The sequence below is a fragment of the Flavobacterium tagetis genome, assembly GCF_016735615.1.
In the GTDB taxonomy this organism is placed as follows: Bacteria; Bacteroidota; Bacteroidia; order Flavobacteriales; family Flavobacteriaceae; genus Flavobacterium; species Flavobacterium tagetis.
Map to the genome: position 1 here is coordinate 346029 of NZ_JAERSF010000001.1, position 57671 is coordinate 403699.

A 57671-nucleotide genomic window follows, 5' to 3' on the forward strand; every position below is an offset into this window, starting at 1 on the left:
GACAACAGAAGTTCTTCCTGTTAATCTAATAATAGAATCAATATTTAAATTTTGATCTGACAATATTTGAGTTACTGCAGACAATTGTGATGCCGCCAGTTTCTCACCCAAAATATTGATGATATAACGTTGTTTTGATTGTGATTTTACCCACGTTTCATAATCTTCGATAGAAATTGGAATAAATTTCACTTTAATTTCCAATTCGTATGCTTTAAACAAAAGATCTTTTAAAACAGGTGCTGAAGAAGATCCTGCGGCAATTTCGAACAAAATTCCTAATGAAAGCGTATCGTGAATATCAGCTTGCCCGATATCTAAAATATTGGCATCGTAAGTTGCCAATACAGCTGTCAATCCTGCTGTAACCCCAATTTTATCGTGTCCAGAAACTTTTAATAAAATTATTTCTTTGTCTTCTGCTGCCATTTTATCTTCTTGATATTAAAGCGACAAAAATCGGCAATCTCCCGATGATAAAAAAGTATAATCATTGTTTTTTTGAAACAAAAAAGCACATTTTCATGTGCTTTTTAGAGTAATTTAACAATTATGTTCTACTATCAAAATAACATAACTTTTATATTATTTCATTCCTTCGTTTTTGTCAAAACTCACCATCCAATTGATGCCGAATTTATCTTTAAACATTCCAAAATAAGATCCCCAGAAAGTATCGTTCATCGGCATTTCTACTTTTCCTCCTGCCGAAAGTCCGTTAAAGATTTTATCGGCATCTTCTCTGCTTTCTGCATTAATAGAAACAGAAAAGTTATCGCCAAAACCGACATCTCCGTATCTTGGATGCGTATCGCTTCCCATTAAAATACTATTTCCAATTGGAAGAGATACGTGCATAATTCTATTCAAAGCTTCTTCAGAAAGCACTTCACCTTCTTCTGCCGGAGCATCTTTAAATTTTCCGATATACGGAAAATCTCCACCAAAAACTGATTTATAAAACAGAAATGCTGCTTCGCATGTTCCGTTAAACATTAAATATGGATTAACTGCTGTTGCCATGATATTATTTTTTAAATTGTTAATTCTAAATTATCTTTCTTCTATTCTCTTTCTTCCAGCTTTACTTCTCAGATAACTCTTTAATTATATCCATTCCTTTTGGAAAAGCTTCTTTGAAATAATCAATATGTTTTTCTATTACATCGACTTCTACATGAAGATCAACCACATCGCCTTTTTGATCTAAACGATAAGTTTCCATTGCTCCAATCCATTTCTCTGTTTCTTCATTTGGCGGAACTTCTTTATGATCTTTTAATTCGCCCATATGTTTAAAAGCCATATATTCATTCGGAATTTTAGTTTCAATCAAACTATTCATTCCTTCTCCTCCTGGCCCTAAAAAATAAATTTTATCGCCTTCGTTCCAACTAGTTTCAACGTAACTTCCTTCACAAAAAGCGCTTGTCCACTTTCTGTAAGTTTCGTCGTCCCATAAGACTTTCCAAATTTTTTCTTTGGGAGCCTTTATATCGATATTAAAAACTAATTTTTCCATATTAATCTGGTAATTTACTAAAGTCCATAAATAAAACATTCCAACGATGACCATCCAAATCGGCAAAACCGCAGCCATACATCCATCCTTGGCTTTCTGCAGGAGGAGCAAAAATAGTTCCGCCAGCTTCTTTGACTTTTTCAGCCAGTTCATCAACTTCTTCTCTGCTTTCTGCATCTATCGAAATCAAGACTTCAGAGCTCGATTTTGTATCGGTAAGACTATTTTGAGAAAAACTAGAAAATAGCATTTCTTCAAAAAGCATTATTACAAAATGTCCTTCACCTACAATCATGCACGTCGAACTTGGCGTATCATGCTGTTCATTAAACGAAAAACCTATTTTCCAGAAAAAATCTTTCGCTTTTGCTACGTCCTTTACAGGAAGATTCAACCATATTTGTTTTGTCATTTTTTGTTTTTTTTGTTGGGTTAAATATTTATTTCTTTTTAAACCATATCAGTATTATTTAGCATTCTATTTTCAACCTTTGACCCTTTGTTACTCTGCGCCTTTGTACCTTAATTAGCTTCAATATAACTTTTAAAGTTATCCAAAATCGCCTGCCAGCCTGCACGCTGCATTTCTTCTGGATTTTGAGTTTCTGGATCAAAACTTTCTACAATTTCAACTCCATCTGCAGTTTCTGCAAAAGTAATTTCAACCTTTCTTCCGTCTCCCATAACATACGAAAGCGCTTGGTTTGGTTTTACTAAAGTAAACTCCCCTTCAAAGTCAAAACTCATACTTCCGTCTTTTGCAGCCATAGTCGATTTGAATCTTCCTCCCTCTCTTAAATCGGCTTCTGCATAAGGTGTGTGCCAATCAGGAGAAGCAAAACTCCATTTTGTAATATGTTCTGGAGTATTCCAAAAATTCCAAACTTTGTCAAGAGATGCATTAACGGTGTTTTTAATTGTGATCATTTTTGTAGCTTTTAAATAATTTATTTTTCGTTTGATTTGTTCTTACTTAATTACATATTTTCTGGAATCTGACTTTCATCCATAAAGAAAACTTCCCAATGATGTCCGTCTACATCTAAAAAAGTTCTTTGATACATCCAGCCATAATCTTGAGATTGCTGGTAATCTGTTCCTCCAGCCTTAATAGCCTTTTCCATCATTTCATCTACTTGTTCTCGCGTTTCTACAGAAAGCGCCATAAGAGCTTCGCTGGTCGTTGTAGAATCACAAATTTGTTTCTTTGTAAATGTTTGATAAAACTCTTTTATCAAAAGCATCACAAAGATGCTTTCGCTTATAACGATACATGCTCCCTTATCATTTGTAAATTTAGGATTGGTTGGAAAGCCTAGTTCGTTAAAAAAAGATATTGCGCGATTTAAATCTTTTACAGCAAGATTTAAGAAGATTTTTGTTTTCATCTTTATAAAATTACGAATTAATTAAAACAAATTTAATTTTTTAAGATTACTTAAAATGTCAATAAAAGCCATTTTTAGGGGCATTTGAGACAATTTGCTTATTTTTGCTTCTTACTAAAATTCCAAAAAACCAAAATATCATGAGCACGAAACTAGGATTAATCATTCCTCACGATTATAAATTACTAAGCATCGCGGCAATATTAGAGGTATTCGAAACTACGAATAAACTTACTCCTGGAATTGAAAAACCATTTGAAATTATGATTTTTCAGTCGCAAGAACAAACCGATCAGGGAAATTTATTTGGATATAAAAGCAACGCTATTGAAACTTCAGAAATTATTCTGGACTTAATTTTAATTCCCGCTTTTACGACTGATAATATGAGCGAGATGATTAAAAAGAATAAAAGCTTTATTCCGTGGCTTCAAAAACAGCACAAAGCAGGAGCCGAATTGGCGAGTTTTTGCACTGGAGCATTTTTGTTTGCCGCATCAGGTTTGCTGAATGAAAAATTAGCTACGACACATGTTGATGCCTGCAGCGCCTTTACAAAAGCTTTTCCGATGGTGAAACTTAAACCCGAAGAAACCTTAACAGCCGACGGAAGCTTATACACCAGCGGCGGATCAACCTCAACATTTCATTTACTAATTCTTTTGGTTCAAAAATTTTGCGGTAATGAGATGGCAGTTAAAATAGCCAAAATATTCTCTATCGATTTGAACAGATACAAACAAAGCTATTTCAGCACTTTTAGACCCAATCACTTACACAATGATTCTCTAGTTGCTCTATTACAGCAAAAAATTGAGAATCAATACCATTCCATCGAAAAACTGGAAGAAATTACAAAAGATATCCCAACAAGTACCCGAAACATGACACGCCGTTTCAAACAAGTGACAGGAATTCCTCCGATTGAATATTTACAGAATATAAGAGTCGAAAGTTCGAAGAAGTATTTAGAGCAAACCCAGCTTTCGATTTCAGAAATTATCGAAAAAACAGGTTATAACGATCCTAAAGCTTTTAGAAAAGTTTTTTATAAAATGGTTGGTATGAAGCCAATTGAATATCGAGAGAAATTTAGAGTGCAATAATTTTTAGAAGCAGATCAATTCGTTTTCATAAGAACGTTTTGTCCTGCTCTACACTGTATTCCCGACAAACAAAAACTACGGCTAAAAAGCCTTGTTTTTCTAAATCGGGAGATGCCGTTTCGATCAGGGCTATCATAGAACTTTTGTATTCCATAAAAAACTGAATAAAAAGACAATAAAAAAAACCTGTTCAAAAAATGAACAGGTTTTTAGAAAATATATTTTCAATAATTAAGAAGCAATCTCCATACGCTTCAATAAGTTTTTACTTAACGTATGTTCTGCATATTCTTTATCGATTGTCAAACTAATATCGTCAGATGTTGGCAGTTCATACATCGCATCTGTCAAGATAGCTTCACATAAAGAACGTAATCCACGAGCACCTAATTTATACTCTAACGCTTTATCTACAATAAAATCTAAAGCTTCGTCAGTAATCGTAAATTCAACATCATCCATCAAGAATAATTTCTGATATTGTTTGATCAATGCATTTTTAGGCTGTGTTAAAATTGCACGAAGCGTTGCTTTATCCAAAGGATCCATGTGTGTTAAAACCGGTAAACGCCCAATAATCTCAGGAATCAAACCAAAGTCTTTAATATCTTTTGGTATAATATATTGCAACAAATTGTCTTTGTCAATATTGTCAGTGTTTTTAGAAGTTGAGTAACCAACTGCCTGACGGTTTAGACGTTTTGAAATAATACGTTCTACTCCATCAAAAGCTCCACCAGCAATAAACAATATATTTTGTGTGTTTACCTCAACAAATTTCTGGTCTGGATGTTTACGTCCACCTTTTGGCGGTACATTTACAACTGTCCCTTCTAATAACTTCAATAATGCCTGTTGAACACCTTCTCCAGAAACGTCACGTGTGATTGACGGGTTATCGCTTTTGCGAGCGATTTTATCAATTTCGTCAATAAATACGATTCCTCTTTCTGCTTTTGCTACGTCGTAATCAGCAGCCTGAAGCAAACGAGTTAGAATACTTTCAACATCTTCTCCAACATAACCAGCTTCTGTCAATACAGTTGCATCAACAATTGCCAACGGAACATCTAACATTTTAGCAATAGTTTTTGCCACTAATGTTTTTCCTGTTCCTGTCTGACCAACCATGATGATGTTACTTTTTTCAATCTCAACTTCATCATCCAATTGCTGTTGCATTAAACGTTTGTAGTGATTGTAAACCGCAACCGACATTACTTTTTTAGTCTGATCTTGACCAATAACATATTGATCTAGGAAAGCTCTAATTTCTTTTGGTTTCTTTAAAATCAAGTCCCCAACTAATTTTGCGCTTCCGCTAGATTTTAATTCTTCTAAAACAATTCCGTGTGCTTGCTCAATACACTTATCACAAATATGTGCATTAATACCTGCAATTAATAAATTAGTTTCTGGCTTCTTTCTTCCACAAAACGAACATTCTAATACTACTTTTGCCATTCTATATTTAGTTACTAAGCTGCAAAGATACTAAGTTTCTAAGCTTTTTTAAATTAAAACTTTAAAACTTAACTCCTTACAGCTTAATATTTTATTTTTTATTTGAATTTCAAATCACAAAGAACACTTAGAATCTTAGCGTCTTAGCAACTTAAAATCTTTTATAAAATTATCCTCTTCTTAATACTTCGTCAATCATTCCGTACTCTTTTGCTTCATCTGCTTTCATCCAGTAATCACGCTCACTGTCTTTGTGCACTTTGTCAAAAGTTTGTCCAGAATGTTGAGAAATGATGTTGTAAAGTTCATCTTTTAATTTCAACATCTCACGTAAGTTGATTTCCATATCTGTTGCAACTCCTTGTGCTCCTCCAGATGGCTGGTGAATCATTACTCTTGAGTGAGGCAACGCAGAACGTTTTCCTGCTGCACCGGCACATAATAAAACCGCTCCCATAGAAGCCGCCATCCCTGTACAGATTGTTGCTACATCTGGCTTGATGTATTGCATAGTATCATAAATTCCTAAACCTGCATAAACACTTCCTCCTGGAGAGTTTAAGTAAATTTGAATATCTTTTGAAGCATCAGCGCTTTCTAAAAATAACAACTGAGCCTGAACGATATTAGCAATCTGATCGTCAATACCTGTTCCTAAAAAGATAATTCTGTCCATCATTAATCTTGAAAAAACGTCTAATTGAGAAATATTCAGCTGACGCTCTTCAATAATATATGGAGTCATGTTTGTTGGAGTCATTGCTGCTACGATTTTATCGTAATACATTGCGTTTACTCCTTGGTGCTTTGTAGCAAATTTTTTGAATTCTTTACCGTAGTTCATATTTTTAGTTTAAAGTTGAAAAGTCTAAAGTCAGCATGTGACTTAAACGAATTAAACAAAGTTCATACCTTTTTATAAGAGATGCCAATTTGTCTTCTTTTTATAATAGAAGTTTCGTTATTGAAATTTAAGAAATAATTATTTCAAATCAACGATCTTTTTAAAACAAAAAAAGAGCGTCAAAAATATCTTTTGACGCTCAAATATAACTTTTTTTATCTTTCAGTTTCTGTAATAAAATCTTAAAATTTGACTTTACAACTTTTGACTTTCAGATTAAAATTTATTCTCCGTAAGAAGCTGCAATAAATTCTTCGTAAGTAACCTCTTTAGTTGTTGGGTTAGCTTTTTCTTTGAAGATGTCTAACATTTTAGCTGCTACAACTTGCTCAGAAAGTCTTTTCACTTCGTCTTGGTTAGATAAAACTCTAGCCACGATTCCTTGAACTTCTTCGTCGGTTGGGTTTGTTTGACCAAATTGAGCCATTTGCTGTCTGATAGCGTTTGATGTAAACTCTTTCAAGTCATCAAATGTAATTTGGATATTGCTTTGAGCTAAAGCTTTTCCTTCGATTAATTGGAAACGTAAACCTTTTTCAGATCTTGCGTATTCAACTTCAGCTTCTTCTGCTGTTAATTTTTTCTCACCTACAGTTTGCAACCATTTTTTCAAGAATTCAGCTGGTAAATCAAATTTTGTGTTTTCGATTAAGAAATCTTGAACATCTAATAATAATTTTTGGTCAGCTTGCTGAGCGAATTGTGCCTCAGCATCTTCTTTAATTTTAGCTTTTAAATCTTCTAAAGAAGCAACTTTTCCTTCACCAAAAAGTTTATCAAATAATTCTTGGTTTAATTCAGCTGGCTCAGAACCGTTGATAGCTTCGATAGTAAAGTTTACTTCAACATCTAAACCGTGAACACCTTCGTGACCTACTTTTAAGTAATCCATTAATTGGTGATCGTCTTCAAATAAGCCTTTTGTACTTACTGTAACAACATCTCCAACTTTTTTACCTGTGAATTGTTTTTGAGCTTTTTTACTGAATGCATCAACAGCGATTGTAGTTGTATTATTGATTCCGTTTGCTTCGCTAGAGAAAGTTCCAGTTAAGTCAGATTTTGCATCAGAAACTTCTTGAGGAACTGCTTTTCCAAATTGTTTTTGGATACGCTCAACTTGTCCGTCGATTAATTTATCGTCAGCAGTAACGATATATTTTACGATATTGTTTTTAGCTTCAAGATCAATTTCGAAGTTTGGCACTAAACCAATTTCGTATTCGAAAGTTAATTCTTCAGCATCCCAGTTAAAATCTTCGTTTACTTTAGCAAGAGGAGTTCCTAAAAGATTTAATCTTTCAGATTGAATATAACGCTCTAAAGCCAAATCAACTACTTTTTTAATCTCTTCTTGTTTGATACCTTTTCCGTATTGTTTTTCAACAAGATCTTTAGGCACTGCACCTTTTCTAAATCCTTTTACTTGCGCTAAAGGCATTTTTTCGTTAATTCTTTTTGCTACTTGACCTTTATAATCCATATGAACAACGTTCATAACGATTGTCTCGTTTACAGCGTCTATTGCTACTCTTTTAATATCCATCTTCTTCTTTAATTTACATAATAAAATTGGGTTGCAAAATTATAAAATTTTTGCAACCCAACCAAGTTTTTAATCTATTGTATTTGAAGCAGTTTTAATCTGCTTCATTTGTTTTATTTATCGTCTCCAAGTATTTTATAAGTAATAGATTGAAGTATAGACAAAATAATACTGAATAGCAATGCTGTCCAAAATGAATTTACTGCAAAACCGCCTACAATATTAGTGCACAACAAAATAATTATCGCGTTGATTACCAGTAAAAACAAACCTAAAGTAACAAAAGTAACGGGCAAAGTTAAAATCACTAAAATTGGTTTTATAAAAACGTTCAGCAATCCTAAAACTACTGCAACAATTACAGCCGTACCAAAACTAGCAACATGAACCCCAGTCAAAATGTTAGATAATAATAAAACCAAGGCAGCAGTAACAAGGAGTCTAAGTAATAATTTCATAGTTATTCTGGTTTAAAATTTATTTAAAAGTACTATTTTTTATCAAAAATAACTACTCTTTTAAAAACGTAGCAGTCAATTCAAAAAACATCTTCGGATTTTCTGCATGAAGCCAATGTCCTGCATTTGGGATGGTTTCTAATTTTAAATTTGGAAAATGTTTACGAATTCCATCAAGATCAGCATCTTGAATATATCCAGAATTTCCGCCTCTAATAAATAATGTCGGATTATTAAAAACCAAATTATCAGCCAAAGGTTTTCCAATAGCATCGAGATTATTATTAAATGCTTCAAGATTAAATCTAAAAGCCAATTGTCCTGGCTCTTTCCAATATAAATTTTTCAAGAGGAATTGTCTTGTTCCGAAATCAGGAACATATTGTGACACTATTTCTTCTACATCATTTCTGCTTGGTTTTACCGAAAAATCGACAGCATTTAATCCTGCCAAAATCTCTTGATGATGCTGTTTGTAGAATCTCGGACCAATGTCCGCCACAATCAATTTGTCTACAATTTCTGGATGTGTCGTTGCAAAAAGCATTGCTACCTTCCCCCCCATTGAATGCCCAAGAATATCAATTCGTGCTAGATTATTTGCTTGGCAATATTCATAAACATCTTGAACCATCGCTTCGTAACTCCATTCGTCTGAATGGAAACTACGACCGTGGTTTCGTAAATCTAAAATATGAACCTGAAATCCGGCTTCTACATATTGTCCTGCTAAAGTTTTCCAGTTATCAGACATTCCGAGAAATCCGTGCATGATGACAAATGGTTTTCCTTCTCCTTCTATTTTTGAATAAAGCATATTTTTAATTTTTTCTTTTTAAAGAATTATTTCAATTTATTCAGATACATATTTACAGTATTATCTAAACCAAGATAAAGTGCCTCCGAAATTAAAGCATGGCCAATAGAAACTTCTAATAAACCTGGAATGTTTTCTTTAAAAAATTTGATATTATCTAAACTCAAATCGTGTCCTGCATTGATTCCTAACCCCAATTCATTTGCCAAAACTGCAGCTTTAGCATAAGGATCAATTGCTTTTTCGTTTCCTAAACTATATTGATGCGCGAAAGATTCTGTGTATAATTCAATTCTGTCAGTCCCTGTTTTTTTTGCACCTTCAATCATTTCTAAAATTGGATCAACAAAAATCGAAGTTCTGATTCCGTTTCTTTGAAATTCTTGAATAACTTCAGTTAAATAATCTTGATTTTTGATGGTATCCCAGCCTGCCGACGACGTAATTGCGCCAATTGCATCTGGAACCAATGTTACCTGATCAGGTTTGCATTCTAAAACTAAATCAATAAAATTATGCTGCGGATTTCCTTCAATGTTATATTCTGTTGTAACAACTGCTTTCAAATCGCGTGCATCTTGATAACGAATATGACGCTCGTCTGGACGCGGATGAATTGTAATTCCTTGTCCGCCAAATCGCTGAATATCGACAGCTACTTTTAATAAATCGGGAACATTTCCGCCTCGAGCATTTCGAAGCGTTGCTATTTTATTGATATTAACACTTAATTTTGTCATATAAATAGATATTAATTCTAGTAATCTTATATTTGTTACGACAAAAATACAAAGTAAAACAGAGCAGTTTTCGGTATTTTTTGATTATTTTGCATCAAATATCCTCAATTGATTTATGACAGAAATTACAAACTATATCACAAACGATTTCAGAGCGATTGACAGTCAAGAAACAATTGCTTCGATTCAGGACTTTTTTATCGATGTAAATTTTTCTCATTTTCCGATTTTAGAAGATGGTGTCTTTATTGGAAGCATCTCATCTGACGATGTTGAAACATTTGACATTGAAAAAAAAGCAATCGATTATAAATACACTTTAGAACGTTTTTTTGCCAGAAAATCGATGATTTGGCTAGATGTTCTAGAAGTTTTTGCAAAAAACCACACTAATCTTCTCCCAATTCTTGACGAGAATAATAACTACATAGGTTATTATGAAATGGAAGACATCATGAAGTTTTTTCAAGAAACTCCATTTTTAAAGGAACCCGGCGCGATTATTATTGTCCAAAAAGGTCTTTTGGATTATTCTATGAGCGAGGTTACCCAAATTGTAGAAAGCAATAACGGTAAAGTTCTAGGATGTTTTGTTTCTGAGGCTGATACAGAAAATGTTCAGATTACTGTAAAAATTGGTTTAGGAGCAATTAATGAAATCATTCAAACTTATAGAAGATATGGTTATGAAATCATTTCTGAACATCAGGAAGACACCTATATCAATAGTTTAAAAGAACGATCAGATTACTTAGACAAATACCTTAATATATAAGTTATGAATGTGCCAATGGGAAAATTAGTTAATTAAATGATTTTCGCATTTCCCAATTATCTAATTAACACATTGACAAATTCTCTAATTTAACAACGAATGAAAATAGCCATTTACGGACAATACTATCAGAATAGCACTGAACCTATTATAAAAGACATTTTCAATTTCTTTAATGCCAACAACGTAGAAATGGTAATTGAAGAAAATTTCCTGAACATGCTTTATGAAAAACAGCTTGTAAAAAAAGAATATAAAACTTTTTCGCCAAGTACTGCTTTAGACAATAGTTTCGAAATGCTTATTAGTATTGGTGGCGACGGTACAATTTTAAGAGCCGCAGCTTTTGTTCGTAATTCAGGCGTTCCTTTGTTAGGCATAAATGCAGGAAGACTAGGTTTTCTAGCCAAAGTTCAAAAAGAGAATATTGATATTTTGCTTCAATATGTTATTGATCAAAATTACACAACTTCAGAACGCACTTTACTAGGAATTACATGTGAACCTTATAATGAAGCTTTCAAAGAGCTTAATTTTGCCATGAACGAAGTAACAGTGAGCAGAAAAGATACTACTTCGATGATTACTGTAGAAACTTATTTGAATAACGAATACCTAAATTCATATTGGGCTGACGGATTAATCATTTCAACACCAACTGGCTCTACAGGTTATTCTTTAAGCTGTGGCGGACCAATTTTAACACCAGATGTCAAGAGCTTAGTCATTACGCCAATTGCCCCTCATAATTTAACTGCCAGACCTCTTGTTATTCCTGACGATACCGAAATCACACTGCGAGTAACAGGAAGAGAAGACCAATATTTGGTTTCCTTAGATTCTAGAATTTCTTCAGTTAAAAACGAGTCGATTTTAAAAATTAAAAAAACAGATTACAAAATTAAAATGGTTGAAATACCAGGCGAAACCTTCTTAAAAACATTAAGAAACAAACTGCTCTGGGGAGAAGATAAAAGAAATTAAACTCTTTTCTGATTCTTCACTATACGATAATACCACATTTTCTCGTTCTGCATGTAGTGAATCATCATTAAATGGCTCAAAATCATAACGTAAATTGAAAAAAAGGCACATTTAACTAAAGGAACTTTGATTCGTATTGATAATTATTATATTTGCACGCAATTTTGAATTAAATGAAGAAAATTTTTAATTTATTGTTATGTTTTTTCCCCTTTATTACACTTAATGCTCAAATCAATGAGCTTGGTGTTTTTCTTGGCGGAAGCAACTTTGTAGGCGATGTTGGAAAAACAACTTATATCGCTCCAGAAAAACTAGCTTTTGGTGTTCTTTACAAATGGAACAGAAGTCCGAGACATTCATGGCGCTTCTCTTATACGCAATCAAATGTTAGCGGAAATGATTTCAAATCTGATGAGACAGGCCGAAACCAAAGAGGCTATCGTTTTGAAAACAATATAAAGGAACTTTCTGCTGGTTTGGAATTCAATTTTTTCGACTTTAATTTGCATGAAGATCGCACAAAAATAACTCCGTATGTTTTTACCGGTTTAAATTACTTTTTCTACGATAACTTATACCGATACACTACAAGCCCCAATACCGTATACGCTCAAAAAAATCAAAGTACAGTGGCCATACCTATTATATTAGGTATAAAATCCAATATTACACCACGTTTCATTTTAGCTGCTGAAGTTGGCGCGCGTTATACCTTTACAGATAATATAGACGGAAGCAATCCAAATACAAACAATCCAAATATCATGAAATTTGGAAATTTAAATAATAATGACTGGTATATTTTTTCTGGTATGACTTTAACATATACCTTTGGAAAAAAACCATGCTATTGCGCATACTAAAAAATGAATTTAATAGAATCAATAGATCACACAAATTTACCTAAACACCTTGCCATTATTATGGACGGTAACGGACGCTGGGCAAAACAACAAGGTTTTTTGCGCGCGTTTGGTCACGAAAATGGCACAAAATCTGTAAAAGAAATAATTAAAACCTCAGCCAAACTTGGAATTGAGTATTTAACCCTGTATGCTTTTTCTACAGAAAACTGGAATCGTCCAAAACTTGAAGTTCAGGCGTTAATGAAAATATTGATCAATTCATTAAAAAAAGAACTAGTAACCCTTCAAGAAAACAATATCAGACTTAATGCAATTGGAAATCTTGATAAATTACCAAAAACAGCCCAAAAAGAACTTTTGGATGTTATGGAAAAAACTAAAAATAATACTCGCTTAACCCTTACCCTCGCTTTAAGTTATGGCTCCAGAGAGGAACTGGTAAATGCTGTAAAAGCAATTAGTGATAAAGTTAAAAATAATATAATTTCAATAGACACTATTGACGATTCAATTATAAATGAGCATCTTTACACGCAAAATTTACCAGACGTAGATTTATTAATACGAACAAGTGGAGAACATAGAATAAGTAATTTTTTGCTATGGCAGATTGCCTATGCAGAATTGTATTTTACTAATGTCTTATGGCCAGACTTTAAAGACCAAGATTTATATGAGGCTATTATTAGTTATCAAAAAAGAGAACGTAGATTTGGAAAAACCAGTGAACAAATTAAATAATTTTTTAGTGTTGCAAAAAAAAATACAAATAGTCCTTACCCTTTTACTTTTGGGTAGTTTTTCACAAATTAAAGCACAAGAAAGAGTTCCTTTTGATCAAGGGAAAAAATATATTCTAGCTAAAGTTTCTGTTGTTGGTAAAATAAGCTTCAATGAGCAGACTGTTGTAACCTTTTCTGGACTTCAAAAAGGTCAAGAAATCACTGTTCCTGGAGAAGAAATCAGTAGCGCAATTAAAAAATTAGGAAAACTTGGTTTATTTGACGAAATCGCTTTCTACGTTAACAAAGTAGAAAACGATAGTATCTATTTAGATTTAGATATCGTTGAACTTCCTAAATTAAATGAAGTTAAAATCGTTGGTGTCAAGAAAAGCAAAGTAGAAGGCTTAATTAAAGATAACAATTTGACTAAGAACAAGATTGTAAACGAAAACTTAATCACTACGACAAAAAATTACATTGAAAATAAATACAAAAAAGAAGGTTATTATAACACAAAAGTTACTATAACAAATACTCCAGATACTATCAATGGGCATCAAGTAAATATGCTTGTTCGAATAGATAAAGGAGATAAGGTAAAAATAAGCAGCATTGACTTTATTGGAAACAAACAACTAACAGACAATCAGTTGCGTGCTGCAATGAAAGACACGAAACAGAAAAACTTCATTCGCGTTTTCAAAGCTTCCAAATTTATTCCTGAGAAATACAAAACTGACTTAGAAAAAGTAATCGCAGCTTACAAAGAAAAAGGATATCGTGATGCACGTATTATTTACGATTCTGTACAGTATAGCAAGCAAAAGAATACACTTGCAATCAAGATTAATGTAGAAGAAGGAAACAAATATTACTTCGGTAATATCAAATTCTTAGGTAACACTGTTTATTCAGATCAGCTTTTAAGCCGTTATTTAGGAATTAAAAAAGGTGAAACTTATAATGGAGTTTTACTAGAAAAAAGAATAGCCGATAAGACAAAACCAGATGCAGAAGATATTACGAATTTATACCAAAATAATGGTTATTTATTTTCAAATATCAATGCTGTAGAGGTAAAAACAGTTAACGATACGATCGATTTTGAGATTAGAGTTACTGAAGGGCCTATCGCTTATTTCAACAAAATTACTGTTGTTGGAAATGATAAAACAAATGACCATGTTATTTACCGTGAGTTAAGAACAAAACCTGGTGAAAAATATAGCAAAGAACAATTAGTTAGAACTATTCGCGAGATTGGTCAATTAGGTTTCTTTGATCCTGAGGCAATTGATCCTAAATTTAAAAATGTTGATGCTGGAGCAGGAACTGTTGATATTGAATATAATGTAGTTGAAAAAGGATCTAGCCAGGTAGAGCTTCAAGGAGGTTATGGTGGTGGAGGTTTCATCGGAACATTGGGACTTTCGTTTAACAACTTCTCGGCGCGTAAAATCTTCGATAAAGAAGCTTATAAACCGTTACCAATGGGAGATGGACAAAAAGTTGCTCTTCGTTTACAAGGAAGTACATATTTCCAAACTTATAGCTTATCATTCTCAGAGCCTTGGTTTGGAGGGAAAAAACCTGTACAATTTAGTTCGTCTATTTCATACAGTAAGCAATTTCTTAACAATTACATCACTAGAACCGTTGATAAAAGCAAAAGTTTTAATATTTTTACAATCCAAGTTGGTTTAGCAAAAAGATTAACCGTGCCAGATGACTACTTCGTGTTATCACAATCTGTAAGTTATCAGCACTATGACTTGAACAATTATAACACAGGTTTGTTTACTTTTGGTAATGGTGCATCAAGAAACTTAGCTTATACTATTGGACTTTCAAGAAGTAATAAAGGGGTAAATCCTATATTCCCTACTTATGGTTCTGAATTTAGTATTACGGCAAAAGTTACTCCTCCATACTCATTATTTAATGGTATTGATTATGGCGATTTACAAAACCAAAAAGAATACAAAACACAATATACTGGAACATCAGGAAGTGGTATAGACGGAAAACCACTTAATAATGGTGACTATGTTAAAACAGAAACTGTAAACGGTCAAACTGGTTATGTAAGCGTTGGTTCTGATTACTCAAGTGCCGATACAGACGTGGCAAAAGTCGATCAGAAAAAATACAACTGGTTAGAATACTATAAAGTTAAATTTAAAGGAGACTGGTATACTAAAGTTTATGGGAAATTAGTACTAAGAACCTTAACAGAGTTTGGTTTCTTAGGAGCTTATAACCAAGAAAGAGGTGTAATTCCGTTTGAGCGTTTTTACTTAGGAGGTGATGGTATGGCAAACTACTCAATGGATGGTAGAGAAACAATTCAGTTGAGAGGTTATCCAAATAACTCTTTAACTCCTGTAAATGCAAATGGAGATGCGATTGGAGCAACGATTTACAACAAATTCTCTATGGAATTGCGTTATCCAATTACATTAAAAGCATCGGCATCTATTTTTGCCTTAACGTTCTTAGAAGCAGGTTCTTCTTATCCAACGTTCAAAGATTATAACCCATTTGACTTAAACCGTTCTGCTGGTGCTGGATTACGTGTATTCATGCCTGCATTTGGATTATTGGGTATTGACTTTGGTTACGGGTTTGATGCTCTTCCAGGACAAACAAAAGCTAATGGTTGGGAAACACACTTTATTATTGGACAACAATTTTAAAGAAATAACGTTTGGTTAAAAATCATCAAATAAAGTTATGTTATGAGAAAACAATTTTTATTTATATTTTTAGCCTTGATTGTAGCAAATACAAGTCAGGCACAAGGAAAGACTACTCGAATTGGCTACATCGACATGGAATATATTTTAGAAAATGTTTCCGATTATAAAGAAGCCAAATCACAATTAGAGCAAAAAGCTCAAAAGTGGAAACAGGAAGTTGAGGCCAAAAAATTAAATATAAATAATTTGAAGGAAAGCTTAAAAACAGAAAAAGCTTTACTTACAAAAGAATTAATAGAAGAAAGAGAAACTGAAATTAAGTTTCTCGAACAGGAAATGATGGATTATCAGCAGAAACAATTTGGTTCTGATGGAAATCTAATGAGACAAAAAGCAGCTTTAGCAAAGCCTATACAGGATCAGGTTTTTACTGCCGTACAAGATATAGCCGAAGCAAAAAATTATGATTTTGTTTTTGATAAATCATCAGATCTTACCATGCTTTTTAGCAATAAAAGATTTGACATTAGCGATCAAGTTTTAAGGATTTTAAACCGTACTGAAAAACGTGAACAGCTGACTAAAAAACAATTGAAAGAGCAAGAAGCAAAAGAAAATATTGAAAATGCGATTGACGAGAATCCAGCAATGGCTGACCGTCAGAAAGCACTTGACGAGAAAAAAGCGGCGAGAGAAAAGCTAATTCAAGACAGAAAACTAGAACAGGAAGCTAAGAGAAAAGAATACGAAGACAGAAGAAAAGCTTTACAAGAAGAGAGAGAAGCTAAAAAAAATGGCACGGTTTCTGGAACAGCTCCAGCAACAGCGGCTCCAGCCGCAGCAGCAGATGCTGCCAAAACAAGCTCAACTGCTAAAACGGCAACGCCTACAGCTACAGGAGACACGCCTGCCGGTGAACAGCCTGCAATGACAAAAGCAGAAGAAAGACAATTACTTTACGAACAGCGTAAAAAAGAATTGGAAGAAAGAAGAAAGAAAATTTTAGAAGAAAGAGAAGCGGCTAAAAAAGCAAAAGAAGCCGAAACGCAAAAAACAAATACGACCAATAATTAATTAATATTTTAAAAATGATGAAACAAATCAAAACTTTACTAATTGCTGCAATTCTTATTTTAGGAGCAAGTAACACAATGAACGCGCAAGCGAAGGTAGCTCATGTTGATGTAAGCGAGATCATGTCGAAAATGCCTGCTATGCTAGATGCTCAAAATCAACTGCAAAAATTAAGTGGTACATATGATGCTGAATACAAAAAAATGGTTGACGAATATCAAGTAAAAATCAAAAAGTACGAAGCTGAAGCTGCAACTGTAACTGATGCTGTAAACGGTGAGCGTTCTAAAGAGGTTCAAGATATGCAAAAGAGAATTGTTGATTACAGAGACAATGCTCAAAAAGAATTACAACAAAAAGAAACTGATATCGTAAAACCTTTAATGGAAAAAGTTAGAACTTCTATCCAAAAAGTTGGAAAAGCTAAAGGGTTCCAATACGTTTTAGATGGTTCTACTTTATTATTAGCTGATGGTCCAAACATCACTGCTGACGTTAAAAAAGATTTAGGATTCTAAGAAGTTAAATCTCTAAAATCAAACTGCTCAATTTTTATAATTTGAGCAGTTTTTTTTTACAAAAAATCAAAGCTAATCTTTGGTATTATTTCAAGATTTCACTTAACTTAGAATTACGAATTATATTTAAAAAATAGTAAATTTGCTTTATGATAAATAATAATCCTATAGGCGTTTTTGATTCTGGCATTGGCGGAACTTCCATCTGGAGTGCCATTCATGACCTTCTTCCAAATGAAAAAACCATTTATCTGGCTGACAATAAAAATGCGCCATATGGTCAAAGAAGTAAAGATGAGATTGTTGCATTAAGCAAAAAAAATGTGGAATTTTTACTTGAAAACAACTGCAAATTAATTGTTGTGGCCTGCAATACAGCAACTACAAATGCTATAGCCGAACTTCGTGCAGATTATGACATTCCGTTTGTTGGAATTGAACCTGCCATTAAGCCTGCTGCAAACAATTCTCAAACGCAGGTTATTGGAATCCTAGCTACAAAAGGAACACTTAACAGTGAACTCTTTAATAAAACTGCTGAGATGTTTCACAACACCAAAATCATTGAGCAGGTCGGACATGGACTTGTACAGCTTATTGAAGATGGCAATTTGTACTCACCAGAAATGACACAATTATTGGAGTCATATCTTCAGCCTATGATTGAAGCTAATATCGATTACTTAGTTTTAGGATGCAGCCACTACCCTTATCTAATTCCTCAGATAAAAAAAATTCTCCCAGATCATATTAAAATAATAGATTCAGGAGAAGCTGTTGCGCGCCAGACTAAAAATCTGCTTCGCGATAAAGTTGGTTTTTCAGAAAGCACAGATATTGATCCTGTATTTTATGTCAATTCTAATCCTAAAGTTTTAGAATCAATTTTAGAATATAAATATCCGGTAATCAAAAAAGATTTTTAGATTATTATTCAAACTTTCGCTTGACGAACCAAATTCCGTCCAATGATAAATTGAGCGATATTTTATGATAATTTTCTTTTATTAAATCATTTGCGATTCTGCCTTTCTGTCCGTAAGAATAAGAAATGTTAAGTGACGAAAATGTGTTATCAATGGGCAGATTTAGTCCAATAGAAACAGATGCACTATTTACACGCTGTTTATCAACTTCAAGATAACCATTATCAAAGTTTATACCTGCTGCGTACCCTACTCTATCCCAATATCTTCTTACATTCTTTGTGGCGCTATAGGTCAATCCCAATGCGAAACGATCTTGATTTACAAATTCGCCATAAAGTTCAGATTGATTGGTGTTTTTCCAGAAACTTTTTTCATAATCTAAAGTCACATTTAAATTGTTTTTAAATCGCTTACTGGCTCCAAAACCAATTTCTAAAGGCATATAATAATCGTCGGCATCTGAAGCTTTGTCGGTTTCAACAGAAGATTCTACCTCATCTGCAATACTTGTTACAGATTGTACTTTGGATGCATTTATCCTTGTGGGAACCTTAAGCGTTGTTCCGATTGTAAATGTCGAATCTATTTTAAACTGAACTCCTAATGTTGCACGAATCCCTCTATAATCTGTTTGTTTATGAACGGTAGCAATTGTATTTGAAATTAAAAAAGCACGATCATCAACTGTGTTCCCAAAAAGCACCGTTCCAGTTGCTCCCACTGTTAATTTTTTTCCAAATCTATATCCGTATGAAAAATCAAGATTATTCAAGCCTCCAGATCCTTGTGCCGTTACATAATAATATTCCTGACTATCGGCAATTGGAAGTTTTAAATTTGAGATTTTAAATACTGAACTTGAATATGGACGAAGTGCCAAACTAAAACCCGAATTTTTAGTGACAGGAAAAGCAAAAGCCAAATGAGAAAACTGAAAATTATTTCGTTTTTCTGTACGAGTATTACTCTGATAAGTTGTAGCAATAGCTTTTCCTCCAATGTCAAAAAGAAAATGATTCTGATACATAAACCCTAAAGACGCTGGATTTAAATTATTAATAAAAGTATCTGAAGGTAACGCAATTCCTGAACCGCCAATTGAAGGCAGGTAACCAAAATCTGAATCATACAAACTTCCAACGCCATAAAGCGAATATGGAGAACTTGAAATACTTTGAGAAAACGAAGTCAGCGACATTAAAAGGAAGCAACTCCATAAAACAATTTTATTTTTCATTTAGTAAGAGATGTAATAAATTTTCAGCTGAATTTTATTGTTCAAGTGTTTTTGATCACCTAAAACTATTCGGTTAACAGATTGTGCAATTCCTGGCAAGGTTAAAATAAGTGAAGATCTGGAATCGGATTGCTTTAGCATTTCTTTCTGCAGAAAAGCTCCCACAGAAATGTAATAGCCTACATTTTCATTAAATTCATCGCTCTTCTGGTTCAATTTGCCATAGACTGAAGTACCAGCTGCATTTACTAGAGTACCACTTATCCGATTCAAATTGTCACCGACATAAACAGTGAGAGAATCTGCTAAAGGATATTTCTCTGAATAAGAATTATTGACAGGTTTCAAAATCAATTCTGCATCGACAATAGCTCCATTCGTCGAAATATTTTTAAACTGTTTAATATTCGGAAAATCGACTCGACAAGCTACTCCAGTTCCAGACTGAATGTAGCCTTGATTATTGGTTAAAAGACTAGATAATTTACTAGACGAAACTGGAAGGTTTTGAAGAATCGTCCCTGTTTTATCCGATGAAATAGAGTTAAACTGTTTAGTAGCATCTAAAATTTGAAAATCGAGTATATAGGAAACCTCTTCAACATCTGCCTGATATTTTGAATAATACATTCGGACTTTACTTGTTGAAACACTAAAACCAATAGCACTCGACGAATTTGATGTTTCAGGCACAAGCACCAATCCTTTTAAATACTCTGTAAAACTATCGTAATCTGTAATTTCCCTTTTTTTTATTTTTTGAAAAAGTGCCTCTCCAAATTCCTTACTCATCTTGACATTAATAGAATCTTTCTGAAGAGGACTTGGCCTATATGAAATTGTTCCTAAACTTTCAGAGCTGTAACTCAAAGTTGAATTGTTATAGAAATTATCGTCTTCACTATTGGGCTTAACCTTTTGAGTTAATCTATGTATGTTAAATGTCTGAACTTTTGTTGTATCTCCGTAGTAATAACGATCGTACTTAAGAATCATAGAAATGGAATCAAACACATAATTGACAGACTCTGTATCTGAACCCACACTAGACAAAGCATAATTACTAGTAGAAAGCTGAAAGTAGCTATCCGATTTTACTTTTCCGAAAATAGGATCATCGTAGTTTCCAATTAATATTCTACTTCTATTTGAAGTTGCCAGCGAGTCAAAATTGATGGTTGACATTTCTACGGTCACTGTATCTACCATGATTACTTTATTGCTTAACGCGAGATAATCTGACCCAACAGTAAATTCTCCGGTGTCTGTATCTGTACCACATGAAAATAAGGTTAGTACAAAAAGCAGTATCAATATAAACTTGTGCATAATTAATTTTTTGAGCAAATATAAATTGCCCGCTTTGGCAACACATCATAACATATACTATCGTGCTCTTTTAAGCTACAAATTCTATAAAACAATCTATAATCTGAATTCTGCTACCAAATTTTAATTCGACGCGAAAAATGGCGGTTTTGTCTATCAAAACACGTCGTATATATATCTTCTTTTTTTAAAGAGGTTCATCCATCTAATTTTGAGCCAATAAAATAAATAATGAAAGTAAGGTTTTTAATTTGTTCTCTTTTTTTGATTTCATGTTTAGGTTTAAAAGCTCAGGAAAATTTTAGCGCTGCTGTTAATTTCAAAACTGAGCCAACAGAAAAGGTAAATTTTAGCGAAACAAACATTGCTGTTTTTTATCAAAAGAAACTGGGAGCAAAAAGCAAAATAACGAACACATTAGAATATTCTAATCTGAAGGTGAATTACGAATTGAATCCCTATGATTTTTATGCAGATCAGGATAAATTCAATCAAATTCAAAACAAGTTTGAGTATTCGTCTGAAATAACAGAAAAAACAAAATGGCAACTTTCTATTATTCCGACAGCAAATTTCCAGAACAAATTGGATTTTTCAGATGTTACTGTTTTAGGAAGTTTAGAAATCAGCCATCAGATTGGTTCAAAACTGAATGTAATTGTCGGAGTTGGCAGAACGTCCATTTTTGGAGCGCCAAAATTTACACCAATTGTTGCTTTTGATTATAAAATGAATGAGAAAACCAATTTTAGAATAGGATTCCCAGATTCAAAAATTTCTTATTCCAATAATGATAGAAACAAATTTAGTCTGACAAATAGTTTTAATGGAAACTTTTATCGTTTAGACGAAATTTCTAATACAGAAAACAATGCTGAAAAAGCCATTTTATCGCAAATGACATCGGCTTTAGAATACGAAAGAAATGTTGGAGGCAATTGGTTTTTAAATTTTAAAGCTGGTTATGATTTCAACAAAAAATACAATTTACTAGATAGCAGTGACCATGAAGTTTACGATTATAATATCGGAAATGGTTACGTTTTAGGAATCGGGATCAAATACAAACAATAAATATTAAATACACTATGATTAATCTAAAAAAAGGAATTTTATTCACAGCGCTTTTTTCGAGCCTCTTTTTTATAAGTTGCAGCAATGATAATGACGATGATGATTTGGTAGGAAACTGGATTAAAAAATCTGCCTTTGACGGCCCTGCAAGATCTAGTGCTACAAGTTTCGTGATCGGAGATTATGCTTATGTAGTCGGCGGCTATACTGGCGATGTTTATTTAAAAGATTTATGGGTTTATAACTCAAATGGAGATTATTGGGAGCAAAAAGCAGATTTTGGCGGTATAGGTAGAAGTTCTGCTTCTAGTTTTGCATTAAACGACAAAGGCTATGTAGGTCTTGGGTATGACGGAACAAACAAACTGAAAGACTTTTATCAATATGATCCTTCTGCAAACAGCTGGACACAAAAAACAGATTTTGCTGGAACAGCTCGTTATGCTGCTGTTGGTTTTCAGGTTGGCGGCAAAGCGTATTTTGGAACAGGTTATGACGGAAACTATTTAAAAGATTTTTATCAATACGATGATCAAGCCAATACTTGGACTTTAGTAAATGGTTTCAGCGGAAACAAAAGACGTAACGCGACTGTTTTTACAATTGCAGACAAGGCGTATTTGGTAACTGGTGTAAATAATGGCGTTTATCAAGAAGATTTCTGGGAATTTGATCCATCAACAGATGTTTGGACAAGAAAACGTGATATCGATAAAGATACAGATGACGATTACAGTTACAACGACGATTATGCTATTGTGCGTTCTAATGCTTCGAGCTTTTCTATGAACGGCTTAGGATATGTTGTTGGTGGTGAAAACATCAAAACAGTTTGGGAATACAATCCTGCAACTGATTTATGGACAGAAAGAACTCCAATGGAAGGTGCTACAAGAACAGATGCTGTTGGTTTCTCAATAAATAACCGCGGATTCTATATGTTAGGAAGAGTTGGCTCTACTTACTTTGATGATGCTTGGGAATTTAAGCCATTAGACGAACAAAGCGATGATGATAACTAATATTAAACAATACTTCTGGAGTAATATCCAGAAGTATTTGATAGTTTTTGCTACTCTTCTTTTTGCCGCTTGTGCAAAACAGGAAACCTTAACAACTGCTTCTTTTAAAACAAATTCTGGATGGGGATATACAATTGCTTACAAAGAAAAAGTTTTAATTAAACAGTCTGTTATTCCCGTAATAAGCGACACTAAAAGCTTTGAAACAGAAAACGATGCCCTAAAAGTTGCTGATCTTGTTAAGCAGAAACTCAAACAAAACTTATCTCCAACGGTAACCAAAAATGAATTAATTTTATTAAAAATAAAATTGTAAATGCAGATCGATACCATTAAAAATACAGGCTACAACAAAATATTATTCCATTTTATGATATGGATTTTCTTTATTCTGACTTCATTAATTCAGTTTTATGAAAGTCCGTTTAAGCTCGACAACGATTTTTACGCCCAATGGCTTTCGGGAATATTATTGTTTTATCTGAACTATTTTTATTTGGTTCCAAATTATTTGCTACAAAAAAAATATTGGCTGTATGGTGCGTTTGCCATTGGTCTGATTGTTCTATTTATGGTAATAAGGTTCAATTATTTTGTTCCTGAAATTAGACATTTAAGACCTGAAAAAATGATACATTCTGAAACCATTATTCGCGACCCCCATTTTTTTCCGAGAGATGGCAAGATGCATCACAGAATAGAAATGAGACAGCCACTTTTTTTTAAAATTGCTCCTTCATTTTTCTATATTCTTATTATTACGATCTCAGCCATTATTAGAACATTAACTGAATTTTATAATAATCAGCAAAATAAACTGATCGCCGAAACACATAGAACAAATACAGAATTAATCTATTTGCGTAAACAAACCAATCCGCATTTTTTATTTAATTCTCTAAACAGTATTTATTCTCTGGCACACAAAAAATCTGATTTGGTCCCTGATGCCATCGTAACCTTGTCTGAACTTATGCGCTATATGCTGTATGAGACTGACAACAAAACGGTGGCTTTAGAAAAAGAGGTCAATTATATTCAGAATTACATCGAATTGCAAAAACTTCGATTAAATAATATTGAAGACATTGTAATCAATGTTCATGGCGATACAAAAAACAAGTTTATTGAGCCTTTACTATTGATTTCTTTTGTTGAAAACGCTTTTAAATACGGAACTGATTATAAAGGCGCAGCCCACGTAAAAATCAAGATTCTGATAACAGATCACAATCTTGACTTTTGGATCGAAAACACCATTGAAAATTATGTAAAAGATCCTGAAAATTCAGGTATTGGATTAGTAAACATCCAAAGCCGTCTCGATCTTCTTTATCCAAACGCACACGAACTGACCATTACTCAAGATAATGAATATTACCGAGTTCATTTGAATTTAAAGTTAGACGAAATAAAAACCGCAATTCACTAAAGAAAAACTGATTATGGACAGAAAAAAATTCATCCGAAATGGTATTTTGGGCATTGCATCATTGGCAACCGCTTCAAAATTTTTAGAATCTTGTTCTAAAAGCGACAACGATGATACCGACTCAAGCAATTCTGGAGACGGAAGCTGTACCGTTTCTCCTTCAGAAACAAAAGGCCCATTCCCTATTAAAACGCCAAGTCAGCTGGTTTTAGAAAATATCAAATCTGACCGTGTTGGAATTGCACTATTGATTAATTTAAAAATTGAAAACAAGAATAACAATTGCGAACCTCTTTCTGGAGTTTTAGTAGATGTCTGGCATTGTGACAAAGATGGAAATTATTCTGAATATGGTGGTACGCAAATGCAACAGACCGATTATACTTCTGTTCATTTCTTGAGAGGAAGACAAACTTCAAACACCAACGGAGAAGTTTCTTTTATTTCAATTTACCCTGGCTGGTATCAAGGAAGAGCACCGCACGTGCACGTTGAAGTTTTATCTAACACAGGAGCTTCATTATTAGTAACTCAGATTGCGTTTCCAGAAACAATTTCTAGTCAGGTTTACTCCAGTACCAATTATGCCGCGCATGGCCAAGCAGATACAGCAAACGCAAAAGACAATGTTTTTGCTGATAGCTTAGCCGATGAACTGGCTACAATGACTGGAAATTTAACAGATGGTTACACGCTTACAAAAACGATAACCGTTAACGCATAATTTTGATTTGTAAAAACCAGTATTTTATGAAAATTTTAAAACTTAATTTACTGGTTTCAAACTACTTTTGAATGCGAAATAAACTTTAAAAAACTAATTCAGAAAAGATGAAATGTGTAATTATTGATGACGAACCTTTAGCTGTAGAATTATTACAGGACTTTGTCAAAAAAGTAGATACTCTTGAATTAATAAACACTTTCAATAATGCTATTGATGCCGTTTCATTCATCAATCAGAATAATGTTGATCTGATTTTTCTGGATATCCAAATGCCTCATTTTTCTGGAATTGATTTTTTAAACACCATAGAAAAAAAGCCTCTGGTTATTTTTACAACCGCTTATTCTGATTATGCTGTAGAAGGATTTAATCTTGGCGCTGTAGATTATTTAGTAAAACCGATTCCGTTTCATCGATTTTTAAAGGCCGTTGTAAGAGCCCAGCAAGTTTTACAGCCTATCGCAAATCAAGCAATTGCAGAAAACAATAATACGCCTGAAATTGAACAGGATTTTATGTTTGTTAGAGCTGAATATGAAAATGTAAAATTGAATTTTGCTGATATTCTTTTTATCGAAGGTCTTAAAGATTATGTCAAAATTTATACAACCGACAATAAATTTACTCTGACCTTAATTAGCTTAATAAAGCTTGAAAATTTGCTATCAAGCAAAGGTTTTGCAAGAATTCACAGATCATATATTATCAATATCAAACACGTAAAATCAATTCAAAAAAACAAGGTATTAATAAGCGATAAAAGAATTCCAATCAGCGAAAGCTATAAAAATACTTTCTTCGAAAAAATCAACCTGTAATTTTTTAAAATCTCAAAAAAAGAAAATTCCAAATTCCAAAAAAGTCAAACCTTGGAATTTGGAATTTTTTATTATTGGAATTTTTAAAGTTTAATCTTCGTTTTTAAACCAGCTCGAATACATGACGTAATTATTCGAAATACGTTCGATTTCGCCTGCAAAGTCAGATTGATCAATGTCTTTTACTTTTTTGGCAGGAACACCAGCGTAAATACTTCCAGAAGTTACAACCGTGTTTTGAGTTACTACAGCTCCAGCGGCAATTATTGCATTACTTTCTACTACGCAGTTATCCATTACAATTGCTCCCATTCCGATTAAAACATTATCGTGAATCGTACAGCCGTGTACAATCGCGTTATGTCCGATTGAAACGTTGTTTCCTATAATTGTTGGGTGCTTTTGATATGTACAGTGAATTACAGCACCGTCTTGAATATTTACTTTATTTCCAATTTTTATAAAGTGAACATCTCCTCTCACAACAGCATTAAACCAAACACTGCAAGATTCTCCAAAAGTAACATCTCCTACAATAGTAGCGTTCTCGGCAACATAACAATCCTCTGGAATAAGAGGCGATTTTCCGTTTACAGATTTAATAAGCATAATAATAATTTTAGTTAACTGCAGGACAATTACAGTCGTAACGTTCTTTTTTGCAGAATAAATTAATTCCTAAAGTAATTTGATGAAAGGCGCCTGTGTCAAACTTAACATCTCCCATTAGCTGAGTATAAGTATAAGCAAACATAAAATTCTTGAAATTAACCCCGACAATTGGTGTAAAGTATTGTATTTTTTGAGATGACACTCCACTTCCAGAAATATATTGTGCCCCATCAAAACCTCTTCTATAAGATAAAGCCGCCCATAGACTTCCAAAATCCATACTTTTATAGGCTTTCATATTTAAATCGAGTGTTTTAGCCTTTGTCTGATCAAATAGCTGGAAAAGAATAGAAGGCTCCCAAGTCCAACTACTATTTTTTCCGAACACATAACCAGCACTAAATAAAAACTTTCTAAGATTATCACTTTCATAATCTGTATAAAGTTCTCTTCTAGTTTCTAGCAATCCTTGAACTGTTGCGTGCGCATAGAAATCCAAATAATTATACGAAGCTCCAATATCAAGATTAAAATAAGAATCTTTCTGAATCGACCCAAACACAATTGGATCAAAAGTTCCTCCAAATTTTGTTTCGTCCAATTGGCTTTGTATTAAGCCTCCACTAATACCAAAAGACAACTGATTTAAATCCAGTTCATCTCTCGAAAACATAATATGATGTGCGTAAGTCAATTTCACACCTTTTTGAGAATGATATCCGTTTTCATCGTTAAAAAGAATAATACCAGCTCCAGAACGTTCTCCTATTCTTCCGTTAAAACTTAAAGTTTGCAAAGATGGAGCTTCTTCTTCTCCAAACCATTGTTTTCTTGCTGTTAATCGTATTTTGGCACAGTTCGCCGCGCCAGCCATAGAAGGATGAATTAGGTAATAATTATCAGACAAATAATCCGAATAGACAGGTATTCCCTCCTGGGAGTAAGAGTAAAAAGCAGTAATGAGAAAAATTAATAAAACCTTGATTTTAAATTTCATAAAGACAATTTTGTTTCCACATAATTTTCACTCTTGCAATTTAACACGATTTATTTGAAAAGAGTCTTAATTATTTCATTAAAAAATCAAATATAGCCATTAGTAGAAAATAACTTTATTAAATTTGCAAAAAATATATTACCATGACTAAAATCACTATAAAAGAGACTCAAAATCCAACTATATTAAAGTTTGAATTTGAGGATTTTATTACTCAGAATCAAAACTTTGAGTTCAAAAATATTGATGAAGCACAAGCTTCTCCTCTAGCACAACAATTATTCTATTTACCGTTTGTTAAAACAGTTTATATCTCTGGAAATTTTATCGCTATTGAAAGATATAGCATTGTTGATTGGGATGATGTAAAAGACGCTGTAGCGGAACAAATAAGTGCTTTTGTTGACAAAGGTGGCGTAATCATTAAGATTGATGAAACAAAACCAAAAAAACAGCCAATTACAGTTTACGGAGAAACAACTCCAAATCCTTCAGCTTTAAAATTTGTTGTAAGCAGAATGCTAACTCGTAATGCTGTAGAATATAAAAATATTGACCAGACAGCTTCTTCTCCATTAGCTCAGGAATTATTCAAATTTCCTTATGTAAAAGAAATTTTTATTGATGAAAATTATATTTCAGTTACGAAATATGAAATCAATAACTGGGATGAAATCACTTTAGAGTTAAGAACTTTCATTAAACAATTTATCGAAAACGGAGGAACCGTTTTAGACGAAAGTTTAATTGAAACTAAAGCCAAAACTGAGGCAACAAAAGACGAAGCTTTTGATAAACTAGATGTTACATCACAGCAAATCATTAACATCTTAGAAGAATATGTAAAACCAGCGGTAGCTGCCGATGGAGGAAACATTGCTTTCGAATCTTATAATGAAGATGACAAAACAGTAAAAGTATTATTGCAAGGTGCTTGCAGCGGATGTCCTTCATCTACATTTACTTTAAAAAGTGGTATCGAAAATATGTTAAAAAGCATGCTAAACGATGAAGCTATTAAAGTAGAAGCAGTAAATGCTTAATTGCTAAAAGAAACAAATAGAAAGCGTCTCAATGAGGCGCTTTTTTTATTGTTAAACACTATATTTCAATTATTTATCATTAAAAAAACGAGTAATTCTATAAAATTAATTAATATTGCATTCTTAACCAATTAATTAAAAACCATGGGATTATCTTCATTTTTTAAAAATTTGTTTGGCTCAACCAAAGAGTCTGTAACTGAATTGGCAAATAATGCCGAAGAGACTTTTGAACAAGCAAAAGAAGCTGCTGTACCGTATATTGAGAAGGCAGAAGCTTTTGCAGAAGAAACTATTGAAAAAGTAAAAGAAGTTTCGGAACCGATCATTGATAACGCTGCAGAATATGCTGATAAAGCAAAAGATACGGTAAGCGAATATGCTGATAAAGCAGCTAAAGTAGTAAATGACGTAGTAGATTCTGTAAAAGAGAAAACAGCTTCTTTGGGAACTAACGAAACACCAGAAATCGTTTCTGAAACTGTAGTTGACGAAAGCGAGAAAACAGTAGCAGAAGTAGAAGAAATAGCTGACGACGCTGCTGAGAAAGCATAGACTCATTTTTCGAATAATGTAAATATTCTTATATTTGCACTACTAATATACCTTCTCTTATGAGAAGGTTTTTTTATTTTAAAATCTATGAATCTTAGTCCAGAACAAGTCAGTAAATACATCAGTCGTTTTATTGACATTTTAGTTGATTATTCACCAAAACTGATTTCTGCTTTTTTAATCCTATTTGTTGGTTTATATGCCATCAGACTAATTAATCGAATTATTAGAAAAATAATGATTCAGAGAAATCTAGATCCAACATTAACCAAATTCTTATCTGATATTTTATTATGGGCGTTGCGAATATTATTATTTGTAACCTTTATTTCTAAATTAGGAATTGAAACTTCGTCTTTTGTTGCCATATTAGGAGCAATGGGTCTTGCGGTTGGTTTATCGTTGCAAGGATCGCTTTCTAACTTTGCAGGAGGAATGCTAATTATCGTTTTCAAACCTTTCAAGGTTGGAGATACGATAGAGGCACAAGGTGTTATTGCAACAGTTCTTGAAATACAGATTTTTGTAACCAAAATGCTTACGGCAAATAACCAGACTGTGTTTGTTCCAAATGGTTCTTTATCTAACGGAAATATCATCAATTACTCAATGCAGGGAGAAAGAAGAGCCGATTTGACTTTTGCTATTTCCTATGATTCTGACATTAAAAAGGCTAAAGAAATTCTTTTAGATGTTTTAAATAAAAATCCTAAAGTATTGAAGAAACCTGCACCAGAGGTTTTTGTAAAAAATCTATCGGCAAGTTCTATTGATTTTGCTGTTCGTCCTTGGGCAAAAAATGCCAATTACGGAGCTGTTTTCTCTGAAACTTTAGAGAATTGCAAAATAGCATTGGATGAAGCTGGAATTGCAATTCAACCGTACACAATACAGAAATAATATGTTTAACTCGTGGGGCAAAGAATAAAATAATTTTATGCTGCGAGTAATATCTAATTTAATCTGCTAAAATCTTATCAAATCTGTGTGAAATACTTTTTTACGCAGATTTTTTTTTATGCAGATGCAAACAGATTAAATTTAAACATGCGTTAAAATTCTTATTCTTGTTTCTTTGGAGGAGCAATCATAAAATCTTTTAAATAATAAGGTTCAAAATAAGCGACATCTACAGTGTCGCTTTTTTGATACTTATCAAAACTGATTTTACTCATTGCTTGTGCAGAAGGATATTTTATGTTTTCTAAAAACACAAAATTGTCTTTAGTCAAAACTGGTTTACATTTTTCAGCACAATCGCCAACAAAGTAAAGTTTGTCTGTATATTCTTGAAATGAATTTTCGTCAATAATTTCTGCTTTAATCTCTCTTTCCAGTGTCAAATCTGACTTAAAAATGGCGCTGTAAACTTCCATACGGCGTGCATCTAACATTGGTATAATTTTTCCGTCTGTAACTCCTGCTTGCGATGCTAAAGTCTGCATCGTATCAACAGCAATCAACGGAATATTTAAAGCATAACACAAGCCTTTTGCTGCCGAAACACCAATTCTCAGACCTGTATATGATCCTGGCCCTTGGCTCACAGCAACGGCTTTTAAATCCTGTGCCGATATTCCTGCCTTTGCTATTACCTCTTCAATAAAAACATGAAGTTTTTCTGCATGCGAATACCCTTCATCTGCCAATTCACTGCAAACAATGGTCTGACCATCTTTTGCTATAGATACAGAACAATTTTTAGTAGCCGTTTCGATATTGAGAATAAAAGACAAAATGTGTAGTTTTAAAAATTAATTATTGGTGTCAGGCTGAGCGAAATAGAAGCTAGCATTAAAGCCTTCGACTTCGCTCAGGGACAATATGCTTAAATATTATTTCTTAGGAGCTTCGGCTTTTTTAAGCTTTACTTTATCTCCAGAGTTCAGATCTTTAGAAACTGTTGTATATGGTCCTGTAATAACAACATCACCAGATTTTAGTCCAGAAGTTACTTCTATATTAGTATCGTCTTGAATTCCGGTTTTAATGATTCTAATTTTAGCTTTATCTCCAACTTTAACAAAAACACATTCGAATTTTTTATCGCTTTTTGGAGCTACTTTTTTATCCTCATTTGGATCTTCAACTTTAAAATCTTTTACAGCAGTAGTATCCGATTTTACTACAACAGAACTAATTGGCACTGCCAATACATTTGTTTTTGTTATTGTAATAATATCAACTGTAGCAGTCATTCCAGGTCTAAAAGGAGAATAAGTACTTGGTTTTCCTTCTAACAAATCTTGATATGAATCTTTAAGAATGCGAACTTTAACTTTAAAATTTGTTACCTGATCTGAAGTCAATGTAGTGCTAGCAGAATTAGAAATACTGGTTACAACGCCTTTAAATTTCTTTTTTAAATAAGCATCCACTTCAACATTTGCTTCGTCTCCTATTTTAATTTTTACAATATCATTTTCGTTTACGTCAACTTCAACCTCCATGTTGTTCAAATTGGCAACACGCAAAAGCTCAGTTCCTGCCATTTGCTGTGTTCCTAAAACTCTTTCTCCCAATTCTACATTTAATACAGAAATAGTTCCATCAGCAGGAGAATAAATTGTTGTACGCCCTAAATTGTCTCGAGCTTCTGTTACAGATGCCGAAGCGCTTTGAACATTGTAATAAGCACTTTGTTTTGTTGCTTTGGCAACTTCAAAAGTAGAAATGGCTTTATCCCAATCAGATTTTGAGATTACACCTTTGTCATACAATATTTTATTACGCTCATAATTTGCTTTTGCCTCTTTAAAACTAGCGTCAGACTGAGTAAGACTTGCTTTTGTTCCAGCTAAATTTGCAACAGATCTATCTAATCCAGAGGTATATAAATCTGGATTTATTTTCACTAATAAATCACCTTTTTTTACTACCTGTCCTTCTTTTACATTTAATGAAATTATCTCGCCCGAAACCATCGAAGCAATTTTAACTTCAATTTCTGGTTGGATTTTACCTGTTGCAGATACTGTTTCAACAATTGTTGAAGCCATTACTTTTGCAGTTTCTACTTCTGTTCCTTCGTCTTTATTTCCTATTATTCCACCATTTTTAAGAGCCACTAAAGCAATGATGATTATTAGTACACCACCAACTAAGAAATAAATTGTTTTTTTTGACATAATAAATTATTTTGTAATAATTGGAACAATTGGAATTCCGAAATAAAACTCTAATATTTTGATTTTAAACATGTAATCGTATTTTGTTCTAATAACATCAGACTGCGCATTAGTCAATAATGTTTGAGCTTGTGTGAAATCAAATGAATTCATTAAACCAACATCATATTTTTCTTTTGCATAATTGTAAGCCTGCTGTCTTGCTTCTAAAGTTACAGTAGAAGATTCATAAGTATTTAAAGCTCCTCTTGCATCTGTAAAAGCAGTATAAACGTTACGTTGCAAATCTAAACTTTTTTGCTCTAAATCTATTTTAGATTTTTCTAAACTTACTTTATTACGTTCCACATTATTCTTAACCGAGAAACCATTAAAGATAGGAACATTTAACTGCAATCCAAAATTATGTCCTTTATTATCACTAAACTGCTGGAATATAGGATCTGGACCTACAGTATATGGATTACCGTTTGCATCTAACTTAACTTGATCACTATAACTTGCTCTCGTATTAAACCCGTAGAAACCTGAAAGCGTTGGCTGATAAGCCCCTTTAGCTATAGTAACATTTTTTTCAGCGATTTCAAGATTTGTTTGCGCTAATTTTAACTCTGTTCTAGTTTCTTTAGCTTTATTATAAATTTCAATTGGACTCTGAGCTAAGATATTATTTTCATCCGCTACATTTGTGTCGTCAACTACATCAAAATCCGCAAATTCTTTTAATTGTAAAAGCTGTGCTAAACTCAATTTAGAGATTAGCAAATTATTCTCAGAAACCGCGATGTTTTGTTTATCAGTTGCTACAGTAGCTTTCAAATCAAACAAATCTCCACGCGGTATAGTTCCTGCATTTACCATTTCTTCAGAACGAGCATATCTTTTTTCATCGATTGCTAACTGCTCTTTTTTAACCTTTAAATCTTCTTTATTAGATAAAATTTGTAAAAAGGCACTGGCAACATTCAGAGAAATATCTTCCTGCATTTTTAATAGCTGATAATGAGAGGCAATAATACTTAATTTCGCCTTTCTCATAGTGTTTTGATTCTGCAGGCCTTTGTAGATGTCAACTCCTGCATTTATACCAACTGAAGAATATTGTGTAGTCTGATTACGTAAAATACCCGTTGTGACATCCTGGTTCAAACCGATGTTCCAAGAGTGAGAAGCATTTCCATTTACAGATGGAAGATAATTACCTAAAGCTCCTCTTTTATCGATCTCAGCATTTTTTACATCTAATTCAGATAGTTTTACCGTGATATTATTTTCGAGTGCATATCTCACACACTCTTCCAAAGTCCATTGTTTTGATTGCGCCTGTCCAGTTAATCCGAATCCGAATAACACTGCAAAAACCAGACTATTATATTTATTTATTTTCATATACTTTTAATGAAGGCGCAGTAAACCAAACTACGCAAATTTAACATTTTTAAAACCAAAAGATCCTTAACCTTTCAAATTAGCTTATTTTTTTTCTTTGTCTCCTTCGTTAATCAAACCTTGATTCCAGATTTTAATTTTATCTGTATCATTTACACCACTTTTAACTTGAACGTAGATTCCGTCACTAACCCCAAGAACCAAATCTCTTCTTTGAAATTTCTGTGGAGCAGTTTCAACTTCTACATAAGGCTTTTGTGTTTTTTTGTCAAATTGAACCAAAGATTCTTTTATTGCCAAAACTTTCTCTGCTTTTTCTAAAATAATTGAAGCATTGGCACTTAAACCAGCTCTAATAAAAGTATCATCTCTGTTAACCATTTGTGCTTTAATTTCAAACTGGATAGCTCCATTTTCTGTAACTCCTTTTGGAGCAATATAATTTAAAACAGCATCAAACTTTTTATTTTCGATGGCACCAACTGTAATCTCAATCGGCATTTTTTCTTTGATTTTTCCAACTTCAGATTCGTCGATTTTTCCAATAAAAATCATCCTTCCAACATCGGCAACACTTGCGATTGTAGTTCCTTCATTGAAGTTATTACTTTCGATAACTTGATTACCAACTTTTACTGGAACATCTAGTACCATTCCGTTCACTGTAGAACGAATTAAAGTATTGGCATAATTTCCTAAAGAAGAAGTTGTTCCAGTTTTAACAATATCTAAACCTTGTTTTGCAGCTAAGTAGTTTTGTTTTGCCTGATTGTAAGATAATAATGCAGCGTCATAATCATTTGCAGAAATTACATCTTTCTCAAATAATGTTTTCTGCCTTTTATAGATTTTTTCCTGATTATCTAATGCTATTTTAGCGGTCTGCACCTGATTCTGAGAATTGCTTACATTCGAAACATTTGCTACAACTCTAATCTTAGCAATCATATCGCCAGCTTTGATTTTTTCACCCGCTTTGATATACACTTCTTCAATAATACCTGAGATATTTGGTTTGATTAGAACCTCTTCATCAGGCTGAATATTACCTGTCGCAATAGTATTTTTTACGATGGTCTTGATTTCTGCTTTTTCCGTTTTAAATACAATCGGAGATTCTTGGTTTTTAGCATACAAATAGTACAGCGCGCCAAAAAAAACAACTGCGATAAATATTAAAATGGTTACGGTTACTCCTTTTTTCATTTGTCTAGGGTTTAATCGATTTATTTTGATTGATAATTTATTCTGTTCTTAATGCATCTACAGGTTTAACATTGATTGCTGTCTGCGCTGGGATAAATCCGGCCAGCAAACCAGATCCGACCAATATAATTAATGCCACAAATACAACTCCTAAATCTACTGTTGGATTCGCAAACATAGTATTTTGATCTGCAGGCATCGAGTCTAAGGCCATATTTAAAACTGCTATAATTCCTGTGGCAACAGCAATTCCGAGCATACCAGAAATAATAGTTAAAAATATAGACTCAGTTAATATTTGACTTCTAATTGCTCCAGGGGTTGCCCCTAAAGCTCTTCTAATCCCAATTTCTTTTGTACGTTCTTTAACCACAATTAGCATGATGTTCGAAATTCCGATTACGCCTGAAATCAAAACTAATGTCCCTACGAAATAGGCAATTACTTTTAAAATATTGAATAAGCTTTGCACTTTATTAAACTGCTCATACAAATCAAAATTTCCAACTGCTCTCTCATCCGTCGGATTTATGGAATGCAATGATTTTATAATCTCTAAAATTTTAGGTTTTAAATCTGTAATAGAGGTTTCGTCTTTTGCAGTAAGCGCCATCCATCCTACTTTATCTCCATAATTAAAGGCTTGCTGAAAAGTTGTAAAAGGAATAAAAATATTCTTTTGCTCTTGTTCTGCATTTCCTCCTTGTTGTTTAGACTTATAAACTCCAACAACCATAAAGTTGATGCTGTTAATTTTGATGTACGTTCCAACAGCTTCCTCTTCTTTACCATAAAGTTCGCTGATAACTCCTTTCCCAATTACGCAAACTTTTCTTTTTTGCTCAATATCCTGTTGGTTTACAAATCTTCCTTTAATGATATCCATTGGCTGCTGTTTAATCAGCTCTGGATAATCTCCGTAAATTGTGAAAGCAGAAGTTTTGGTTCCTCTTACTACGTTATTTGTTCCATTAAAATCACCTAATTGATTTCTCGGCGAAACATATAATAAATCTGGCAATGCTGCTTTAAGCGCTGTTACATCACTATTTCTAAAATCATAACGTCTTGTTTTTGGCAAACCTTTATAAGCTTTTGAAGTAGTCTGACTCCACATAAACATGGTATTAGTCGCAATTCCATCAAAACCTTTTTTGATTCCATTTTCTAAACCATTACCTGCAGCAAGTAAAATTACCAAGATAAAAATACCCCAAAAAACACCAAAAGCCGTCAGAATAGTCCTGAAGGGATTGGCCGTTAAAGCCTGTAAAATCTCGTCCCAATTATCTTTTTTAAACATAACTATTCGTCTCTAAGTGCTACAATAGGTTTAATTTTTGCTGCTCTATACGCTGGAAAAAATCCTGCCATTGCTCCTGCAAAAACAAGTAATACCAAAGTAGTTAAAGCTACACTAAAATCTACTTCTGGATTTCTGAAATATTCACTCTGCACCATCGGGCCAACAAATTCTAATAATGCAAGACTAGCCAATAATCCGACAAAACCTGCAATAGTCGTAATAAAAATTGACTCATGAAGAATCATCGTGATAATTGAAAAAGGCGAAGCTCCTAATGCTTTTCTAATCCCGATTTCTTTTGTACGTTCTTTTACTATAATAAGCATAATATTACTCACTCCAACAACACCCGCTATAATAGTACAGATACCAACCCACCAAAAGAAGAGTCTGATATATAAATTTAAATCGTAAAACTGCTTGGCATCTTTAACTGAGTTGTACACTCCTACACCACCATCATCTTCTGGCGCAACAACATTTTTACTCTTTAATAAGTCTTTTAAATCTTGGGTAAATTTTTCTGACTGAGCCAATGCTTCGTCATAATCTTGCGTCTTTTTTAAGGTAAAAAACAAGTTGCTGATTTTATCACCTCCGCCGAATGTTTTCTGAACTGTAGTCAATGGTAAATAAGCACGGGTCTCTTCTCTTTCTCCTCCAGGGTCTGTAAAAACACCGACCACTTTAAAGTTGATATTGTTAATCAGAATCTCTTCTCCTATTGCCTCTTTATCTTTAAGCAGATCGGTTTTTAGCTTCATTCCGATAACAGCAACTTTGGCGTTACTTTCTAAATCCTTGGCATTAATATAGCGACCTTGAACTATGGTTAAATTTTCAATTCCGCCATAATCCGGATTTACTCCTCTAAACTGATAACTTCCCGATTCTTTGCCATAAGCAAAAGCCTGCCCCCAGTAATTATTTGTTGAAGCTCTGAGATCTAGTTTATCTTCAAATTTCTGCACCGATTGATTATAATCGCTATTGCGAAATTGAATCTGCCTTCCTGGATTTAGTCCTTTGTATTCTTTAGTAGTTGTTCCAGACCAAACTTCTATAATTCCAGCAGCATCGCGTTCGAATTGTTTTTCAATTCCATTTTGAAGCCCTTTACCAGCACCAAGCAAAATCACAAGGATAAAAATCCCAGAAGCCACAGAAATTCCCGTCAAGAATGTTCTTAAACGGTTTTTAGAAATGGCCTCAAATATTTCCTGCCAGCGTTCAATATTAAACATAAGACGAAGCTCTAACTTGTTCTACTTTTTTATCATCGATAATTAATCCATCTTTTAGGACTACATTTCTTTTGCACATTGCGGCAATATCAGGTTCGTGTGTAACAATTAAAATTGTTTTTCCTTCGTCATTTATCCCCTGAATAAGCTCCATAACTTCATACGAAGTTTTAGTATCAAGAGCTCCCGTTGGCTCATCGGCAAGCAATACTTTCGGATTGGAAGCCAATGCTCTCGCAATAGCAACACGCTGTTTCTGACCTCCAGAAAGTTCATTTGGCAAGTGATGAACATGAGAACCTAATCCTACTTTTTCCAAATATTTCATCGCAATCTCATAACGCTCCTTTCTTTTAACGCCTTGATAATACAACGGCATTGCAACATTATCTAATGCCGTTTTGTAATTTATTAAGTTAAAAGACTGAAAAACAAAACCTAAAAATTTGTTGCGATATTTCGAAGCAATTGTTTCGTTTAATTTCTTTATTGGTGTTTTATCTAAAATATAACTACCAGAATCAGCTTCATCCAAAATTCCTAAAATATTAAGAAGTGTCGATTTACCTGAACCTGACGAACCCATGATTGCTACCAATTCTCCTTCTTCTATATTAAAATTAATTCCTTTTAATACATGTAATTGCGAACTTCCCATTTTATAGGATTTATGTAAATCTTTAATTTCAATCATGGTATTGTTAATTTTTTTAGACAATGATAACGTTTTTATTAAGTAATTTATGATAATAAAAAGTTAATAATTTGGATTACCTATTTTAGTATTAGACTTCCTTTTTTAGTAATTGTTACACTTTTTTTTAGAAAATATGATTGTTTTTATAATTTTACCTTGTCTAAAAATTCATATTAAAATGAAACTAACTTCTATTATTTCAATTTTTTCAGCACTTGCCGTATTAACAAGCTGTTCTTCAACTTCAAAATTAGAAACTTTAAAACCGGAACCTGACGATGCTAGCCCATTAGTTTATGACAGCAGCCCTTCTTTTATCAACCTTCCGATTACGATAAAATTAAAAGATATTGAAAACCAAACCAACACTCTTCTAAATGGACTAATTTACGAAGACAATAATATAGAGGATGACGACATTGAGATGAAAATCTGGAAACAAGCTCCGGTCAAAATTCAAAATGATCCATCAAATCCCGATAAAAGAATAAGAACCATTTTACCGCTTAAAGCGAATATTAAATACCGAATCGGTACAAAAAAAATGGGGATAGAGCTGTACGACGTTAGAGAATTTAACTTAAACGGGGTTATAACTTTATCTAGTGAAGCCACTCTTAACAACTGGAAACTAACAACAAAAACGGAGTTCAAGTCTCTAAATTGGAACGAAAGCCCAACAATGACCGTGTTTGGCAAAAATATGCCGATTACTTATTTGATAAATCCAGCGGTTTCTATTTTTAAAAGCAAACTTGAAAAGGAAATTGATGGTGCAATTGAAAAATCAATGGATTTCAAACCAAACGTTCTTCAAGCCGTTGAAAAAATATGCACTCCTTTTCAAATGAGCGATACTTATGAAAGCTGGTTGCGAATTGTTCCGATAGAAATTTATTCTACAAACGCAAAACTAAAAAACGATTCTTTCTTGCTTGATATGGGAATGAAATGTAATATGGAAACCATAGTTGGAAAACAGCCAGAATCAAAATATAATGCAAACAAAATTGCTCTAAAACCTGTTGCCAAAATTCCAAACCAAATCTCGGCTAATATTGCTGCGATTTCAAGCTACGTAGACGCCTCTAAGATCATGACCAATAATTTTGCTGGTCAAGAATTTGGTTCTGGCAGTAAAAAAGTAACCGTAAAAAATGTTTCAATTTGGCATAAAGATGGTAAAATGGTTATCGCATTAGATGTTCTAGGATCTATCAACGGAACACTTTATCTAAATGGCTTTCCGTCATATAATGCTCAAACAAAAGAAATCTACTTTGAAAAGCTAGACTATGTTCTGGACACCAAAAGCAAATTGATGCGTACTGCAAACTGGCTTGCGCAAGGATATATCCTTAGAAAAATGGAAGAAAGTTGCCGTTATTCCATCCAACCGAATTTAGAAGAAGGCAAAAAAAGCATGGCAAGTTATTTAAAGAATTATTCACCAATGCCTGGCGTATTTGTTAACGGAAAAATGGAAGATATTCAGTTTGATAAAATACAGTTAACCAATCAAGCAATTATAGCTTTCATCAAAATAAACGGAACAGTGAATGTCTCGGTCAATGGACTTAAGTAAAAAAGAAAAGCAGTGTAAATTACACTGCTTTTTTCTTTTTAGAATACATTCGATAAATCAAATATCCTATTATTAATACGAGTAAATATGGAATTACCATTAAATAAACAATTCCGTCATTTACCGCTTCTGCTTTTTTAGTATTAGAATCTCCTCCTAACGCAGCACGGCACATGGCACATTGAGCGTTTGCTGAAATTCCAATGAAGAAAAAACAAATTCCAAAAACTAAGGCTTGGAATTTGGATTTTAAAAATTGAATATTATATTTTTTAGTGTACATAATAAGGCGAAATCATTAAATAAACAATCACTCCCGTTACAGCAACGTACAGCCAAAGTGGAAAAGTAATTTTAGCTATTTTTCTGTGTCTGTCAAAACGTTTTGCAAGCGCTCTTACATACGTAATCAAAACAAGCGGAATAATTGCGATTGACAATAAAATATGTGTTATAAGGATAAAGAAATATACATAACGTAATACCCCTTCTCCTCCATATTTTGTAGAATCTGAAGTCATATGATACGCTACATACATTACTAAAAATGCAACTGATAATGCAATAGCCGAAGTCATCAATCTTTCGTGTAATTTTTGGTTTCCTTTTTTAATTGCTAAAACAGCCCAAACCAACACAACTGCAGTAATACCATTTGTAGTTGCGTAAATTGGAGGCAAAAATGATAACGGCTCTACATTAATACCGAAATCTTTTAATTTAACTCCGAACAAAATTGCCACAACAACAGGAATTATTATTGAAACCGCAATAATAAATTTGCTGAATTTTTTCTCTAAAGTATTATCTTCCATTTTTATTCTGCTAATAAAATTTTAATGTCTTCTTGAATATCCCTAACTCCTTTTTTATCTAAACCATCGTAGTAAATACTCGGATTTCCAAACTCGTCTTTTCTGCAACGAATATTCCCATCTTTATCAATTAAGGCAAATAAACCAGAATGCTCAAATCCACCGCTTACTTTATCATTTTCTCCCGCATAAAGGTTAAAGCCTTTATTTGACAAATCCATAATTACGTTTCTGTCTCCTGTCAGGAAATTCCAATTAGTAGACTTCACTCCAAGCAATTTTGCATGATCTTTTAAAACCTGTGGCGTATCATGTTTTGGATCAATTGTAATTGAAACAATTCCGAAGTTAGGATTTCCAAAAAAGGTCTTTTCTATTTCCAGCATACTCATATTCATCTTTGGACAGATCGAAGGACAGGTCGTAAAGAAGAATTCCAAAACATATACCTTTCCTTTATATGTTTCATTAGAAACTTTGACGTTATCCTGATTCGTCAATTCGAATTTTGGAGCAGGACCAATTGTCAATAGCTTAGCATCTTTTGAAGATTTTACTCCTACATTATCCAAACGATTCCCTTTTACTACGTCACCGTTTTTAACTCGATCTACAATTTTAGGAATGGCGTAAATCCCAAAAATCAAAATAACAAAAGAGATTCCAATATATGATTTGTTTTTGAACATTATAAATTATTTTAAAGTTGCTTTGTAGCGTTATGATTCTTCTTTAAAGCTGCGCGGTATTCGTAAAGAATAATCTTGAAATCGTCAAGCATTTCATTACTCAACTCAGATGGATGAAAAGTATCGTATCCTTCTTTATACTCTTTCTGATCTTTTCTTCCTCTCAAATTACGTTCTTTATCGATAATATAAACGTTAGAGGTTCCAAGGTTTTCATTCAGCTTTTCTTTTAAATGCAATCCGTCATAAAACTTCTGAATTTCTTCTTTTGAAGCAAAAACAAAATTCCAATTCTTAACATCTGTAAAAGGAGATAATGCATCAACAATTTTTTGCGCTTCTTTTTCAGTTTCTGTTGGACATAGCACCACAAACTGAAGATCTTCAAAACCGTTGTAACGTTTGTAGATCTTTTCATTTAGATTAAAATAATTACCTCTGTTTTCTAAAATGTTTGTTCCAGAAAAACCAAGTACAGTAATTTTTTTATCAAGGGAGATTTTTTTTCCGTTTAATGAATTCCAATTTCCAAAATCGGCTACTTTAGGTGTTATTACAGGAAGAGTAGTAAAACTATTTACACCAGAAGCAAAGAATAAATACGCTACAATTGGCAAAACAAAAAGTACAAAGAGAACTATATTTTTTTTCATTGTATTAACGGAGAATTATTGAGGTACAAAAATAAAAAAAGCTCCGTAAATCGGAGCTTCTTTTCGAATTAATATCATGTTAAAAATTCCATTTAATAGTAGAATCTTTAAAAACCCCATAAATATAATGTCCTTCTGTTAACAGAATAAACAATAAATATAAAACTAGGAAGATAACAGGAGAAACTACAGACCATCTAAGGCTGCTTTTTTCACCTTCCATGTGCATAAATGCCCATACAATATAATATGCTTTGAAAACTGTAAGGATATAGAAAATCCAGTTTAACAAATTCAAACCAACAAAATGAGTAAACTCTAATGATGCAGGTTTATAGATACCTAAAATAACTTCAACTGTAGTTACTACTGAAAGCAATCCGAAAACAAACCAGATTCTTTTTGTATTTGATACGTGCTCGTGTGACATAATAATTAAATTCTAAAAGATTAAACTAGGTAGAATACTGTAAATACAAATACCCAAACTAAATCTACGAAGTGCCAGTATAAACCAACTTTTTCAACCATTTCGTAGCTTCTTCTTTTCTCGTAAGTACCTAATAATACATTAAAGAAAATGATGATATTGATAATAACTCCAGAGAATACGTGGAATCCGTGGAAACCTGTAATAAAGAAGAAGAAATCAGCAAATAATTTGTTACCGTACTCGTTTCTGATCAAGTTAGCACCTTCTACTACATATTTAGCGCTAGCTAAATGTTTTTCAGATTCTTCTCTTGACAAAACTGTCTTTTTCTTTTTATCTGTAAGTTTTTCTGTTCTGATTAAAATTTCAGGATGAGCTTTAAAACCAGCCTGAACTTCAGCAACTGTATAAGTTGGAAGAGATTGTGCATCTTCCATGAACCAAGTTGAATGGCTTCTTGTTAAAGCTTCTCTTTGTTCTGGCAATTTAACAGCAAAATCAGCTAAAGCTACTCTTTTACCATCTTTATCCACAAATTGAAGTAAACTTCCTCCAACTGTTTCAACTGCACCATATTCTCCTTTAATGAAGTTTTTCCATTCCCAAGCTTGAGAACCAACGAAGATTAAACCTCCAATAATAGTTAAGAACATGTAAATAGCAACTTTTGTCTTTTTCAATTGGTGTCCTGCATCAACAGCTAATACCATTGTTACAGAAGAAAAGATCAAAATAAAAGTCATTAATGCTACATAATACATTGGAGCCGCAACACCATGCATAAATGGGAAGTGAGTGAACACTTCATCAGCCAAAGGCCAAGTTTCAATAAATTTAAATCTAGAAAAACCATAAGCTCCTAGAAATCCAGAGAATGTTAAGGCATCTGATACGATAAAAAACCACATCATCATTTTACCATAACTTGCTCCTAAAGGCTCATTGTGACCGCCTCCCCAAGTTTTTTCGTCGTTGTTTGCAGTAGTAACTGTCGCTCCCATAAAAGATATTCGTTAAAAAGTTCCCAAATTTACGTTTTTTTCTTATTTAAAGAAATATAAAAATAAAAATAAATATACCCATAATAAATCCAAAAAGTGCCAATACATCGCACCTAGCTCTATCCCAAGAGTTTGAGTCGAATTGTATTTTTGTTTAAAATGATTATAAATTATAATTAAAAGTGAAATTAATCCGCCAGCTAAGTGCAACAAGTGTGTAACTGTCACCACATAAAGAAAAGTTGTAGTAATTGAACTACCTTCTCCTGTAAAGTAATACCCTTCAGCAACGATTTGTCCAAATCCTTTGAATTGTAATACTACAAATAAAATTCCTAAAGCCAAAGTTCCAAGAAGCAATCCTGTAACTGCACTTCTATTGTCTTTCTGAATAGCTTTTTTTGCCAAGTGAAAAGTAACGCTACATGCAATAATTACTGCTGTACTCCAATAGAAAGCCGAAGGAAGTTCAAAATTCTTCAACCAGTCTGCTCTCGATTTACTTACTACAAATGCACTTGTCAAACCAGCAAACATCATGGTCATACTTACCATCGCGAAAAGCAGAATCAGTTTTGCTGATTTTGATTTCCTTACTTGTTCTTCATTTGTTTTCAATGTCATTTCCATAACAATTATCTTAAAAATTTATCTACTATAAATACAATTTGCAAAAGCGAAATATAAGAAACGCTTACCAGCATCAATGTTCTTGCTGCTTTTGCGGTTCTTAGCTTATACAAACGAACTGCATAAAAAAGCATCCAAATCCCCAACAGAAACACTAAAACTGCTGCAATTGGAGAAATAAACAATTGTCCTGTAAAACCTAATACCGGTAATAACGACGCTATGATAAGCCAAATTGTATACAATATGATTTGCAATGCTGTTCCTTTATCTTTTTTACCTGTCGGAAGCATAAAGATTCCTGCTTTCTCATAGTCTTCATACAAAAACCATCCGATAGACCAAAAATGTGGAAACTGCCAAAAAAATTGAATCAAAAATAAGGTTCCTGCCTCAATACCAAATTCGCCTGTCGCCGCTACCCATCCTAACATAAACGGAATCGCACCAGGAAAAGCTCCAACAAAAACAGATAAAGAAGTAACCGTTTTTAATGGCGTATAAATACTTGTATATAAAAATATAGAAATCGCAGCAAACATGGCCGACTTCGCATTTATTGTATAAAGAAGTGCAATACCAATAATAGTAAGCAGACTTGCCACTAATAAAGCTACTTTTGGAGACATACGTCCTGAAGGAACTGGACGGTTTTTAGTACGGTCCATTAAAGAATCAATATCTTTTTCGATTACTTGGTTAAAAGCGTTTGAAGCTCCAACCATACAGTAACCTCCAACTGCCAAAACAGCCAAAACACTCCATTTAAAAGGATGATCAGAATCTACTCCTAATAAATATCCAGCGATTGAAGAAAACAATACACTAATAGCCAGACCAGCTTTAGTAATCTCTTTAAAATCTAGAAATATTGATTTGATTGATAATGTATTTTTTGCAGCGTTCAATACCGTTGTATTTTGTGTATTTTTTTTGAGTGGTGCAAATGTACAAATTAGATTGTAGAATATAAACCTATAAAAATAGATTTTTTTCAATAAAGCCTTTACAAATTAAGATCTCAGCATTCTTTAACACTATTATTTCGAAAAATCTTATTAAAAAGACTAGTAATCAAAATACCAATTAAAAATATCTGAACGTAATCCAACACTAAACCAAGTTGTACTTTGCTTAAAAGTTACTGCTGTTTCTTGAGTTGGGTCAAAATTTCTGTAGATCAAACTTCCAAATAACTTCAAGTTTGTCATCGGGTTAATTAAATATCCTCCTTGAACATCAGCAATAAAAACACTAGTTTTATTTCCCTGTCCAATTTTTACACCTGTATCGTACGGACGTTTCACGTCATAACTTTTATAAATATTCCCTCCATAGTTATAAGAGTCTGCTGCAGTATCAAAATCTAAACCTCTGGTTCCAACTGTCAGCTTAGCATCGGCAAGCCAACGCCCTTTGTGGTATCTTGCAATTGCGATAAGTTCTTTAAAATTTCCTCCCCATTGATGACCAACACTCTGATTGTTGTGCCCGTAATTGGTAATAACTGCACTGTGCGAGTATACGTACGGACGAACGCTATTCAACTCAACCTGAAGCAATAGATCTTTTACATTAAATGCATTGAAATATTTTGCTCCGAATTGAAAGCCAAATTTGTTTTTCCAGCTTTGATTCCCCGCTCCAACATCAGAAACAGAAAATTCATCAATTAAAAATTGCGAATACAGATTTATACTATTATTCCATTTGTATTTACCTGTAATTCCCAAAAGTGCATTTCCGCTTTTAGACGAAGATCCAAATTCTACCGCACGATAAAAAATAATCGGATTAACAAAATTAGCATCAAAACCTCTATTATTAGTATTTGTCCAAACTACAGATTCAAAAAAACCTAAGTTTACTCTATTCGAAACATTCCAGCTCAAATAATGATTTGCCATGAATTTTGTTGCGTAAGTTTTTTCAGCCGTTACTTCTGGACGAACATCTTTCATCCACATATACGTATTGGTATATTTAATTTTCCAAAATTTAGTGTTGATTTTAAAGTATGGGTACGGACTTGCTCCATCGCTTTCCAACAAAGAACGATAACCATCACCTATAAAATTTCTTCCGTAACCCAATTGAAAATCAAATATTTTTCCCGGAGCGAAGGTAATATTCGCTTCTGCTAAAGGGAAATCATAAGCATCTGTCTTGAATCTTTTTGCAATTCCAACCCCCGGAATTATCGCTGGATTTCCACCTGATGGCTTAATAGATTCAGCATAATCGTTAAAATATCCCGCAAATCGTCCCTGACTTTCAAAAAATGTAGTCGTAAAGTTGATTTGTTTTCCCAAACCTCCTCTAAAATTAATTGCTCTAGTGTTCACGTAAGTATAAGAAGCATCAAGATCTGAAGCTTTACCCATTTGTAAATCCACAATCGGATTTAAGGCAAACCAATAGTCTTCTCCTTGAATCTGAACTAAATTTTCATTCCACCATTTTCTTCCTAACCAAGTTGAAGTTTTTTTCTGCAATGACTCATTAACCGCTCTTAAATTATAATACTTTGAAACCTCAGCGTAAGTATAAGGCTTAGATGCCGTGTGATTATTACTCCCGACTTGATTCATTTCTGCATCAAACTGTGCATAATAGCTGTGAGAAAATGGGATATTTAAATGACTATCAAATTCAGGATTATTGTATTTTTTGTATACAATACTATCCAATTCTGTCATTGGTTTCTCTGCGGGTTTTAAAATTTCTGCCGCTGCCTGAGCTTCTGCTGCAAGCTGTGCCGAACTTTTTAATGGTATATCAATAGAAATAGTATATTTAGAATACGTTGGCTTTCCGTTGTAAGTTGAAGGTTTTATTTTTGGAAATGTCCCGAATACTCTTTTTGCCTCTTCAGACAATTCTTCTGTTTCTGCAGAAACATAAATCACTTTGAATTCTCCTTCGACATTTACTTCAAAAAGTAATTTTACTGCTCCTTTGTAATTGTTTTGTTTTAATTTTTCAGGAATTTGAAAATTGTTAAACACAAAATCCTGAACTTCTTTATAAAAACAGGTTTCTAATTTTTTTCCTTCCAAATTTTCGCAGTTAGGAAAAACTGGAAATTTCTCTGCTACGAAACCAGGTTGAACCGAAGAATTACCATTTTGCTGAGCAGAAACAATAAAGAACGAAGAAATTAAAACAAGGGACAAAAAAAACTTATTCACTTAAAATTGGGGTATTTATTTAATATTGATTTGGGGAAGTTTCTCCATTTGCAATTGCTTTTGCTGCCGAGGTACCTATACGTTTTACTCCTAAACGAATCATTTCTACAGCTTCTTCAAATGACCGAACTCCTCCTGCTGCTTTTACTGAAAGTGGCGAAGCATTTTCTAGCATTATAATTATTGCTGGAACTGTTGCTCCATTTGGAAGACCATTCTCTGTTTTATAAAAACCTGTAGACGATTTCACAAAAACAGACTCAAAATCATCTTCTTTAAAATTAGAAACTACAACATGTTTTATTAAAGAAGACAACTGAATAATTTCTTTATCTGTTAAAGCCGCAACTTCGATAATCCATTTTACTGTTTTATCATTTGCCAATCCTATCTGTGTCCCGATTAAGATTTCTTTTTTTACTAAATCGAGATCGCCATTTTTAAAAGCCTCATAGTTACAGACAAAATCTAAATCGTCAGCTCCATTTGCAATGGCTTCGTTTGCTTCCATAATTTTGTCTTCTAAACTTGACTTTCCCTCTGGAAAATCAATCACGGTTCCAACTAACAAAACAGAATTGGCTTCTGCAATCATTTTTTTTGCCAAAGAAACATATTCGGGACGAATCATTATTAGTTTAAAACCTTCTTGGATTGCTTCGGCTATTGCATTTTTAACCACAACAGTATTTTCTGCTTCCGAAAGACCAGCTTGCGATGCAGTTTTTAAATACGTAGAGTCTAAATATTGCTTTACATTCATTTTGTTTGAAGTTGCAGAAAACCAGCACAAAAGTACATTTTAAATTGAAAAAACACAGCTTTTTAAGTGCCTGATTTTATTGTAATAAAAAACCCACCGAAGTGGGTTTTCTAAATTATATTTTATCGATTTGCTTTTTAAATCCGATTGCAGAAAAAACTGCAACAAAAGCTCCAAGTGCATTTGCTAAAATATCTGTGACATCTGCGCTTCTTGTTACTGTAAGAGCATTTTGAAGGATTTCGATTGTAATTCCGAAAAAAACAGAAAATATAAAAGAAATTAAATACGCTTTATATTCATCCGAATCCTTTCCTTTTAGTTCTTTTTTGAAAAACAAAATCCATGAAATTGTAAATCCAAAATGAAAACAGAAATGTACAATTTTATCAATACTCGGAAAATTAACCGCTGGTATATTACTAGAATCTGTTAGACAAAAATAAGTAATGATTCCCGAGCAGATAATTGCCCAAATTAATAAGAGTTGTTTAGGCACCGATTAAATCTTTATAAGCTTGATCAGATAATAACGTATCAATTTCTGAAGCATCAGCAATTTTTATTTTAATCATCCATCCAGCTCCATAAGGATCTGAATTTACAGTTTCAGGAGCACTTTCTAAATCATCATTAAAAGCGATGATTTCACCTGTTAATGGTAAAAATAAATCAGAAACTGTTTTTACAGCCTCAACTGTTCCAAAAACTTCATCTTTATCTAGTGTCTGGTCTAAAGTTTCTACCTCAACATACACGATATCTCCTAACTCTTTTTGTGCAAAATGAGTAATTCCTACAGTCGCAACATCTCCTTCGATGCTAACCCATTCGTGATCTTTTGTGTACTTTAAATTTGCTGGTATGCTCATAATAGTTGTGTTTGAAAATTGATTGTTTAAAATTTAAGCCACAAATGTAATAATCTTCTAATAAAATCTAGTTTAGAAACTAAAATTTAATTTCCGAAATTATAACGAAGTGTGAAACCTGATCTTATATTCGTTAAAGGGAAAGAAGTTGAAATAACTGCTTTCGAGAACGAATGGTCATAATAGAATATTGCTGTTAAGTTTTTACTGAAAGCATAATCTGCTGTCAATTTCAACGTCCATATATTCTGTCCTGCTGCTAGCTGGTTATTATCGTAATCTAAATAGCGAACTAGAGTTTCGTTATTTCGATATGAAAAATCGGCTTTTATATTGATATCACTTTTAATAATTCCAGTCGGATTATCTGCCAATCTAGACGAAATAATTACATCTTTAAAACGATATCCTACTCCTACTACGTACTCTACTCCTCTAACTTCTGTCAATAAATTATTGTCAAAACTCATAGACAAAGCACGGTCTTTTTTAACTTCTGTTAATAAACGGAATGAATTTTTCAGCTCAAAATCAACTCGAAGAAGCGGACTAAACTGCTCTACTAAGTTAACATTAGACATAATCGTTTTATTAAAAAAGTTCGTATTTACGTCTTGACCACCTGGGTTTTCTAAATAATCAAAGTTAGATCTAAACTGGCTAATTGTATAAGATGCTCTATAATTATGCTGTAATGAAAAACGTCTAAAATGATCTTTAAAATATTTATAACGCATTAAACCATTGTATTTCACATTCCAGTTCGGAATAGGGAAACTTCTAAAAATACTTGTCGAACTACTTGAAGCATCTCCTCCTGTGTAGGCCGCCATAAAGGAAGGCAGCAAGACAGCTTGATTACTTTTTGAGAAACCAATAGGATATCCTTCATTTGCAACATATATTTTATAATTAGGATCTGTTTCAGCTGGAATAGGATTATTTGCATCTCCATATCTAGGAATTGCTCCTCCACCATAGTGCTCTTCTGCCAAACGATTTGCAATAACCAAACGATTGCTTCTAAACTCGTCAAATGCAGCTGAAACCGTTTCCGTACTTGTTGAAAATGCTGTTTTAATTAATACCGTCGAAATAGAAAACATCCCATAGCTGTATGGTGATAATGGTATGTACTCTCCTGTATTTTGGTCTACACTATATTGTTCTGATGAGTTTTCAGAATAAGCACGATCCATAGCCAAATCAATTTTTAAGTCAGGCAATAAATCAACATTTGCTGTTACTTTCAAAAGTTTATTGCTTACCTGCGTAAAGTTTTGGTTAAAATTCTGATAGCTGGTCAGCCATCCGTTTTTAGCCGCTTCAAAACGAACATCATCTTGGCTACCAAATACGAATCCTAAAGAAGGTTTTGATGTGCCAAAGAAACCAACGCCTGGAATATAACCTGGTAAAACGGTACCATTATTTTTTGTATAGTTAATCTGAACGTTTTTAATACTTGTCAAAACTCCAATCAAGCCATCATAAAAAGGATTGCTGCTTGTAACAGGTTTAGCTGTATTTACAATTTTCTCTCCTGGTTTTGGCGGTGCCGCAGGTTTTGTTGCTTTTGCTGGTTTTGAGCCTGGTGTCAGACCTAAATATTTATACAGTGTATTCATATTTAATGTCGTAGACAGAGTATTCGAATTAGCATTCTGAACTGTATTCCCTAAATCCCAAGATGTTCCATTTTCATCAACATACTGAGAAAGTGCTGTTGATGATCTTTGCCAATTGTAATCTGCCGTATACGAATAAGTAGCTTTTACGAAACTGAATATTGGAATTTTATTAATTGGAATATCATAGTTTAAAACCAATTGCTGTAAATGCTGGTTTGGTATACCGGTATCAAAATAATCATCCCAGATATTAAAGTCTTCTTTTGGAGTATTGTCGTCATTCAAAAAGTTTCTTACAATATTATTAGACGCCGCAGTATAATTTAATTTTAAAGATTTTGTCAAATTAAATCCAAAACCATATTGATAGTTAAACGCAAAGTTTCTTCTGTAAAGAGGATCCAAACCAATACCTTCTACATCAACCTGTCTGTACTGCTGGCGATTACTTTGTCTTAAAATATTAGTATTAAACGAAACATTCGAAGGAAGATAGTTTATATTAAAGTCGCTTAACAATTTCCAATATTCACTTGTTTTCATGAATTTGGTCTGCTTAAACGGAACTACTTCTTTTGGCTGAAAAGTATAAGCATAGTTAACCGAAGTATTAGATTGCTCATCTTCATAGTTTTCAACTTCATAATCATGTCGTTCTACCTGATTATACGATTGAGAGAACGTAAAGTTTTCTACATCATAAACGTGCGGTTTTTGTTCTGGCGCTCTATCCTTTCTTACCCCAATAAAATTGATACTTTTACGCTTGGTATAATCTACTGCTCGCGTTCTAATATTATCTTTTTCTGCTGGGTCTGTCGTTTCTGCTATTAACTGATCTAATTTAATATCCTGATTAAACGGATCATATTCTGGCGTGATAACTTCTTCCCCAATTGCATAATTGAAAGGAAGATTAATACCCCATTTTGGAGGAAGCAGTTTCCCTAAATTTATATTAGTTACAATGTTATACTGCTGGATGTCTTCACGATCTCTCTCGTTGGCTCCTTGCTCCAAAGAACCAAAACCAATTGTACTTTTTTTACCTGAGGCAGACAATGTCATTAAATCGGCCATATTAGTATCTACATTCAGCAACGCAGCCATACCGCCTTTGTTTTCCAAGTCAGACATACGAAGTTCATTAAACCAAACTTCTCCCAGAATATCTTTATGGTTTGCTGCACTTTTTACTCCGACCATCAGATTTCGGACTAAACCAAAATTTGGATTTCCTTTAATACCTAAAGTTAATTTACCATCTTGGTCACCACCTTCTACATCAGGATCTCGGTCTGGATAATAAATACCGTTTATATCTCTTTTTGGCGAGTTAATATCGATATTCATCCCTAAGATTTTCATTCTTGTCAATAAAGACAGGGCCAAATCAATACTATTTTCTTCAAGCCAGACCTGATCTGCGCTAATTGTACAAGACCCACCTGTTCTTGTTATTTTTAACGGAATCTCAACTTGATAAAAGTTCTGTGTAAAGTCGTTACCAAAACGAATAAATCCGATCATTTCATCATCCAAAAGCTGCGTCTCATTTGGAAGTGATTCTGCATGAAGGAACATTTTCAGTTTTTTGTACTGACGCATATCAACACTTACATTTTTGAAAACTGCTCTTGAATCTTGATATTCTAATCCTGAACCTGCTATTCGAACCGCCAAAGACTGCTCGTTTTGGTTAATGATTGTATTATTATTGTACAATTGCTCTCTTTGAACTCCCGGCGGAATAACATAATTTACAGGGCATTTTGTACCATTTTCTTGAATATTCACAGCAGCAACATCAAATTGAGTTCCGTCATCATCAGGGTTTGTATCATTTGCATCCAGTGTTCCTGTATACTTTCTCCATTCTCCCCTAACCAAATCTAAAGCTCCAAAACGAACCGTCATTTGCTCATTAAACCCAGTCATAAACATACGCATGAAACGAATCGATCTAAAATCGCTAATATTCCCAATCGTGTTTTGAGGTTTTGAAACAGGAATTTTAAACTGAATCCACCTTGCATTGGTTGAACTTCCATTTGGAAGTTCAACATTTTGAACTTCTCTAATATCTGTGATATAATTTTCTCCAACCTGCATTCCAGGTCTTACATCAATACTATATTCATAATATGCATTGATTGTACTCATCGTATTGTCACGATTAATATCTTCAACGTCTGGAAGAGTTGTAGAACCACGGTTTGGATCGTCAACACTTACTGCAGAGTTTCCTTCTGTCCCATTATATTTTTTATAGCGCTCCAAAACGCCTCCTTCTGTATTTAAGAAGTACTTATAGTTATCTGCAGCTGGATCTTCTTCTCCAGCATAATTGGTATAAACAGATGCTTCTTTTGCGTCTGGCAAACCGTCTAAACCAACATCTTGATTCTTACGATTGTCTGGATTGGTATCAAATGCATAAATCAATGATTGAGACGCTGGCACATCTCCCCAAATTGGCTGCGGATTAACCATTACTTGATCTGGCCCTAAACCATTTTCATACTGTTTTCTCCCGTCTTTCAGAACATCTTCAGAAACCTCTCCTAAATTGAAATAAATTTTTCCACTATTAGTACCTTGAGCTTGTCCATTACCAACATAAGGGTCAAGCACCCAAAACTGAATGTATTCGACATTTCCTTGCTCAAAGTTTGTAGAGTTCAAAGCACGCATAATTCCCCCAAAATTACTTGATGGGCTACTAGCTCCAAAATTAGGATTATTATTATACGGTCCTCTATCTGATGGATAATACGTCAAATCTAACGTATTAATAACCTGAATCTGTCCTTGTGCAATATCTGTATTTGGATAAAGCTCTTTGCTGTAAATTCTTCTCGTCGTATTTAAGGACAAATCATCATTTGAAATTCCAGACGGTTTTGAAGTAAAGAAAATTGGATCAATAGTGTACCAAGATAATTTAGCTCGCTTATAACCATACTCTAAAGTATTGGAGTTTGCATTAAAAGTATTATCTGTAGCAGAATTGATAAATGGTGTTGAAGCCAAACTCCATGCATACGCAGACCTCATATCGATTGTAGTCTGAGTACCTTCAAAATCATCTATATAAATAGTAGCTTCTCCTTCAAAATCGCTTGCTTTTGGAGCATCAGGTTTCAAAAATGCAACTTCCCCGCGAATAGAAAGATTAGAAGGAACATCTGTGTCTATATTTGGCAATTTATTAGCTAATCTTGTCAAAAATGGAACTTCTGTTGAATAGTTTCCGTTGAAACCAAAAATACTATTATTTACAGATTCTTGTCCGTAGCTTGATTTTTGAGTAAAAGGACGTTCTGTCATTTTTAAGAAAGTACCTCCAACAACAAACTTTTCAGAAATTTTATGTTCAATATTAAAGCCCATGAATCTTCTTGTCTGTTGACCGAAAATTGAATTGTTTTCTAATGAAACTTCAATCGGCGTATTAGAAGCTTGAAGTGAAGGATCTAATATCTGTACTCTCCCTAATTGATAATCTACACTATAATCAATACCTTCTACTAAAACACGTCCTGCAGCAGTTACAACAACAGATCCCTGCGGAACGTTAAAAGCACCGATTGGAATACCATTACTTCCAGAAGATTTATATTTTCCTCTTAATAAGAATTTGTTTTTATCACTATCCTGCAATGCACCTGCCTGAGTATTTTTGTACATGTTTCTAAATACATACTTCTTCTGGTTTGGATTGTATGTAGTTGGATCATTATAACTTTCCCCTGAATTGGTGTTTAATTTTCTAAATAAAAGCTCACCAAAAGGCTCTTTTGTTGTAAAAATAATTCGTGCATTCTGTACGTCAACAGTTACTCCTGGAACATAATCAAAGAATCCGTCTCCTCCTGTCTGCGGATCATTATTGTAATTTAAACGGTCAAGATTAAATACATTCAATAAAGGCGTTTGCTCTACCTTATCGTCTGGTCCTGGATTTGGAGGGAAAGTACTTCCTGTTACTGGTGTAATATAATTTATTGGCGAAGGATCCGTATAAAGAATATTAAGTCTAAAATCCTCTTGTTTGATTTGATAAGCCTGCGGAATCTGATAAACGTTTTTCATCATCAAGTTCCAAACTGGATTTTGCACATTTGTCAAACTACTTTTCAGCATTTTTAAAACCAAACTCTGCGTTACAATTGCCTGATTGGCATTGTTGTTTCCTGTAACTACAGTTGCATCTACACCATCACTCCCGAATTCTCCTACTTGATAGGTTTTTCCTCCAACAGTATATTCAAATGCAACTGCTAAAATCTCGTCATTGGCTAAACGCTGTTGTAACGAAATGTAGCCTAACTGTGCATTAAAAGTAAATTCGTTTGCAGTTAATTTTCTAGCATTTTCGAGAACAGAATAATCGGTTCCTTCATTTACGTTCGTGTTATTAAATCCAGATTTTGCTGTTACAATCTCTCGAATATTAGAATTTAGGTAACTTCCTGCTTTTCCAATTGATGCTGGATCGTATTTGTTATTTGTATTATCGGTCGGAGAATCTATAGGATTATTAAAAAATCCTGCTGGATTTGTAATTACAACAACTTCATTATCTGGAACACCAGAAACCTGTCCTTCTCCTAAATCCTGAAGTGCAATAACGTTTCTTAAGTTATTATTTGATGTAGTTACTCTATTCTGTTTATTTGTTACCCATACTTCAATTCTCGTAACTTGAACACGGCTATCAATTAATGGATAATTTCTAAGAGAAGCATCGTACTTATTTCTAAAGTATTGTGATAAGAAGAAATGTCGGTCATTATCATAATCTAATGCAAATAAATCAAAGTTTTGTACGGTACCGCCACCCTCTGCGACTATACTTTTGGTTTGTGACTTCTGTTCTGAGAAAACTCCCGTAACGGTTGTCTTACCAAATTGCAATTGGGCTTTCACACCAAATAAACTTTGCGCACCACGAATAAGTGTACTATTTAATGGCATGCTAACGTTACCCACCTCAACTTTCTGAACAATATCATCTTCTGAAGGTGTATAAGCCAGTTTAAATAAATTCTGAAAAGCAAACGTTGATTGTGTATCGTAATTGGCATTTACTTCAAGACGGGTTCCAATTTTCCCCATCAAACTCATACTGATTCTTTGATCAAAATCAAAAGTTAAAGAAGATCTGTTTCTTGGCGAAAATGAAGGGTTGTCTTGTTTGGTGTAGCGCATACCCAAGTCCATTTCTACTGATCCTGTGGGCTTTACATCTATGGTATTACTTCCAAAAATGCTTTCAAATAAACTCGAGTTGATGTAATATCTTGGCAATAAATCTTTTTTGGCTGCTTCGGCGCCAGCTTTTTTACCATCAATGGCATCTGATTTTTTTCTAAAATAATTTCGTCTTGATTCTTTTAGAACTAAATCTTCGTATTCTTTTGGAGTTAAAATTAAAGGGTAATTGATAGAGAAACCATCAACTGAATTAGTGTAAATATAACGATCTGTAATAGGATCGTATCTGTATGCAGAAAGCACGCTCGGAGGATCTTCGAGCTCTATCTTACCTACTGAAAACTGAGTTTTAGTTGTATCTTGGGCCGCCGGTGTGACCTGTGCACGCAAAACATTACCGCAGAGTAATACCAGCAACAAAATACAAATTTTACGCATAGAATTCTTTTATATAAAATGAAATTTATAAGCTTTTTAAAGCCTTTTTGATAATTGTTTCAGCAGTAGCTTCAGGATCTTCTTTTACAATTCTGTCCACCACTTTTTCAGAAGCTTTTCGCACAAAACCTAGAACTTCTAGAGCAGATAACGCTTCATCTCGGTTTCTATTGTTTTGAACAGCAAAAACTTCATCAATATTATACAATTTAACAACTTTTTCCTTTAAATCTAGTATAACCCTTTGTGCTGTTTTGTTCCCAATCCCTTTGATAGACTGGATTATGCCTACATCTCCAGATGCAATGGCATTTATAATTTGCTTTGGCTCTATTGACGAAAGCATTGTTCTTGCGATTCCGGCTCCAATTCCTGAAACAGAAATCAGCATTCTAAAAATTTCGCGCTCTGATTTTTCAACAAAACCGTATAAAGTATGCGCATCTTCTTTAATTTGAAGATGCGTATACAATTTTATATTTTCAGAATTTGGAATTAAGGAGAAGGTGTGAAGTGATATATTCACCTGATAACCAACTCCACCACAATCAATTACAACCTCTGTAGGATTCTTTTCTACTAATCTCCCCTGCAACTGTGCTATCATAAATATAGTTTATTAGTATCAAATATAACAAAAATGCCATAAAACTACGACAAATTTGTTCAATCCTTGTAAGAACGTTTATTGTGTTATTTTATTCTTTTTGCTTTCTTTTTCCTGTGCATCAATAACAGCGATTGCTGCCATATTAACCATTTCTTCAACGCTAGCACCTAACTGGAAAATGTGAACTGGTTTGCCCATACCCATCATTATAGGTCCAATTGAATTCACCTTATACAATTCTTTCAACAATTTATAAGTAATATTTGCTGATTCTAAATTAGGGAAAACCAATGTATTTACTTTTTTTCCTGCTAATTTAGAAAATGGGAATTTCTCCTGAAGCATTTCTGGATTTAAAGCAAAATCTGCTTGAATTTCTCCATCAACAATTAACTCTGGGTGATTTTTGTGTAAATAAGCAACAGCTTCTCTAACTTTTGAAGCGCTTTCGCTAGTTGAAGAACCAAAGTTTGAAAACGAAACCATTGCGATAACTGGCTCAATTCCGAACATTTTTGCTGTTTTTGCCGTCATAATAGCAATGTTAATCAAATCTTGAGCAGATGGATTAATGTTAATTGCAGTATCTGACAAGAACATTGGTCCGCGAGATGTAAGCATCATGTTTGCAGTAGCAATAAGTGAAGCGTTTTGAGCTTTTGGAATCAACTGCATCATTGGTTTTACAACAGAAGGATAACTTCTAGAGTGCCCTGTTACCAATGCATCTGCCTCTCCTTCATTAACCATCATTGCTGCAAAGTAGTTTCTTTCGCGCATGAATTTTTCTGCATCTAGTTTAGAAA

The 57671-nt window shown here is 33.4% G+C and carries 57 protein-coding genes (2 of these 57 cut by a window edge); 19 read left to right on the plus strand and 38 right to left on the minus strand.

Annotated elements, in window-relative coordinates:
• The 6 genes from serB to JI750_RS01600 form a co-directional block, all read right to left on the minus strand.
• A protein-coding gene (gene serB, locus JI750_RS01575; RefSeq protein ID WP_111364928.1) for a phosphoserine phosphatase SerB crosses the window boundary here: on the minus strand, positions 1-429 show its 5' portion. Its footprint begins 801 nt before the window's first position; the window shows 429 of its 1230 coding nt (coding positions 1-429); the start codon lies at positions 427-429; its stop codon lies off the left edge, out of view.
• Positions 430-585: 156 nt separating this feature from the next.
• A complete protein-coding gene (locus JI750_RS01580; RefSeq protein WP_201998514.1) occupies positions 586-1023 on the minus strand; it encodes a VOC family protein in 438 nt (145 codons plus the stop codon).
• A 61-nt stretch (positions 1024-1084) separates the two neighbouring features.
• Entirely contained in the window at positions 1085-1522 is a 438-nt protein-coding gene (locus JI750_RS01585) for an SRPBCC family protein (protein ID WP_201998515.1), read from the minus strand.
• Between the two features lies 1 nt (position 1523).
• Positions 1524-1934 (minus strand): VOC family protein, encoded by a 411-nt coding sequence (locus JI750_RS01590; protein WP_201998517.1) that lies wholly within the window; start codon positions 1932-1934, stop codon positions 1524-1526.
• A 110-nt stretch (positions 1935-2044) separates the two neighbouring features.
• A complete protein-coding gene (locus tag JI750_RS01595; RefSeq protein WP_201998519.1) occupies positions 2045-2449 on the minus strand; it encodes an SRPBCC family protein in 405 nt (134 codons plus the stop codon).
• A 50-nt stretch (positions 2450-2499) separates the two neighbouring features.
• Complete coding sequence (locus JI750_RS01600) at positions 2500-2910, minus strand: VOC family protein (RefSeq protein WP_201998521.1); 411 nt, start codon at positions 2908-2910, stop codon at positions 2500-2502.
• A gap of 140 nt (positions 2911-3050) precedes the next feature.
• Between JI750_RS01600 and JI750_RS01605 the strand changes: the two genes are divergently transcribed.
• Complete coding sequence (locus tag JI750_RS01605) at positions 3051-4016, plus strand: GlxA family transcriptional regulator (protein ID WP_201998523.1); 966 nt, start codon at positions 3051-3053, stop codon at positions 4014-4016.
• 231 nt (positions 4017-4247) lie between these two features.
• Here the strand turns inward: JI750_RS01605 and clpX are convergent, their stop codons facing one another.
• From clpX to JI750_RS01635, 6 genes are all read right to left on the minus strand, one after another.
• The gene (gene clpX / locus JI750_RS01610) at positions 4248-5480 is read right to left on the minus strand and encodes an ATP-dependent Clp protease ATP-binding subunit ClpX (protein ID WP_008467306.1); all 1233 of its coding nucleotides are present in this window, start codon (positions 5478-5480) and stop codon (positions 4248-4250) included.
• A 169-nt stretch (positions 5481-5649) separates the two neighbouring features.
• Positions 5650-6324, minus strand: coding sequence for an ATP-dependent Clp endopeptidase proteolytic subunit ClpP (clpP, locus tag JI750_RS01615; protein WP_201998525.1), 675 nt, complete (start codon positions 6322-6324; stop codon positions 5650-5652).
• Positions 6325-6607: 283 nt separating this feature from the next.
• The gene (locus JI750_RS01620) at positions 6608-7930 is read right to left on the minus strand and encodes a trigger factor (RefSeq protein WP_201998527.1); all 1323 of its coding nucleotides are present in this window, start codon (positions 7928-7930) and stop codon (positions 6608-6610) included.
• 113 nt (positions 7931-8043) lie between these two features.
• Positions 8044-8388 (minus strand): phage holin family protein, encoded by a 345-nt coding sequence (locus JI750_RS01625; protein ID WP_177210895.1) that lies wholly within the window; start codon positions 8386-8388, stop codon positions 8044-8046.
• 52 nt (positions 8389-8440) lie between these two features.
• Positions 8441-9205, minus strand: a complete 765-nt coding sequence (locus JI750_RS01630) for an alpha/beta fold hydrolase (RefSeq protein ID WP_201998529.1) — start codon at positions 9203-9205, stop codon at positions 8441-8443.
• Between the two features lie 26 nt (positions 9206-9231).
• Positions 9232-9945 carry a pyridoxine 5'-phosphate synthase gene (locus tag JI750_RS01635; RefSeq protein ID WP_201998531.1) on the minus strand — a complete coding sequence of 238 codons (714 nt, stop codon included), beginning with the start codon at positions 9943-9945 and terminating at the stop codon, positions 9232-9234.
• Positions 9946-10060: 115 nt separating this feature from the next.
• Here JI750_RS01635 and JI750_RS01640 point away from each other — a divergent pair, with 115 nt between their 5' ends.
• The 8 genes from JI750_RS01640 to murI all read left to right on the plus strand — a co-directional run bounded on the left by JI750_RS01640 (position 10061) and on the right by murI (position 18515).
• Complete coding sequence (locus JI750_RS01640; protein WP_111376671.1) at positions 10061-10720, plus strand: CBS domain-containing protein; 660 nt, start codon at positions 10061-10063, stop codon at positions 10718-10720.
• 99 nt (positions 10721-10819) lie between these two features.
• Complete coding sequence (locus JI750_RS01645) at positions 10820-11704, plus strand: NAD kinase (RefSeq protein WP_201998533.1); 885 nt, start codon at positions 10820-10822, stop codon at positions 11702-11704.
• Positions 11705-11877: 173 nt separating this feature from the next.
• Positions 11878-12570, plus strand: coding sequence for a type IX secretion system protein PorG (gene porG / locus JI750_RS01650; RefSeq protein ID WP_201998535.1), 693 nt, complete (start codon positions 11878-11880; stop codon positions 12568-12570).
• Positions 12571-12573: 3 nt separating this feature from the next.
• The gene (uppS, locus tag JI750_RS01655; protein ID WP_111364908.1) at positions 12574-13314 is read left to right on the plus strand and encodes an undecaprenyl pyrophosphate synthase; all 741 of its coding nucleotides are present in this window, start codon (positions 12574-12576) and stop codon (positions 13312-13314) included.
• Complete coding sequence (locus JI750_RS01660) at positions 13247-15994, plus strand: BamA/OMP85 family outer membrane protein (protein WP_201998537.1); 2748 nt, start codon at positions 13247-13249, stop codon at positions 15992-15994. The genes uppS and JI750_RS01660 overlap by 68 nt, the downstream gene beginning before the upstream one ends.
• Before the next feature lie 42 nt (positions 15995-16036).
• Complete coding sequence (locus JI750_RS01665; protein WP_201998539.1) at positions 16037-17071, plus strand: OmpH/Skp family outer membrane protein; 1035 nt, start codon at positions 16037-16039, stop codon at positions 17069-17071.
• Positions 17072-17085: 14 nt separating this feature from the next.
• On the plus strand, positions 17086-17589 hold the full coding sequence (locus JI750_RS01670) for an OmpH/Skp family outer membrane protein (protein WP_172426837.1): 504 nt from the start codon (positions 17086-17088) through the stop codon (positions 17587-17589).
• Between the two features lie 149 nt (positions 17590-17738).
• Positions 17739-18515: a glutamate racemase gene (gene murI, locus JI750_RS01675; protein ID WP_201998541.1), complete on the plus strand. Its 777-nt coding sequence runs from the start codon at positions 17739-17741 to the stop codon at positions 18513-18515.
• Between the two features lie 4 nt (positions 18516-18519).
• Here the strand turns inward: murI and bamG are convergent, their stop codons facing one another.
• Together bamG and JI750_RS01685 are read right to left on the minus strand one after the other, a co-directional pair.
• Entirely contained in the window at positions 18520-19755 is a 1236-nt protein-coding gene (gene bamG / locus JI750_RS01680; RefSeq protein WP_201998543.1) for a BamG family beta-barrel-assembly machinery protein, read from the minus strand.
• Positions 19756-21084, minus strand: a complete 1329-nt coding sequence (locus tag JI750_RS01685) for a DUF4270 family protein (RefSeq protein WP_201998545.1) — start codon at positions 21082-21084, stop codon at positions 19756-19758.
• A gap of 231 nt (positions 21085-21315) precedes the next feature.
• Here JI750_RS01685 and JI750_RS01690 point away from each other — a divergent pair, with 231 nt between their 5' ends.
• The 6 genes from JI750_RS01690 (at position 21316) to JI750_RS01715 (ending at position 26157) form a co-directional block, all read left to right on the plus strand.
• The gene (locus tag JI750_RS01690; protein WP_201998547.1) at positions 21316-22158 is read left to right on the plus strand and encodes a DUF6268 family outer membrane beta-barrel protein; all 843 of its coding nucleotides are present in this window, start codon (positions 21316-21318) and stop codon (positions 22156-22158) included.
• A 14-nt stretch (positions 22159-22172) separates the two neighbouring features.
• On the plus strand, positions 22173-23180 hold the full coding sequence (locus JI750_RS01695) for a Kelch repeat-containing protein (RefSeq protein WP_201998550.1): 1008 nt from the start codon (positions 22173-22175) through the stop codon (positions 23178-23180).
• Positions 23167-23496 (plus strand): DUF4907 domain-containing protein, encoded by a 330-nt coding sequence (locus JI750_RS01700; protein ID WP_201998552.1) that lies wholly within the window; start codon positions 23167-23169, stop codon positions 23494-23496. The genes JI750_RS01695 and JI750_RS01700 overlap by 14 nt, the downstream gene beginning before the upstream one ends.
• A complete protein-coding gene (locus JI750_RS01705) occupies positions 23497-24612 on the plus strand; it encodes a sensor histidine kinase (protein ID WP_201998554.1) in 1116 nt (371 codons plus the stop codon).
• 13 nt (positions 24613-24625) lie between these two features.
• Positions 24626-25336: a dioxygenase family protein gene (locus JI750_RS01710; RefSeq protein ID WP_201998556.1), complete on the plus strand. Its 711-nt coding sequence runs from the start codon at positions 24626-24628 to the stop codon at positions 25334-25336.
• Positions 25337-25443: 107 nt separating this feature from the next.
• On the plus strand, positions 25444-26157 hold the full coding sequence (locus JI750_RS01715) for a LytR/AlgR family response regulator transcription factor (protein ID WP_201998558.1): 714 nt from the start codon (positions 25444-25446) through the stop codon (positions 26155-26157).
• A gap of 90 nt (positions 26158-26247) precedes the next feature.
• Here JI750_RS01715 and JI750_RS01720 read toward each other — a convergent pair whose 3' ends face one another.
• Both JI750_RS01720 and JI750_RS01725 read right to left on the minus strand, forming a co-directional pair.
• A complete protein-coding gene (locus tag JI750_RS01720) occupies positions 26248-26766 on the minus strand; it encodes a gamma carbonic anhydrase family protein (RefSeq protein WP_201998559.1) in 519 nt (172 codons plus the stop codon).
• Between the two features lie 10 nt (positions 26767-26776).
• The gene (locus JI750_RS01725) at positions 26777-27766 is read right to left on the minus strand and encodes a PorP/SprF family type IX secretion system membrane protein (RefSeq protein WP_201998560.1); all 990 of its coding nucleotides are present in this window, start codon (positions 27764-27766) and stop codon (positions 26777-26779) included.
• Positions 27767-27909: 143 nt separating this feature from the next.
• Between JI750_RS01725 and JI750_RS01730 the strand changes: the two genes are divergently transcribed.
• From JI750_RS01730 to JI750_RS01740, 3 genes are all read left to right on the plus strand, one after another.
• On the plus strand, positions 27910-28809 hold the full coding sequence (locus JI750_RS01730; RefSeq protein WP_111364888.1) for a NifU family protein: 900 nt from the start codon (positions 27910-27912) through the stop codon (positions 28807-28809).
• A 144-nt stretch (positions 28810-28953) separates the two neighbouring features.
• Positions 28954-29364 (plus strand): YtxH domain-containing protein, encoded by a 411-nt coding sequence (locus JI750_RS01735; RefSeq protein ID WP_201998561.1) that lies wholly within the window; start codon positions 28954-28956, stop codon positions 29362-29364.
• An 87-nt stretch (positions 29365-29451) separates the two neighbouring features.
• Positions 29452-30264, plus strand: a complete 813-nt coding sequence (locus tag JI750_RS01740) for a mechanosensitive ion channel family protein (protein ID WP_201998562.1) — start codon at positions 29452-29454, stop codon at positions 30262-30264.
• Positions 30265-30425: 161 nt separating this feature from the next.
• On the opposite strand, the gene tsaB is transcribed toward JI750_RS01740, so the two are convergent.
• The 7 genes from tsaB to JI750_RS01775 all read right to left on the minus strand — a co-directional run bounded on the left by tsaB (position 30426) and on the right by JI750_RS01775 (position 38331).
• Complete coding sequence (tsaB, locus tag JI750_RS01745; RefSeq protein WP_201998564.1) at positions 30426-31100, minus strand: tRNA (adenosine(37)-N6)-threonylcarbamoyltransferase complex dimerization subunit type 1 TsaB; 675 nt, start codon at positions 31098-31100, stop codon at positions 30426-30428.
• Between the two features lie 99 nt (positions 31101-31199).
• Positions 31200-32492, minus strand: coding sequence for an efflux RND transporter periplasmic adaptor subunit (locus tag JI750_RS01750; protein ID WP_201998566.1), 1293 nt, complete (start codon positions 32490-32492; stop codon positions 31200-31202).
• Between the two features lie 6 nt (positions 32493-32498).
• Positions 32499-33881, minus strand: coding sequence for a TolC family protein (locus JI750_RS01755; protein WP_201998568.1), 1383 nt, complete (start codon positions 33879-33881; stop codon positions 32499-32501).
• An 84-nt stretch (positions 33882-33965) separates the two neighbouring features.
• The gene (locus JI750_RS01760) at positions 33966-35087 is read right to left on the minus strand and encodes an efflux RND transporter periplasmic adaptor subunit (protein ID WP_201998570.1); all 1122 of its coding nucleotides are present in this window, start codon (positions 35085-35087) and stop codon (positions 33966-33968) included.
• A gap of 37 nt (positions 35088-35124) precedes the next feature.
• Positions 35125-36390 (minus strand): ABC transporter permease, encoded by a 1266-nt coding sequence (locus JI750_RS01765; protein WP_201998572.1) that lies wholly within the window; start codon positions 36388-36390, stop codon positions 35125-35127.
• Positions 36391-36392: 2 nt separating this feature from the next.
• A complete protein-coding gene (locus JI750_RS01770; protein ID WP_201998574.1) occupies positions 36393-37637 on the minus strand; it encodes an ABC transporter permease in 1245 nt (414 codons plus the stop codon).
• On the minus strand, positions 37630-38331 hold the full coding sequence (locus tag JI750_RS01775; protein WP_201998576.1) for an ABC transporter ATP-binding protein: 702 nt from the start codon (positions 38329-38331) through the stop codon (positions 37630-37632). The genes JI750_RS01770 and JI750_RS01775 overlap by 8 nt, the downstream gene beginning before the upstream one ends.
• A 181-nt stretch (positions 38332-38512) precedes the next feature.
• Between JI750_RS01775 and JI750_RS01780 the strand changes: the two genes are divergently transcribed.
• Positions 38513-39919, plus strand: coding sequence for a DUF4403 family protein (locus JI750_RS01780; RefSeq protein WP_201998578.1), 1407 nt, complete (start codon positions 38513-38515; stop codon positions 39917-39919).
• Positions 39920-39938: 19 nt separating this feature from the next.
• Here the strand turns inward: JI750_RS01780 and JI750_RS01785 are convergent, their stop codons facing one another.
• From JI750_RS01785 to JI750_RS01855, 15 genes are all read right to left on the minus strand, one after another.
• Positions 39939-40202: a hypothetical protein gene (locus JI750_RS01785; protein ID WP_201998579.1), complete on the minus strand. Its 264-nt coding sequence runs from the start codon at positions 40200-40202 to the stop codon at positions 39939-39941.
• Entirely contained in the window at positions 40192-40734 is a 543-nt protein-coding gene (locus tag JI750_RS01790; protein WP_201998580.1) for a DUF420 domain-containing protein, read from the minus strand. Before JI750_RS01790 ends, JI750_RS01785 begins: the two co-directional genes overlap by 11 nt.
• A gap of 2 nt (positions 40735-40736) precedes the next feature.
• A complete protein-coding gene (locus JI750_RS01795; RefSeq protein ID WP_201998581.1) occupies positions 40737-41423 on the minus strand; it encodes an SCO family protein in 687 nt (228 codons plus the stop codon).
• 11 nt (positions 41424-41434) lie between these two features.
• Positions 41435-42076: a hypothetical protein gene (locus JI750_RS01800; RefSeq protein WP_201998582.1), complete on the minus strand. Its 642-nt coding sequence runs from the start codon at positions 42074-42076 to the stop codon at positions 41435-41437.
• 79 nt (positions 42077-42155) lie between these two features.
• Positions 42156-42506, minus strand: a complete 351-nt coding sequence (locus JI750_RS01805; protein ID WP_201998583.1) for a cytochrome C oxidase subunit IV family protein — start codon at positions 42504-42506, stop codon at positions 42156-42158.
• A gap of 20 nt (positions 42507-42526) precedes the next feature.
• Positions 42527-43510 (minus strand): cytochrome c oxidase subunit 3, encoded by a 984-nt coding sequence (locus tag JI750_RS01810; protein WP_201998585.1) that lies wholly within the window; start codon positions 43508-43510, stop codon positions 42527-42529.
• A 42-nt stretch (positions 43511-43552) separates the two neighbouring features.
• On the minus strand, positions 43553-44140 hold the full coding sequence (locus JI750_RS01815; RefSeq protein ID WP_177210935.1) for a cytochrome c oxidase subunit 3: 588 nt from the start codon (positions 44138-44140) through the stop codon (positions 43553-43555).
• Between the two features lie 5 nt (positions 44141-44145).
• Positions 44146-45048 carry a heme o synthase gene (cyoE, locus tag JI750_RS01820; RefSeq protein ID WP_201998587.1) on the minus strand — a complete coding sequence of 301 codons (903 nt, stop codon included), beginning with the start codon at positions 45046-45048 and terminating at the stop codon, positions 44146-44148.
• Between the two features lie 159 nt (positions 45049-45207).
• Positions 45208-47331 carry a gliding motility outer membrane protein RemB gene (locus JI750_RS01825; RefSeq protein ID WP_201998588.1) on the minus strand — a complete coding sequence of 708 codons (2124 nt, stop codon included), beginning with the start codon at positions 47329-47331 and terminating at the stop codon, positions 45208-45210.
• 19 nt (positions 47332-47350) lie between these two features.
• On the minus strand, positions 47351-48094 hold the full coding sequence (deoC, locus tag JI750_RS01830) for a deoxyribose-phosphate aldolase (protein ID WP_201998589.1): 744 nt from the start codon (positions 48092-48094) through the stop codon (positions 47351-47353).
• Between the two features lie 115 nt (positions 48095-48209).
• A complete protein-coding gene (locus JI750_RS21975) occupies positions 48210-48593 on the minus strand; it encodes a VanZ family protein (RefSeq protein WP_201998590.1) in 384 nt (127 codons plus the stop codon).
• The gene (gcvH, locus tag JI750_RS01840; RefSeq protein ID WP_201998591.1) at positions 48586-48966 is read right to left on the minus strand and encodes a glycine cleavage system protein GcvH; all 381 of its coding nucleotides are present in this window, start codon (positions 48964-48966) and stop codon (positions 48586-48588) included. The genes JI750_RS21975 and gcvH overlap by 8 nt, the downstream gene beginning before the upstream one ends.
• 86 nt (positions 48967-49052) lie before the next feature.
• Positions 49053-56255: a T9SS outer membrane translocon Sov/SprA gene (gene sov, locus JI750_RS01845; protein ID WP_201998592.1), complete on the minus strand. Its 7203-nt coding sequence runs from the start codon at positions 56253-56255 to the stop codon at positions 49053-49055.
• A gap of 25 nt (positions 56256-56280) precedes the next feature.
• Positions 56281-56862, minus strand: coding sequence for a Holliday junction branch migration protein RuvA (ruvA, locus tag JI750_RS01850; protein ID WP_111364852.1), 582 nt, complete (start codon positions 56860-56862; stop codon positions 56281-56283).
• A gap of 78 nt (positions 56863-56940) precedes the next feature.
• Positions 56941-57671: the 3' end of an NADP-dependent malic enzyme gene (locus tag JI750_RS01855; protein WP_201998593.1), read on the minus strand. 1561 nt of this gene lie beyond the right edge of the window; only the last 731 of its 2292 coding nucleotides appear in the window; its start codon lies off the right edge, out of view; it ends in the stop codon at positions 56941-56943.

Excerpts from the sequence above, each read along its gene's own strand:
- JI750_RS01580 (WP_201998514.1), bottom strand. The coding sequence starts at position 1,023 with ATGGCAACAGCAGTTAATCCATATTTAATGTTTAACGGAACATGCGAA.
- JI750_RS01585 (WP_201998515.1), bottom strand. The coding sequence starts at position 1,522 with ATGGAAAAATTAGTTTTTAATATCGATATAAAGGCTCCCAAAGAAAAA.
- JI750_RS01590 (WP_201998517.1), bottom strand. The coding sequence starts at position 1,934 with ATGACAAAACAAATATGGTTGAATCTTCCTGTAAAGGACGTAGCAAAA.
- JI750_RS01595 (WP_201998519.1), bottom strand. The coding sequence starts at position 2,449 with ATGATCACAATTAAAAACACCGTTAATGCATCTCTTGACAAAGTTTGG.
- JI750_RS01600 (WP_201998521.1), bottom strand. The coding sequence starts at position 2,910 with ATGAAAACAAAAATCTTCTTAAATCTTGCTGTAAAAGATTTAAATCGC.
- JI750_RS01605 (WP_201998523.1), top strand. The coding sequence starts at position 3,051 with ATGAGCACGAAACTAGGATTAATCATTCCTCACGATTATAAATTACTA.
- clpX (WP_008467306.1), bottom strand. The coding sequence starts at position 5,480 with ATGGCAAAAGTAGTATTAGAATGTTCGTTTTGTGGAAGAAAGAAGCCA.
- clpP (WP_201998525.1), bottom strand. The coding sequence starts at position 6,324 with ATGAACTACGGTAAAGAATTCAAAAAATTTGCTACAAAGCACCAAGGA.
- JI750_RS01620 (WP_201998527.1), bottom strand. The coding sequence starts at position 7,930 with ATGGATATTAAAAGAGTAGCAATAGACGCTGTAAACGAGACAATCGTT.
- JI750_RS01625 (WP_177210895.1), bottom strand. The coding sequence starts at position 8,388 with ATGAAATTATTACTTAGACTCCTTGTTACTGCTGCCTTGGTTTTATTA.
- JI750_RS01630 (WP_201998529.1), bottom strand. The coding sequence starts at position 9,205 with ATGCTTTATTCAAAAATAGAAGGAGAAGGAAAACCATTTGTCATCATG.
- JI750_RS01635 (WP_201998531.1), bottom strand. The coding sequence starts at position 9,945 with ATGACAAAATTAAGTGTTAATATCAATAAAATAGCAACGCTTCGAAAT.
- JI750_RS01640 (WP_111376671.1), top strand. The coding sequence starts at position 10,061 with ATGACAGAAATTACAAACTATATCACAAACGATTTCAGAGCGATTGAC.
- JI750_RS01645 (WP_201998533.1), top strand. The coding sequence starts at position 10,820 with ATGAAAATAGCCATTTACGGACAATACTATCAGAATAGCACTGAACCT.
- porG (WP_201998535.1), top strand. The coding sequence starts at position 11,878 with ATGAAGAAAATTTTTAATTTATTGTTATGTTTTTTCCCCTTTATTACA.
- uppS (WP_111364908.1), top strand. The coding sequence starts at position 12,574 with ATGAATTTAATAGAATCAATAGATCACACAAATTTACCTAAACACCTT.
- JI750_RS01660 (WP_201998537.1), top strand. The coding sequence starts at position 13,247 with ATGAGGCTATTATTAGTTATCAAAAAAGAGAACGTAGATTTGGAAAAA.
- JI750_RS01665 (WP_201998539.1), top strand. The coding sequence starts at position 16,037 with ATGAGAAAACAATTTTTATTTATATTTTTAGCCTTGATTGTAGCAAAT.
- JI750_RS01670 (WP_172426837.1), top strand. The coding sequence starts at position 17,086 with ATGATGAAACAAATCAAAACTTTACTAATTGCTGCAATTCTTATTTTA.
- murI (WP_201998541.1), top strand. The coding sequence starts at position 17,739 with ATGATAAATAATAATCCTATAGGCGTTTTTGATTCTGGCATTGGCGGA.
- bamG (WP_201998543.1), bottom strand. The coding sequence starts at position 19,755 with ATGAAAAATAAAATTGTTTTATGGAGTTGCTTCCTTTTAATGTCGCTG.
- JI750_RS01685 (WP_201998545.1), bottom strand. The coding sequence starts at position 21,084 with ATGCACAAGTTTATATTGATACTGCTTTTTGTACTAACCTTATTTTCA.
- JI750_RS01690 (WP_201998547.1), top strand. The coding sequence starts at position 21,316 with ATGAAAGTAAGGTTTTTAATTTGTTCTCTTTTTTTGATTTCATGTTTA.
- JI750_RS01695 (WP_201998550.1), top strand. The coding sequence starts at position 22,173 with ATGATTAATCTAAAAAAAGGAATTTTATTCACAGCGCTTTTTTCGAGC.
- JI750_RS01700 (WP_201998552.1), top strand. The coding sequence starts at position 23,167 with ATGATGATAACTAATATTAAACAATACTTCTGGAGTAATATCCAGAAG.
- JI750_RS01705 (WP_201998554.1), top strand. The coding sequence starts at position 23,497 with ATGCAGATCGATACCATTAAAAATACAGGCTACAACAAAATATTATTC.
- JI750_RS01710 (WP_201998556.1), top strand. The coding sequence starts at position 24,626 with ATGGACAGAAAAAAATTCATCCGAAATGGTATTTTGGGCATTGCATCA.
- JI750_RS01715 (WP_201998558.1), top strand. The coding sequence starts at position 25,444 with ATGAAATGTGTAATTATTGATGACGAACCTTTAGCTGTAGAATTATTA.
- JI750_RS01720 (WP_201998559.1), bottom strand. The coding sequence starts at position 26,766 with ATGCTTATTAAATCTGTAAACGGAAAATCGCCTCTTATTCCAGAGGAT.
- JI750_RS01725 (WP_201998560.1), bottom strand. The coding sequence starts at position 27,766 with ATGAAATTTAAAATCAAGGTTTTATTAATTTTTCTCATTACTGCTTTT.
- JI750_RS01730 (WP_111364888.1), top strand. The coding sequence starts at position 27,910 with ATGACTAAAATCACTATAAAAGAGACTCAAAATCCAACTATATTAAAG.
- JI750_RS01735 (WP_201998561.1), top strand. The coding sequence starts at position 28,954 with ATGGGATTATCTTCATTTTTTAAAAATTTGTTTGGCTCAACCAAAGAG.
- JI750_RS01740 (WP_201998562.1), top strand. The coding sequence starts at position 29,452 with ATGAATCTTAGTCCAGAACAAGTCAGTAAATACATCAGTCGTTTTATT.
- JI750_RS01750 (WP_201998566.1), bottom strand. The coding sequence starts at position 32,492 with ATGTCAAAAAAAACAATTTATTTCTTAGTTGGTGGTGTACTAATAATC.
- JI750_RS01755 (WP_201998568.1), bottom strand. The coding sequence starts at position 33,881 with ATGAAAATAAATAAATATAATAGTCTGGTTTTTGCAGTGTTATTCGGA.
- JI750_RS01760 (WP_201998570.1), bottom strand. The coding sequence starts at position 35,087 with ATGAAAAAAGGAGTAACCGTAACCATTTTAATATTTATCGCAGTTGTT.
- JI750_RS01765 (WP_201998572.1), bottom strand. The coding sequence starts at position 36,390 with ATGTTTAAAAAAGATAATTGGGACGAGATTTTACAGGCTTTAACGGCC.
- JI750_RS01770 (WP_201998574.1), bottom strand. The coding sequence starts at position 37,637 with ATGTTTAATATTGAACGCTGGCAGGAAATATTTGAGGCCATTTCTAAA.
- JI750_RS01775 (WP_201998576.1), bottom strand. The coding sequence starts at position 38,331 with ATGATTGAAATTAAAGATTTACATAAATCCTATAAAATGGGAAGTTCG.
- JI750_RS01780 (WP_201998578.1), top strand. The coding sequence starts at position 38,513 with ATGAAACTAACTTCTATTATTTCAATTTTTTCAGCACTTGCCGTATTA.
- JI750_RS01785 (WP_201998579.1), bottom strand. The coding sequence starts at position 40,202 with ATGTACACTAAAAAATATAATATTCAATTTTTAAAATCCAAATTCCAA.
- JI750_RS01790 (WP_201998580.1), bottom strand. The coding sequence starts at position 40,734 with ATGGAAGATAATACTTTAGAGAAAAAATTCAGCAAATTTATTATTGCG.
- JI750_RS01795 (WP_201998581.1), bottom strand. The coding sequence starts at position 41,423 with ATGTTCAAAAACAAATCATATATTGGAATCTCTTTTGTTATTTTGATT.
- JI750_RS01800 (WP_201998582.1), bottom strand. The coding sequence starts at position 42,076 with ATGAAAAAAAATATAGTTCTCTTTGTACTTTTTGTTTTGCCAATTGTA.
- JI750_RS01805 (WP_201998583.1), bottom strand. The coding sequence starts at position 42,506 with ATGTCACACGAGCACGTATCAAATACAAAAAGAATCTGGTTTGTTTTC.
- JI750_RS01810 (WP_201998585.1), bottom strand. The coding sequence starts at position 43,510 with ATGGGAGCGACAGTTACTACTGCAAACAACGACGAAAAAACTTGGGGA.
- JI750_RS01815 (WP_177210935.1), bottom strand. The coding sequence starts at position 44,140 with ATGGAAATGACATTGAAAACAAATGAAGAACAAGTAAGGAAATCAAAA.
- deoC (WP_201998589.1), bottom strand. The coding sequence starts at position 48,094 with ATGAATGTAAAGCAATATTTAGACTCTACGTATTTAAAAACTGCATCG.
- gcvH (WP_201998591.1), bottom strand. The coding sequence starts at position 48,966 with ATGAGCATACCAGCAAATTTAAAGTACACAAAAGATCACGAATGGGTT.
- sov (WP_201998592.1), bottom strand. The coding sequence starts at position 56,255 with ATGCGTAAAATTTGTATTTTGTTGCTGGTATTACTCTGCGGTAATGTT.
- ruvA (WP_111364852.1), bottom strand. The coding sequence starts at position 56,862 with ATGATAGCACAGTTGCAGGGGAGATTAGTAGAAAAGAATCCTACAGAG.